This is a genomic window from Streptomyces sp. NPDC058289, from assembly GCF_042880975.1.
Lineage (GTDB): Bacteria > Actinomycetota > Actinomycetes > Streptomycetales > Streptomycetaceae > Streptomyces > Streptomyces stoeckheimensis.
This window is the reverse complement of record NZ_JBHVYI010000034.1, coordinates 1-55,631: the sequence shown is the minus strand read 5'-3', so window position 1 is coordinate 55,631 and position 55,631 is coordinate 1. Positions and strand designations below refer to the sequence as shown.

53 protein-coding genes and 6 pseudogenes are annotated in these 55,631 nt (G+C 69.6%); 33 read left to right on the top strand and 26 right to left on the bottom strand.

All coding sequences use genetic code 11. The features are described 5' to 3' along the window. The first annotated feature begins 82 nt into the window (after positions 1–82). The 4 genes and pseudogenes from ACFVX6_RS19370 to ACFVX6_RS19355 form a co-directional block, all read left to right on the top strand. On the top strand, positions 83–391 hold the full coding sequence (locus ACFVX6_RS19370; RefSeq protein WP_389692957.1) for a hypothetical protein: 309 nt from the start codon (positions 83–85) through the stop codon (positions 389–391). A 26-nt stretch (positions 392–417) separates the two neighbouring features. Beyond that, entirely contained in the window at positions 418–540 is a 123-nt protein-coding gene (locus ACFVX6_RS19365; RefSeq protein ID WP_389693007.1) for a hypothetical protein, read from the top strand. 31 nt (positions 541–571) lie between these two features. Continuing rightward, positions 572–715: a cupin domain-containing protein gene (locus ACFVX6_RS19360; RefSeq protein WP_389693003.1), complete on the top strand. Its 144-nt coding sequence runs from the start codon at positions 572–574 to the stop codon at positions 713–715. 98 nt (positions 716–813) lie between these two features. Beyond that, a pseudogene (locus tag ACFVX6_RS19355) lies at positions 814–1,517 on the top strand (transposase); the annotation flags it as partial. Positions 1,518–2,019: 502 nt separating this feature from the next. Here the strand turns inward: ACFVX6_RS19355 and ACFVX6_RS19350 are convergent. After that, a pseudogene (locus ACFVX6_RS19350) lies at positions 2,020–3,045 on the bottom strand (MFS transporter); the annotation flags it as partial. A 756-nt stretch (positions 3,046–3,801) separates the two neighbouring features. Then, positions 3,802–4,287: an ester cyclase gene (locus ACFVX6_RS19345; protein ID WP_389692956.1), complete on the bottom strand. Its 486-nt coding sequence runs from the start codon at positions 4,285–4,287 to the stop codon at positions 3,802–3,804. 33 nt (positions 4,288–4,320) lie between these two features. Between ACFVX6_RS19345 and ACFVX6_RS19340 the strand changes: the two genes are divergently transcribed. Together ACFVX6_RS19340 and ACFVX6_RS19335 are read left to right on the top strand one after the other, a co-directional pair. Beyond that, the gene (locus tag ACFVX6_RS19340; RefSeq protein ID WP_389692954.1) at positions 4,321–4,899 is read left to right on the top strand and encodes a PadR family transcriptional regulator; all 579 of its coding nucleotides are present in this window, start codon (positions 4,321–4,323) and stop codon (positions 4,897–4,899) included. Between the two features lie 18 nt (positions 4,900–4,917). Beyond that, on the top strand, positions 4,918–5,901 hold the full coding sequence (locus tag ACFVX6_RS19335) for an NADPH:quinone reductase (RefSeq protein ID WP_389692952.1): 984 nt from the start codon (positions 4,918–4,920) through the stop codon (positions 5,899–5,901). A gap of 87 nt (positions 5,902–5,988) precedes the next feature. Here the strand turns inward: ACFVX6_RS19335 and ACFVX6_RS19330 are convergent. The 4 genes and pseudogenes from ACFVX6_RS19330 to ACFVX6_RS19315 all read right to left on the bottom strand — a co-directional run. After that, positions 5,989–6,615: pseudogene (locus ACFVX6_RS19330) on the bottom strand (tyrosine-type recombinase/integrase); the annotation flags it as partial. Between the two features lie 551 nt (positions 6,616–7,166). Then, entirely contained in the window at positions 7,167–8,066 is a 900-nt protein-coding gene (locus ACFVX6_RS19325; RefSeq protein ID WP_389692950.1) for a hypothetical protein, read from the bottom strand. After that, entirely contained in the window at positions 8,063–9,076 is a 1,014-nt protein-coding gene (locus ACFVX6_RS19320; RefSeq protein WP_389692948.1) for an SPFH domain-containing protein, read from the bottom strand. The genes ACFVX6_RS19325 and ACFVX6_RS19320 overlap by 4 nt, the downstream gene beginning before the upstream one ends. Positions 9,077–9,347: 271 nt before the next feature. Further along, positions 9,348–9,503 carry a hypothetical protein gene (locus ACFVX6_RS19315; protein WP_389692946.1) on the bottom strand — a complete coding sequence of 52 codons (156 nt, stop codon included), beginning with the start codon at positions 9,501–9,503 and terminating at the stop codon, positions 9,348–9,350. A gap of 9 nt (positions 9,504–9,512) precedes the next feature. Here ACFVX6_RS19315 and ACFVX6_RS19310 point away from each other — a divergent pair, with 9 nt between their 5' ends. From ACFVX6_RS19310 to ACFVX6_RS19295, 4 genes are all read left to right on the top strand, one after another. Next, positions 9,513–10,079 carry a DUF6817 domain-containing protein gene (locus tag ACFVX6_RS19310; RefSeq protein WP_389692944.1) on the top strand — a complete coding sequence of 189 codons (567 nt, stop codon included), beginning with the start codon at positions 9,513–9,515 and terminating at the stop codon, positions 10,077–10,079. A 327-nt stretch (positions 10,080–10,406) separates the two neighbouring features. Continuing rightward, the gene (locus ACFVX6_RS19305; protein ID WP_389692942.1) at positions 10,407–12,881 is read left to right on the top strand and encodes an MFS transporter; all 2,475 of its coding nucleotides are present in this window, start codon (positions 10,407–10,409) and stop codon (positions 12,879–12,881) included. A 404-nt stretch (positions 12,882–13,285) separates the two neighbouring features. Beyond that, positions 13,286–13,438: a hypothetical protein gene (locus ACFVX6_RS19300; RefSeq protein ID WP_389692940.1), complete on the top strand. Its 153-nt coding sequence runs from the start codon at positions 13,286–13,288 to the stop codon at positions 13,436–13,438. Positions 13,439–13,644: 206 nt separating this feature from the next. Next, entirely contained in the window at positions 13,645–14,622 is a 978-nt protein-coding gene (locus ACFVX6_RS19295) for an L-threonylcarbamoyladenylate synthase (protein WP_389692938.1), read from the top strand. Between the two features lie 304 nt (positions 14,623–14,926). Here ACFVX6_RS19295 and ACFVX6_RS19290 read toward each other — a convergent pair whose 3' ends face one another. Continuing rightward, entirely contained in the window at positions 14,927–15,568 is a 642-nt protein-coding gene (locus ACFVX6_RS19290; RefSeq protein ID WP_389692936.1) for a carbonic anhydrase, read from the bottom strand. A gap of 756 nt (positions 15,569–16,324) precedes the next feature. Here ACFVX6_RS19290 and ACFVX6_RS19285 point away from each other — a divergent pair. From ACFVX6_RS19285 to ACFVX6_RS19265, 5 genes are all read left to right on the top strand, one after another. After that, positions 16,325–16,624: a hypothetical protein gene (locus ACFVX6_RS19285; RefSeq protein WP_389692934.1), complete on the top strand. Its 300-nt coding sequence runs from the start codon at positions 16,325–16,327 to the stop codon at positions 16,622–16,624. 730 nt (positions 16,625–17,354) lie between these two features. Further along, positions 17,355–17,594, top strand: coding sequence for a hypothetical protein (locus ACFVX6_RS19280; RefSeq protein ID WP_389692932.1), 240 nt, complete (start codon positions 17,355–17,357; stop codon positions 17,592–17,594). A 110-nt stretch (positions 17,595–17,704) separates the two neighbouring features. Further along, on the top strand, positions 17,705–18,661 hold the full coding sequence (locus tag ACFVX6_RS19275) for a TIGR03557 family F420-dependent LLM class oxidoreductase (protein ID WP_389692930.1): 957 nt from the start codon (positions 17,705–17,707) through the stop codon (positions 18,659–18,661). A 621-nt stretch (positions 18,662–19,282) separates the two neighbouring features. Further along, positions 19,283–19,519, top strand: a complete 237-nt coding sequence (locus tag ACFVX6_RS19270; protein WP_389692928.1) for an XRE family transcriptional regulator — start codon at positions 19,283–19,285, stop codon at positions 19,517–19,519. After that, the gene (locus tag ACFVX6_RS19265) at positions 19,519–19,680 is read left to right on the top strand and encodes a hypothetical protein (RefSeq protein WP_389692926.1); all 162 of its coding nucleotides are present in this window, start codon (positions 19,519–19,521) and stop codon (positions 19,678–19,680) included. Before ACFVX6_RS19270 ends, ACFVX6_RS19265 begins: the two co-directional genes overlap by 1 nt. Before the next feature lie 403 nt (positions 19,681–20,083). Here the strand turns inward: ACFVX6_RS19265 and ACFVX6_RS19260 are convergent, their stop codons facing one another. Further along, on the bottom strand, positions 20,084–20,965 hold the full coding sequence (locus ACFVX6_RS19260; protein ID WP_389692925.1) for a helix-turn-helix transcriptional regulator: 882 nt from the start codon (positions 20,963–20,965) through the stop codon (positions 20,084–20,086). 69 nt (positions 20,966–21,034) lie between these two features. Further along, positions 21,035–21,829: an SDR family NAD(P)-dependent oxidoreductase gene (locus tag ACFVX6_RS19255; protein ID WP_389692923.1), complete on the bottom strand. Its 795-nt coding sequence runs from the start codon at positions 21,827–21,829 to the stop codon at positions 21,035–21,037. A 507-nt stretch (positions 21,830–22,336) separates the two neighbouring features. Here ACFVX6_RS19255 and ACFVX6_RS19250 point away from each other — a divergent pair. From ACFVX6_RS19250 to ACFVX6_RS19240, 3 genes are all read left to right on the top strand, one after another. Further along, the gene (locus ACFVX6_RS19250; RefSeq protein ID WP_389692921.1) at positions 22,337–22,690 is read left to right on the top strand and encodes a PRC-barrel domain-containing protein; all 354 of its coding nucleotides are present in this window, start codon (positions 22,337–22,339) and stop codon (positions 22,688–22,690) included. Positions 22,691–23,048: 358 nt separating this feature from the next. Then, positions 23,049–23,522, top strand: a complete 474-nt coding sequence (locus ACFVX6_RS19245; protein WP_389692919.1) for an ATP-binding protein — start codon at positions 23,049–23,051, stop codon at positions 23,520–23,522. A 235-nt stretch (positions 23,523–23,757) separates the two neighbouring features. After that, on the top strand, positions 23,758–24,381 hold the full coding sequence (locus tag ACFVX6_RS19240) for a GPP34 family phosphoprotein (protein ID WP_389692917.1): 624 nt from the start codon (positions 23,758–23,760) through the stop codon (positions 24,379–24,381). Between the two features lie 93 nt (positions 24,382–24,474). Here ACFVX6_RS19240 and ACFVX6_RS19235 read toward each other — a convergent pair whose 3' ends face one another. After that, positions 24,475–24,861 carry an ATP-binding protein gene (locus tag ACFVX6_RS19235; protein WP_389692915.1) on the bottom strand — a complete coding sequence of 129 codons (387 nt, stop codon included), beginning with the start codon at positions 24,859–24,861 and terminating at the stop codon, positions 24,475–24,477. A 187-nt stretch (positions 24,862–25,048) separates the two neighbouring features. Further along, the gene (locus tag ACFVX6_RS19230) at positions 25,049–25,222 is read right to left on the bottom strand and encodes a hypothetical protein (protein ID WP_389692913.1); all 174 of its coding nucleotides are present in this window, start codon (positions 25,220–25,222) and stop codon (positions 25,049–25,051) included. 146 nt (positions 25,223–25,368) lie between these two features. On the opposite strand from ACFVX6_RS19230, the gene ACFVX6_RS19225 reads away from it, so the two are divergent. After that, positions 25,369–25,542, top strand: a complete 174-nt coding sequence (locus ACFVX6_RS19225; RefSeq protein ID WP_389692912.1) for a CsbD family protein — start codon at positions 25,369–25,371, stop codon at positions 25,540–25,542. A 500-nt stretch (positions 25,543–26,042) separates the two neighbouring features. Continuing rightward, positions 26,043–26,450: a PPOX class F420-dependent oxidoreductase gene (locus ACFVX6_RS19220; RefSeq protein WP_389692910.1), complete on the top strand. Its 408-nt coding sequence runs from the start codon at positions 26,043–26,045 to the stop codon at positions 26,448–26,450. Between the two features lie 354 nt (positions 26,451–26,804). Here the strand turns inward: ACFVX6_RS19220 and ACFVX6_RS19215 are convergent, their stop codons facing one another. Next, positions 26,805–27,275 carry a DNA starvation/stationary phase protection protein gene (locus ACFVX6_RS19215; RefSeq protein ID WP_351370856.1) on the bottom strand — a complete coding sequence of 157 codons (471 nt, stop codon included), beginning with the start codon at positions 27,273–27,275 and terminating at the stop codon, positions 26,805–26,807. A gap of 365 nt (positions 27,276–27,640) precedes the next feature. Continuing rightward, positions 27,641–29,692, bottom strand: a complete 2,052-nt coding sequence (locus ACFVX6_RS19210; RefSeq protein WP_389692908.1) for a SpoIIE family protein phosphatase — start codon at positions 29,690–29,692, stop codon at positions 27,641–27,643. A 500-nt stretch (positions 29,693–30,192) separates the two neighbouring features. Between ACFVX6_RS19210 and ACFVX6_RS19205 the strand changes: the two are divergent. Next, positions 30,193–30,411 (top strand): annotated as a pseudogene (locus tag ACFVX6_RS19205) (pentapeptide repeat-containing protein); the annotation flags it as partial. A 135-nt stretch (positions 30,412–30,546) separates the two neighbouring features. On the opposite strand, the gene ACFVX6_RS19200 reads toward ACFVX6_RS19205, so the two are convergent. Continuing rightward, on the bottom strand, positions 30,547–31,269 hold the full coding sequence (locus tag ACFVX6_RS19200; protein WP_389692906.1) for an SDR family oxidoreductase: 723 nt from the start codon (positions 31,267–31,269) through the stop codon (positions 30,547–30,549). A 96-nt stretch (positions 31,270–31,365) separates the two neighbouring features. On the opposite strand from ACFVX6_RS19200, the gene ACFVX6_RS19195 reads away from it, so the two are divergent. Then, positions 31,366–32,295: an AraC family transcriptional regulator gene (locus ACFVX6_RS19195; protein ID WP_389692904.1), complete on the top strand. Its 930-nt coding sequence runs from the start codon at positions 31,366–31,368 to the stop codon at positions 32,293–32,295. A 1,402-nt stretch (positions 32,296–33,697) separates the two neighbouring features. Here the strand turns inward: ACFVX6_RS19195 and ACFVX6_RS19190 are convergent. After that, a complete protein-coding gene (locus ACFVX6_RS19190; protein ID WP_389692902.1) occupies positions 33,698–34,972 on the bottom strand; it encodes a DUF1266 domain-containing protein in 1,275 nt (424 codons plus the stop codon). A gap of 1,161 nt (positions 34,973–36,133) precedes the next feature. Between ACFVX6_RS19190 and ACFVX6_RS19185 the strand changes: the two genes are divergently transcribed. Together ACFVX6_RS19185 and ACFVX6_RS19180 are read left to right on the top strand one after the other, a co-directional pair. Next, complete coding sequence (locus ACFVX6_RS19185) at positions 36,134–36,784, top strand: hypothetical protein (RefSeq protein ID WP_389692900.1); 651 nt, start codon at positions 36,134–36,136, stop codon at positions 36,782–36,784. Positions 36,785–37,169: 385 nt separating this feature from the next. Next, on the top strand, positions 37,170–37,523 hold the full coding sequence (locus ACFVX6_RS19180) for a hypothetical protein (RefSeq protein ID WP_389692898.1): 354 nt from the start codon (positions 37,170–37,172) through the stop codon (positions 37,521–37,523). Positions 37,524–37,755: 232 nt separating this feature from the next. Here ACFVX6_RS19180 and ACFVX6_RS19175 read toward each other — a convergent pair whose 3' ends face one another. Beyond that, the gene (locus ACFVX6_RS19175; RefSeq protein WP_389692896.1) at positions 37,756–38,235 is read right to left on the bottom strand and encodes a hypothetical protein; all 480 of its coding nucleotides are present in this window, start codon (positions 38,233–38,235) and stop codon (positions 37,756–37,758) included. A gap of 261 nt (positions 38,236–38,496) precedes the next feature. Continuing rightward, positions 38,497–39,468, bottom strand: coding sequence for a quinone oxidoreductase family protein (locus ACFVX6_RS19170; protein WP_389692894.1), 972 nt, complete (start codon positions 39,466–39,468; stop codon positions 38,497–38,499). A 344-nt stretch (positions 39,469–39,812) separates the two neighbouring features. Here ACFVX6_RS19170 and ACFVX6_RS19165 point away from each other — a divergent pair, with 344 nt between their 5' ends. Beyond that, a complete protein-coding gene (locus ACFVX6_RS19165; protein WP_389692892.1) occupies positions 39,813–40,268 on the top strand; it encodes a transposase family protein in 456 nt (151 codons plus the stop codon). 713 nt (positions 40,269–40,981) lie between these two features. Here ACFVX6_RS19165 and ACFVX6_RS19160 read toward each other — a convergent pair. The 3 genes from ACFVX6_RS19160 to ACFVX6_RS19150 form a co-directional block, all read right to left on the bottom strand. Beyond that, on the bottom strand, positions 40,982–41,476 hold the full coding sequence (locus ACFVX6_RS19160) for a hypothetical protein (protein WP_389692890.1): 495 nt from the start codon (positions 41,474–41,476) through the stop codon (positions 40,982–40,984). Next, positions 41,473–41,727 (bottom strand): hypothetical protein, encoded by a 255-nt coding sequence (locus tag ACFVX6_RS19155; RefSeq protein ID WP_389692888.1) that lies wholly within the window; start codon positions 41,725–41,727, stop codon positions 41,473–41,475. The genes ACFVX6_RS19160 and ACFVX6_RS19155 overlap by 4 nt, the downstream gene beginning before the upstream one ends. 66 nt (positions 41,728–41,793) lie before the next feature. After that, entirely contained in the window at positions 41,794–42,600 is an 807-nt protein-coding gene (locus ACFVX6_RS19150) for a hypothetical protein (RefSeq protein ID WP_389692886.1), read from the bottom strand. 732 nt (positions 42,601–43,332) lie between these two features. Here ACFVX6_RS19150 and ACFVX6_RS19145 point away from each other — a divergent pair. Further along, on the top strand, positions 43,333–43,914 hold the full coding sequence (locus ACFVX6_RS19145; protein WP_389692884.1) for a YdeI family protein: 582 nt from the start codon (positions 43,333–43,335) through the stop codon (positions 43,912–43,914). 387 nt (positions 43,915–44,301) lie between these two features. Continuing rightward, a complete protein-coding gene (locus ACFVX6_RS19140; protein WP_389692882.1) occupies positions 44,302–44,991 on the top strand; it encodes a DUF6193 family natural product biosynthesis protein in 690 nt (229 codons plus the stop codon). 330 nt (positions 44,992–45,321) lie between these two features. Here ACFVX6_RS19140 and ACFVX6_RS19135 read toward each other — a convergent pair whose 3' ends face one another. Then, positions 45,322–45,816 carry a hypothetical protein gene (locus ACFVX6_RS19135; RefSeq protein WP_389692880.1) on the bottom strand — a complete coding sequence of 165 codons (495 nt, stop codon included), beginning with the start codon at positions 45,814–45,816 and terminating at the stop codon, positions 45,322–45,324. A 217-nt stretch (positions 45,817–46,033) separates the two neighbouring features. On the opposite strand from ACFVX6_RS19135, the gene ACFVX6_RS19130 reads away from it, so the two are divergent. The 3 genes from ACFVX6_RS19130 (at position 46,034) to ACFVX6_RS19120 (ending at position 47,335) form a co-directional block, all read left to right on the top strand. Then, entirely contained in the window at positions 46,034–46,255 is a 222-nt protein-coding gene (locus tag ACFVX6_RS19130; protein ID WP_389692878.1) for a DUF1206 domain-containing protein, read from the top strand. A 30-nt stretch (positions 46,256–46,285) separates the two neighbouring features. Further along, complete coding sequence (locus ACFVX6_RS19125) at positions 46,286–46,732, top strand: nitroreductase/quinone reductase family protein (RefSeq protein ID WP_389692876.1); 447 nt, start codon at positions 46,286–46,288, stop codon at positions 46,730–46,732. Between the two features lie 228 nt (positions 46,733–46,960). Next, positions 46,961–47,335: a hypothetical protein gene (locus tag ACFVX6_RS19120; RefSeq protein WP_389692874.1), complete on the top strand. Its 375-nt coding sequence runs from the start codon at positions 46,961–46,963 to the stop codon at positions 47,333–47,335. 322 nt (positions 47,336–47,657) lie between these two features. Here ACFVX6_RS19120 and ACFVX6_RS19115 read toward each other — a convergent pair whose 3' ends face one another. Further along, a complete protein-coding gene (locus ACFVX6_RS19115) occupies positions 47,658–48,080 on the bottom strand; it encodes a hypothetical protein (RefSeq protein ID WP_389692872.1) in 423 nt (140 codons plus the stop codon). Between ACFVX6_RS19115 and ACFVX6_RS19110 the strand changes: the two genes are divergently transcribed. After that, positions 47,988–48,938, top strand: coding sequence for a helicase associated domain-containing protein (locus tag ACFVX6_RS19110; protein ID WP_389693001.1), 951 nt, complete (start codon positions 47,988–47,990; stop codon positions 48,936–48,938). The genes ACFVX6_RS19115 and ACFVX6_RS19110 overlap by 93 nt on opposite strands. Positions 48,939–49,138: 200 nt before the next feature. Here ACFVX6_RS19110 and ACFVX6_RS19105 read toward each other — a convergent pair whose 3' ends face one another. From ACFVX6_RS19105 to ACFVX6_RS19090, 4 genes and pseudogenes are all read right to left on the bottom strand, one after another. After that, positions 49,139–49,978, bottom strand: a complete 840-nt coding sequence (locus tag ACFVX6_RS19105; protein WP_389692870.1) for a S8 family peptidase — start codon at positions 49,976–49,978, stop codon at positions 49,139–49,141. Between the two features lie 253 nt (positions 49,979–50,231). Further along, positions 50,232–50,614: pseudogene (gene rbsD, locus ACFVX6_RS19100) on the bottom strand (D-ribose pyranase). Further along, positions 50,611–50,901: pseudogene (locus ACFVX6_RS19095) on the bottom strand (PfkB family carbohydrate kinase); the annotation flags it as partial. The pseudogenes ACFVX6_RS19095 and rbsD, both read right to left, overlap by 4 nt. Positions 50,902–50,922: 21 nt before the next feature. Beyond that, positions 50,923–53,064, bottom strand: coding sequence for an FUSC family protein (locus tag ACFVX6_RS19090; protein ID WP_389692868.1), 2,142 nt, complete (start codon positions 53,062–53,064; stop codon positions 50,923–50,925). A 281-nt stretch (positions 53,065–53,345) separates the two neighbouring features. Here ACFVX6_RS19090 and ACFVX6_RS19085 point away from each other — a divergent pair, with 281 nt between their 5' ends. Together ACFVX6_RS19085 and ACFVX6_RS19080 are read left to right on the top strand one after the other, a co-directional pair. Beyond that, positions 53,346–54,854, top strand: a complete 1,509-nt coding sequence (locus ACFVX6_RS19085; protein WP_389692866.1) for a peptide MFS transporter — start codon at positions 53,346–53,348, stop codon at positions 54,852–54,854. A gap of 402 nt (positions 54,855–55,256) precedes the next feature. Further along, positions 55,257–55,496, top strand: coding sequence for a hypothetical protein (locus tag ACFVX6_RS19080; RefSeq protein WP_389692864.1), 240 nt, complete (start codon positions 55,257–55,259; stop codon positions 55,494–55,496). The last annotated feature ends 135 nt before the right edge of the window (positions 55,497–55,631 follow it).

Genomic DNA, 55,631 nt, shown 5'->3' with positions numbered 1-55,631 from the left:
GGGATGGCATGGTACGAGTTCACTATGAAGAATTGGGGGCAGGCGGATGGCACTGGAGTTTCGTCCTATGTGAGGAGTTGCCGTGACCAGCTTCGTCATCACGGTCCCCGGTACGTTCGTGTCGGACGTTGCTGATTCCGTGCGTCTTGTCGTCGAACGGAAGTTGGCATCGCGTCATACGGAGGTCAGCGAGAACGAGGGGCTGCGCCTCCTCACCTTGAACGGCGACGGTACTTTCTCGATCCGACTTGAGGTCGAGGCCCCGGACAAGTACGAGGCGGAGCTCGACGCTATGCGGATCGTCACGGCAGCTCTGAAGGAGGCAGGTCTCTCAGAGTCTGACGCCCCGCTCGGCCCGCCGGCCGTGACCGGTATCGACAGCGGCTTGTGATCCCCTTGTGGAGCGCGCCCCGGGGTGTGGACCCCGCCTGGGCCGATACCGTCCTGGAGGAGGCCGGGCTGCTCCGGGACTACTACGAGCGCTACGGCCCGCCCGCCACCGCGCAAGCCCCCGTCCCGACCGGAGGCCGCCCCCGGTGACTTCCCCGTCAGAGACGGCCGCGCCCTCGGCCTGAACCCCCATCCCGAGGGCGGCTGGTACCGCAGGGTCTACACCTCTCCGCTGTCCGTCCCGCATCCGACCGGCCGCGGCCGGCGGCCTTCGGCCACCGTCATGGCCGTCGCCACGATGCACAACCTCGCCATGGCAAGGTGAAAACAGCAGGTCAAACACCACTCAGGCCCGCCCGAGACCGACCTTCTGCAACACCCTTTAGGGCGTGTCTCCTTGATCTGCTCGTCGGTTGATCGGATGTGTCCGTCCGACTAGTAGTCGCTGATGCGATGTGGGACCGGGTCGAGCTGTTCATGCCGGCCGATCCGATCCGGTCCGGGTCGGCGATGGGCCGACCATAGTCGAACCTGGGAGGCCATCGCCTGGAAGTACCGCACCGGCTCGCCCTGGCGGGACCTGCCGGAAGAGTTGGGCTCATTCCAGACCGCCGCGCGCCTGGCAGCGGCCGACGGTGCTGACGAGATCGGCTGGACCGTGTCCGTGGACTCCACCGCCTGCCGAGCCAGCACGCCGCCGGAGCCAGGAAGGAGGGGCGCCAGATCGGGCTGAGCCCGACGACCATGCACTCGGACGTTCCCGCGCCGGCCTGAGCACGAAAGTCCACCTCGCCAGCGACAGCCACGCACGTCCCTTGGTCCTCCGTGTCACTGCGGGTCAGGCGGGCGATGCGCCAGTGTTCGAGGCCGTCGTGGCCAGCATCCGTGTTCCGCGAAGCGGGCCGGGAAGGCCGCGGACCCGACCGGGGCTCGGGCTGCGTCCACGGACTCGCACGAGACGTAGACCCCGTACGGCTCACCGATCTGGGATCTCACTTCCTCAAGCTCGTCCGGTTCGTAGTCCGCCAGGATCCTGCCTGAGAGGTCGAGGCAGTAAGAAAACCCGTGCCAGTGGAGTCGCTCGTCACCCGTCGCAGCGTCCGGCGCGAGATCAAAGGAACGGAATAGCCCCTCAACCAACGGGCGTCGCTCCACTGGGGCAAGCGCGATCACAGACGGCCAGGACACAAGCCTCCACCTCCGCAGCGACACTATCCGAGCAGCTCCCTCGGGTCGCCTAACTTCTCGACCAGCCGGTGCGGCCCGGCTCTCCCCGTTCGTGCGCCACCACGTCAACGTGCTGGGCCGGTACTCCTCCAGTTCCCAGACCTGCCCGGCGGAATGCGGCCCCTCCGTGCCCCGGACGCTGTCGCCGAGTGGCGAGACGCGGCGGGCGCGTCTGGCCGCGCCGCCGCTCGTACCGTCGTGGGGACTCCATGCGTTGGCCGCCCGGGCGCGGACGGCTCGGGCGCGGACCACGAAGGGCCGGGAGAAGACGCTGATGGCGATGGAGACGGCGGCCGCAAAGGTGATGGCCGTGCCAGCAGTGAAGTGCTGGGCAATGCCGCCGGCGATCGCGGCTCCGATACCTTGCCACGTCATCCGGCCGGCGGACTCAACTCCCTGGACCTGGCCGCGGACCGGATCAGGGGTCAACTCCAGCAGCTGCTCCTGGAGCGGCAGGGTGGCAGCGAAGCCGACACTGGCGATGAACACCGCGGCGGTCGCCACGAGCACCGGCGGGTGGACGGCGAACAGCAGGTAGGGGGCGGCGAGCAGCAGTCGCAGGGCGAATGCGTAGCGGTGTCGCTGCTCGGCGGTGAACAGCCGCCCGACCGCAAGGTCTCCGAGGAGCATGCCTGCCGATCCGGCGGCAAGGAAGACGCCGGCGTGATGGGGGGCGTAGGAGATGAACAGGGCCTCGCAGCCAACGATCAGGCCATTGGGGACCCACAGGTTCAGCAGCAGCGCGCGTTGGCCGGAGTGGGAGAAGAGCTCGATGTTCGTCGTCCAGGTCTGGCGCAGTCCAGGGCGACGGGTCAGACGGATCGAGCGTTCCCGGACCGTCACCGCCACAATGATCAATCCACCGCCGGTCAGGGCTGTCGCGACGGCGAAGACCTCCTGCGGGCTCAGGTACCGCAGCAGTACGGCGCCGATGGCGTAGCCGAGGATGGCCATGCCTCCCGAGGTGATGTTCATCAGCGAACGTGCCAGTGCATAGGCGGAGGTCGGCACTACCTCGGCGAGCAGCCCCATCCGTACGCCCGTTCCGAGGGACTGGAAGAACCCCAGTACGAGGAGCAGCCCGAACCGGGCGGCGAGCGGCAGCCCTGGAACCGCCTGTGCGGCAACACCCACGAGCGAGACGCACTGGAGCGCGACGAGGGTCCGGCGAGGACGGCTTCCGTCCGCGACCGACATCAGCGTCAGCGCACCGAGTACCGTCGCGAAGGTGGCGCCGTACATGCTCACAGCGGTCAGGAACGGCGACTTGGTCTGCTGGTTGACCAGCGTGCCGAGCGCGAAGCCCGACAAGGTGCTCGCGGCTACCGTCAGTGTGAAGCTGGCGTACAGGCCGACGAATTCACGGTTGCGGAGCAGGTCACGGTAGGTGGTGGGAGGTGTGCCGGAGGCAGATGTGTCAGAAGGCATGAAAAAAGCCTTCGCGCGCCACCAACCTGGGGCGCCGAAGGCCAACTGGTGGATTATAGCAAGTGCCCCAGTCCCGCCACGGCCCGCACCGGACCGGGGGAGACGCGGACGCGGATACGCACCGGTCTCGTCAGCACCGCACATGCACCGGTGCTGTCGCCAGGTGCAAGCAGACTCCGTCTTCTTCGACACGAACGGCCCTGCTTCTGCCGCGTCCACCCCGTCAGCATCGCCTCGAACATGGCCGGAGCCGGGTCTAGCGTCTGGACGGTACCCGGAACCACCAGGCTGATCTCGCCGGGCACATCGACAAAAGCCACACCAGCTCCCACGGTTGCGTCAGATGCAACATCGTGGGGTTGAACCGGGATTTCCCGAGGCAGAAGGCCACCTGGCCGGCCAGCAGCGGGGTGATTCGAGCGGGCGGTCCGTCCGTCGGGGAGTGCGACGACATGGTGGTGGGGCCTGGTTGCGGTGCCGGTGTACCCGAGCACGTCGTCATCGACGGTCGGCGTATGTCACTGGTGGAGTGTCGGTATTCGAGGGTTGCAGTATTCGCCCGCAGGGGGCGGGCACTCCCACACCCGGCCCGGTCACGTCAGCGATGACAAGGCGTACGGCTCTCGCCGCAGCGGGCGCTGTCTGCGCGAAGACGCCCGATCAAGAAGAAGACCGGCCTCCTGTGGTGAACCCGCGCCTACGGGCCCCTGCCGGCAGCGGCAATCCCGCGCGGCAGAAGGCTCCCGGCTACGAGGTTCAAGGCGCCGGTAGGGCACCGATCTGCTGCATCACCCCGAGGAGGTCGGGCTGGCCCCGTTCGCCGACGATCTGGCCGTCGGCCAGGTAGTAGAAGTTCATGGCCTGGACCGAGATCTTGTTTCCGCTCGCCGGGATCCCGAAGAATTCACCATCGTGGGTCCCCCGCATGGTGAACCGCGCGGCCACCGTGTCGCCTTCGGTGACCGTCTCCTCCAGCGTCCACTGAACGTCGGGGAAGGCGCTGCGCATGATCCCGAGGACGTCCATGTACCCATCGGGCCCCCGCAGTGGTTCCGGATGGCTTGGCGCGTGGAACACCGCGTCCGGAGAAATGACCTCGCGGGCGAGATCCTCGTTGCCCGTGTTGATGAACTCGACGAAACGGTTCATCACTGACTCGATGGACTGCGATGGCATCTTGCTGTGCCTCTCCAGAGACGGTTGGGCGGGTACCTGCGAGCTTAACATCGAATCGATGTTCACATCGATTCGATGTCTGTGTGCGAAGATGGACTCATGCTGGAACTCGCGATACTCGGCTTCCTCGCCGAGGCCCTCTTGCCCGGACACGAGCTGCGCCGCCGCGTCTCACAGCTAACCGGATACACGCGGCCGGTCAGTGACGGCAGCCTGTATCCGGCGATCAATCGTCTGACCAAGGCGGGCTTGATCGAGCGCCGCGCCGACCCGGCCGCGGGGGCAACCCGGTACGTGCTCAGCCTGACCGCGGCCGGGCGGGCCGACATGCTTCAGCGTCTACGCAAGCCCGCCGACCACGAGATCACCGACTTCACCCGGTTCTACATCCTTCTGGCATTCCTCTCCCAACTGCCCGACGTGGCCGAACAGCACGCGGTGCTGCGCAGACGGCTGGAGTTCCTGGAAGCACCGGCGAGCTTCTTCTACGACGGCGACCGGCCCCTGCGCGCCGAGGAGATCATCGACCCCTACCGGCGGGGCATGCTGCTCACCGCGCGCGCCACCAGTCGCGCCGAACGGACCTGGCTGCGCGAGACCCTCGGGGAGGAACCGCCCGTATTCGACACCGGATGCCCCGACACCGATCCGCATGCCCCCGCCGCTCCCGCGAGCTGACTGTCCACGGAGGTACCCATGCTTGCTTCCTGGTACGACGACCAGGGACCCGCCGCCGATGTCCTGCACGTCGGTGAACTACCTGATCCCGTCCCCGGCCCCGGCGAGGTCCGCGTCCGCGTCACCGTCTCGGGCGTCAACCCCGGCGACACCAAAAAGCGGCGCGGCTGGCTCGGCTCCTCCATGCCCTATCAACGGGTGACCCCACACAGCGACGCCGCCGGAGTCATCGACGCCGTGGGCGCCCAAGTCGACGCCCGCCGCGTCGGACAGCGGGTCTGGGTGTACGGCGCCCAGTCCTACCGCCCCTTCGGCACAGCCGCCCAGTACACCGTCGTACCCGACCACCAAGCCGTACCTCTGCCAGACCACCTCAGCGACGAGCTGGGCGCGAGCCTCGGCATCCCCGGCATCACCGCCCACCGCACCGTCTTCGCCGACGGCCCGGTCGACGGCCGGCTGGTCCTGGTCCACGGAGTCCTCGGCGGCGTCGGCTCCCTGGCCGCCCAGCTCGCCCACTGGGCCGGCGCCACCGTTATCGCCACCGTCCGCCGCACCGCGGACCTCGACCACGTCGACCCGGCCGTCGTCTCCCACGCCGTCGCCCTGGACACTGGCGACCCCGCCGCGGCCATCCGCTCGTCCGCGCCACGGGGCGTCGACCGGATCATCGAAGTCGCCCTGTCCGACAACGCCGATCTCGACAACGCCGTCGCCGCCAACAACGCCGTCATCGCCGCCTACGCCACCCGCGCGGACCGCACCGAGATCCCCTTCTGGCCGCTGCTGTTCAACAACGTCACCCTGCGACTGCTCGGCAGCGACGACTTCCCCGCCGAGGCCAAGCGCCAGGCCGCCCGCGACCTCACCTCCGCCGCCGCTGTCGGCGCCCTCACCGTCGCCGTCGGCGACCGTTACCCGCTGGACGACATTGCCAAGGCCCACGATCACGTTGACGCCGGCGGTGGCCACGGCCGCATTCTGGTCACCATCCCCCAATAGCGCAGACTCGGAACACTCCCCCGCCCAGGGCGGCCCGTCGCGCGGCCAAGTATTCGGACCAGTTCCCGCCGGCGAGGTGATGTAGCTGTGGCGCAGGCCGTGCAGATCGAGGTCCTCGTCCAGGCCGGCATCCCGGCGGGCCGTCACGAACGCCTCGTTGATCGACCGCGGGGACAGGCGGCCGACTCGCTCGGTCACCCACAACGCCGGATGCCGGTCCGGCGAAAGCCGGGGGCGCACCTCGCTCACCCATTCGCCCAGGACGTCGACCACCCCGTCCATCTCCGGGATCAGCAGCACCGAACGGCGCTTCGGCGGGGCCCCCTTGGAGGACTTCCCGTACCGCACCGCCACACTGCCGAACTGCCCGAACTGCGGCGCCTTCCGGTGACGGCGCAGATCCGCCAGGTCGACCTTGGAGGACTCCGCGCGCCGCGTGCCGTACGCATAGATCGTCTTCAAAACCGCGGCATCACGTAGAGCGGTCAAGGTGCCCTTACGGCCTTGGCTGTGGATCCTGCCCGGGCGGGCGTCGGCCGCGTCGAACAACGCCTGCACTTCGTCGTAGGCCAGAGGTCGGCGCCGCGGATCACCCTCGTACTCCACCGAGTGCAGAACAGAGTTGCCCTCGTGAAAGACCTCCTGCGGCGCCTGGCCGAACCTGTCCAGGCAGATCTCTGCCCACCCGTACCGCCGGTCGAGCAGGAACTCCATGAACAGGGCGATGATCACTTCATAGGCCCTGGCAGTGGACAACTGGACCGGCGAGGACCCGCTGCGCAGGTGCACGATGAACGCCTCGCCGCCGGCAGGAGACCACTGCCACGGATACAGGCCCGTGAACTCGCCCAGCCGCTCAATCAAACGCAGCCGTGGCTGGATCGTTGTCGACTGGAGGAACCGGGCGGACTGCTGCCGGGCCCATCCCTCCCGCATCGCAACGAAAACCGCCGGCTCCGGGTCCAAGTGGACAACGGTCGGTGTCAGCACCAGACGCACCGAACCGGGTGCCTCAGCGACCATGCCGACTGTTGGACCAAACGCATCAATGTTGCGTCTAGGCGCGCTCTGGCTGGTCAGTGGCCCTCGGCGCCGCCACCCACCACCGCAGCTGGCCGCTGACCAGCGGAAAGGAGAAAATCGAAGGCTACGAACTGTTGCATCAAGTGCAGTTCATCCCGTTTCGGACCTTCTGCCAGATGCGCTGGCCGCTCCGGTACGGGATACGGCCCTCTTGGCCTCGATGCCCTCAATGGGCAGGGCGCTCACGTCACCAGATGCAGTGAGGTTCCAGCGATGCCCAGCCGTACGCTCTGGCCCCAGGTCAGCTCCAGCGCATCGCTCTCCATCCCGTCGCCGAATACCACGATCCGGTCCGACTCCACGGTCAGCTGCAACTCCTGACCCCGCCCCAGCTCCCCGGCGACCCTCGTGGTCCCGGTCGCGGGAGACGGCCAGCCCTCCCGCACGAACCACAGGAGCCGCCGCTCGCAGGGTGCGGGCAGCCCTGCGGAGCTGCTGCGCTCCAGCCACAGGGAACGCAGCCAGCCGGTGGCGCCCGTGCCCGTGCCCACCAGCACCCCGGAGGATGCCTGGGCCTCACCCGGGCCGTTGTCGCCGTCGGAACCCAGGCGGTAGCGGGCCGTCTGGTGACCGTGCGAGCCCAGGTAGATCTCGTTCAGCGCGAGAAGGCGCTGGGTGTCGTCGGCGACGGCCTCGACCATGGTCAGCTCCTCTGCCCGGCCTCCGGCAGCGATTGCCGCACGCAGCAGCGCAGCCGCGTCGGCGCAGCGGTGACGGACCAGGACTCCCGGGTTTCGCCCCGGGTCGGTGTCGATGCCCACTACCGGCTGCCCGCGCAGATACTTCGCGGTATTGGCGACCAGGCCGTCCTGGCCGACCACGACCACCACGTCCTCCGGCGCGAACAGGAAGCGGTCCAGGTCCGCCCGCTCCACCCGGGAGCTGCGCCAGGTGAGCGGCACCGCCGCGGCCACCTCCCGCAGCGCCTGCCGCGTGCGTTCGTGGCGGCGGACCACCTCGTCGATCGACCGGCCCCGGCTGGACAGGAAGAACGCGGCCTGCCCGTGTGTCCCGTGCCGGGCGAGCAGCTCCTCGTACTCGGTTCTGCGGTGCACGAGCACCGCCCTTGGGGCCAGGCTCACGCGCCCGCGCCGCCTTCCGGTCGTCCGAGCTTGGCGAGGAGCCCGGTGAGGACGTCAGGAGAGAGAGTGATGCTCTCGATCCGCGGCAGGTTCTCCGCCAGCCGGGTCGCCGCCAGGGCGTGCAGCGTGCCCGGGCCGGTTTCGTCGTGCACGCGCAGCCAGGCTGCTTGAACCTCGGCGCGCGCCGCGCCCGTCTCGCGCGCCGCCTCGGCGTCCGCGCGGGCCAGGCAGACCTTGCGGGACGCCTCGGTCTCGGTCCGGATGCCGTCCGCCGCCGCTTTCTCCTCGGCCTCGCGGCGGGCGTTGGTGCCGCGCTGGTCGATCAGCTGCTCCTCGCGCCTGGCCAGTTCGATCTGACTGGCCAGCTCGTTCTCGGCGATGGCACGCTCACGCTCGACGGCGACAGCCCGCCGTTCATAGGTGGCCCGGTCCGCCTCCTGCTGGATCTGCTCGCGGGCCGGGGTGCGCAGGGCGCGCTCCACCTCGGCCTCGGGGCGGATCGCCACGACCCGCACGGCCACCACATCGATGCCAGTGGCCGGGAGTCTGGGCTCGGCGGCGAGCCCGGCGGTGACGCTCGCCCGCACGGAGGCGACGCCGTCCATCAGAGCGGCGGCCAGGGGAGTCCGGGCCAGTACGTCCAGCGTGTGCTGCTGCGCGGTTTCGGTGAGGAGAGTGGCGATCTGCTCCAAGGGGGCTCCGCGCCAGCTCCCGGTGTCCGGGTCGACGGAGAAGTCGAGTCGGGCCGCGGCTTCGGCCGGGTCGCTGATCCGGTAGGTGACGGTGGCCTGCACGGCGACGTCCTGAAAGTCGGACGTACGGGCGTGGAAGGCCATGGCCAGCTCCCGGTCGTCGACCGGGACTTCGGACAAGGCCGCTGAGAGCGACCGGTACCAGAAACTGAGCCCCAGCCCGTCGTGGACGAGTCGGCCGCGCTTGTGGTGGCGGATGTGAGTGGTGGGCGCGGAGCGCAGATGACGCCAGCCGAAGCGCCGGGTGATGTCGGCCATGGCGAACCCCCTTCATTTCGTCAGTGCGACGATAACGAGATGTATTCATATCGTCAAGAGGACGAAAAGGGGGGCGTTGAGGCGCTGCCAGGCACACCGGCGGTGGATGGCCTCGTAGGCGATCGGACGCAGCCTGCGGGCGGTTCGTGGAGCCGGGCATCAGCGGGGTCATCCCCACATGCGCGGGAAACAGCACGAGGCGAGCTCGTCCCCAGGTGCGTCGGTGCGTCGTAGGTGCCGACTACCGCGTGGACGCCCCATCGGACAGGACCTAGTCGGTCAGATCCGTACGGGGCAGCACGAGGGAGGCGGCGGTAGGTGCGGCGGCACGGACGGGCGGGGCGGCGTTCGCCATGCCCGCGCGCGGACGGCCGCCGCGTGTCCGCATGCCGACCACGCCGGGCGCCGGGCGCGGGTGCCTCGTCATGATGGGCGCATGATGCACAGCGAGGACAAGCACGCACACACCGATTCACCGGCGATCGCCCTGCTCAAGGAGGTGGGGGCGGAGACCACCAAGCACTCAGGCGGTACGCTCTTGACCCACCTGCTGCGCGTCGAGGCACTGGTGGTCGCCTGGGGCGGACGGCCGGCGCTCCGGACCGCGGCACTGTGCCACGCCTTCTACGGCACCGACGGGCTGCCCCTGATACTTCTGGACCTTTCCGAACGGGCCCGCCTCACCGAGGCGATCGGTACGGAGGCCGAGGAGCTCGTCTACTTCTACGCAAGCTGCGACCGCAAGGCCTCCTACCCCGGCCTCGCCGCACCGGACGACGCGTCGGCGGTCTTCCGGGACCGGTTCACGGGCGAGGAGTTCGTTCCATCCCCTCAGCAGCGCCGCGACTTCGCCGAGCTCACGGCGGCCAACGAGCTGGACCTGGCAAAGGTGAACGCGTCCTTCCGCGAACGCAACGGGGCCGGCCTGCTCGAACTGTTCACCCGGTGGTCCCCCTTGCTGTCGGAGGAAGCCCGCCGTGATGTGACCGCCGTGCTCGGCTGACCCGCGCGGGCACCGGCCGTCACCGCAGGCGAAGGCCCGGCCCAGGCGAGCTCCACTGGCCAGCCTGTCAGGACAGCGTGCGCGGACTTGGCGGGCGCGCGGGTCCTGGGTGTGTCGGCCGGATCCCGCCTTCTACGGGCCGGTCCGGACCCTCACCGGTTCGGGTGGTTCTCCGTACCGACCGATCGTCCACGGCACCGCCTCCCACCGGCTCGTATGCCCGTCGGGCACGTCCGGGACGTCAATCCGTGCGTTTGCTCCTGCTGTTGCCGAATGCGAGAAAAGGGCGGCGCAGGCGATTGCCTGGGGCAACGAGGGGAGCAGTACGTGGGCGGTATCACTCTGGTGACGGACGAGCAGGCCGCCCCGCGGCCAGCCCCGGTCCGCTTCGAGAAGGGGAGGCGTCCCGAGCCGGCCGGCCGGGACACCGCGAGCGGACCGCCTCCCTCCGCCGAAGTGGGTCCGCCCGAGGAGTTCAGCCCGCGCCGGGTCCGGCTGGTGTTCTTCGGGCTGATGCTGGCGCTGCTGCTCGCCGCGCTGGAACAGATGATCGTCGCCACGGCGCTGCCGAAGATCGTCGGGGAACTCCAGGGCCTGGACCGGATGTCGTGGGCCATCACGGCCTATCTGCTCACCTCCACCATCGGGCTGCCCCTCTACGGCAAGCTCGGCGACCTCTTCGGCCGCAAAAGCGTCTTCCAGTTCGCCATCGTGGTCTTCATCATCGGTTCCGCACTGGCCGGCTGGTCGCGCACCATGAACGAGCTCATCGCTTTCCGGGCGGTCCAGGGCATCGGCGCCGGCGGGCTCATGATCGGTGTGCAGGCGATCATCGCGGACATCGTCCCGCCCCGGCAGCGCGGCCGCTTCATGGGGCTGATCGGGGCAGCCTTCGGCCTCGCGTCCGTCGCCGGACCGCTGCTCGGCGGGTTCTTCACCGACCACACGTCGTGGCGCTGGTGCTTCTACATCAACGTCCCGTTCGGGCTGATCACCATGGCCGTCATCGCCGTCGTGCTGAAGCTCCCCAAGCCCGCGGCCCGGCCCCGGCTCGACGTGATCGGCGCCGTACTCCTTGCCGCGGCCTCGACCTGCCTGGTGCTGCTGACCAGTTGGGGCGGCACCGAGTACGCATGGGACTCGCGGATGATCCTGGGGCTCGCCGTCGGCGCTGCCGGAACGTCCCTGCTCTTCGTGGTCGCCGAGCACCACGCAGCCGAGCCGATTATGCCGCTGAGGCTGTTCCGCGACCCGGTCTTTGCCGTCACCGGTCTGGTCGGGGCTGTCGTCGGCATCGCGCTGTTCGGCGCCGCCAGTTATCTGCCGACCTACCTTCAGATGGTCGAGGGCGCCACCGCCACCGAGTCCGGGCTGCTGATGCTGCCGATGATGGGCGGGGTCGTCGTCGCCTCCATTGCCTCCGGCCAGCTGATCAGCAGGACCGGCCGTTACAAGGTCTACCCGGTCCTCGGCGGGGCGCTGTCCTCCCTCGGCATGTGGCTGCTGTCCCGGCTGGAGACCGGCACGACCCAGCTCGCATACAGCCTGTGGATGGCCGTCCTCGGCGTCGGCATCGGGCTCGTGCTGCCGGTGCTGGTCCTCGCCGTGCAGAACTCGGTGCGCCCCACCGACCTAGGCACTGCCACCAGCGCCAACAACTACTTCCGGCAGATGGGCGGCAGCATCGGCGCCGCCGTCTTCGGAACGGTCTTCGCCAGCCGGCTGGCCGACGCCCTCGCCGAACGGCTGCCCGCCGGCACCGGGCTCCCGGACCCCTCCGCCATCACCCCGCAGCTTGTGCACTCCCTGCCGCCGACCGTCAGGGACGCGTACATCGCGGCCTACGCCGAGGCGATGCCGCGGATCTTCCTCTACCTCGTGCCCGTGCTCGTCCTCGGCCTGCTCATCGCCTGCTTCCTCAAGGAGAAACCGCTGGTGTCCCACAACGCCCCCGCAGCCGACTCGCTGCTCTCCGAGGCCCTCCCGCAGTCGCTCCCCGGCGAGGTCCCCGGCGCACGGACCTCAACCGACGCCTCCCAGCCGGGCGGACTGCCGGTCTGCGGAACTGTCCAGCACCCCGACGGCAGCACGGTTCCCAGCGCCGTCCTGACCCTGATCGACGTGAGCGGCCATCAAGTCGGCCGGGGCGCCAGCGGCGCCGACGGACGCTATGCGCTGAGCGTGCGCGGCCCCGGTTCGTACGTCCTGATCGCGGCGGCCGGTGGCCATCAGCCGCAGGCCGTCAGCGTGACCGTGGGCGAGCGGCCGCTCGAGCTGGACGTGGTGCTCGGCGGCGCCGGACGGCTGGCCGGCGCCGTCGTCACGGCCGACGGTACCCCGGTCCGCGACGCGGCCGTCACGCTCACCGACGTCCGGGGCGAGGTGGTCTCCTCCACCCGGACCGGCCGGGAGGGCATGTACGTCATCTCGGATCTGGTGGCGGGGGAGTACACCCTGGCCGCGAGCGCCCCGGCGTTCAGGCCGGCCGCACTGCCGGTGAGCGTGCAGGCCTCCCGCGAGACCCGCCAGGACGTGGAGCTCGCAGGCGGCGCGGTCCTGCGCGGTACGGTGCGCGGCGGCGCAGGGAGGCCGGTCGAGGATGCCAGGGTCACCCTGCTCGACGCGGCCGGCAACGTGGTGGACACCCTGACCACCGGTCCGGACGGAACCTTCCGGTTCATGGACCTGCCGTCGGGCGAGTACACGGTCATCGCCGCCGGCTATCCGCCGGTGGCGACGGTCCTCCAGGTCGCGGGCGGCGGGCGCACCGAGCGGGACGTACGTCTCGGGCACGAAGACTGACGAACAGTCACGAAACAGGCCGTGCAGCGGCCCGTCCTGCGTCGAGGGTGTGGTGGTGTGGGAGGAGGGTGAAATCGGCGAAGTCGAAGCCGGCTGTCCCCCGGGAGAATGGCTGCCGCCGGGATCCGAGGCCCGGGGACGGTGGTCTGAGCGCCGTCGTCGGGGGCTGCCGGGAACCCGCTCCGCTGCCGCAACCTGGGGAGGCGGTCTGGGGCGTCGGAGTTCCCGGTGCCGCGCGGATCCCGTGCGGCAGCCGTGGTGCCGGTGGCCGGAGCCGCGTGAGCGTCGTTCTCCCGCGGCTCCTGCCGGCGAAGCCTCGCTGCAGTCCGGGCTGCGGGCTCCGCTGTCTTTGCGTCTGACCCGCTTCCGGCCGGACAAACGCCCCCTGTAAAAACGACTCTGAGTTGCCGTCAGAATTTTGCCCGAGCCCCGGCGGACTCGACGCCACCGCGGACGCCCTCCCGCTGATCGCCGGCCTCGGCGCGCTCGAAACCGCCGACGCCATCCACCTGGGACTGCTGGGGTCCACGCGTTGGCACGTGAGCCTCCGCTGGTAGGCCCGCTGAGCTCTAGCCCGACCCGGGGGTCGGGCTCCGCTGCTCCACCGCCCCCTGAGCGCTCCCGTCCGTGATGGCTGGTTCCCTCGGTGGCGGTGTCCGTGCTGTCGTCCTCGTCGGGTCCGGGACTGGAGCATTGGAACCGTGGTTGGCGCTGGGATTGGTCATGACCGTCGCCTGTCCTTTGTGCTTCTAGGATTACGAGGGTGACGGAAAGAATCAGTGACATCGAGAAGGCGGCCGGAGTGCTGCGTGCCGGCGGCCTGGTGGCCCTTCCGACCGAGACCGTCTACGGTCTGGGCGCCAACGCCGAGGACCCCGCCGCTGTCGCGCGCATCTTCCAGGTCAAGGGGCGTCCGCCCTCCCACCCGCTGATCGTCCACATCGCCGGCGCGGAGTACCTGGACGACTGGGTCCACGACGTGCCCCAGGCGGCCCGCCTGCTGGCCGAACACTTCTGGCCGGGGCCCCTCACGTTGGTCCTGCGGCGCGGTCCGCGCGTGCCCCTCGAAGCGACCGGCGGCCTGGAAACGGTCGCCGTGCGCGTGCCCGACCACCCCGTCGCACTCGCCCTGCTGACGGCCTTCGGTGGCGGTGTCGCAGCCCCGTCCGCCAACCGCTTCGGCTCGGTCAGCCCGACAACGGCGGACCATGTCCGTGCGGAGCTTGGTGATGCCGTCGACTTCGTGCTGGACGGCGGAGCCTGCGACGTCGGCGTCGAGTCGACCATCGTCGACGCCACGGGTGATGCCCCGACCATCCTTCGGCCTGGCGGGGTGACGCGTGAGGACCTCGAAACCGTGCTGGGCTGCCCGCTCGCGGTCCCTTCGACCAGCCACGTCCGGGTGCCCGGCCAACATCCATCCCACTACGCACCGCGTGCGCGGGTCGTCCTCGTCGAACCGGAGAAGGTCGTCGCCGAAGCGGAACGTGCTCAGGAGCTGGGGCACCTGGTGGGTGTCTTTCTGCCTGCCTGTGTCGCCGACACACAGGTGAAGGCGCACGCCGTGGTGGCAGTCCCCGCCTCGATGGCCGCCTACGCGCAGGGGCTGTACGGGTTCCTGCGCGAACTCGACCAGCAGGGCTGCGACCTCATCGTCGCGTCCTTGCCGGCGGATGAGGGTCTGGGACTGGCAATCGCCAACAGGCTCCGCCGTGCGGCGGGGCCCCGGCCCACCGTGTGACCAGCACCGACGCCGTGCCCCTACTGCTTCCGCTCGTTGGGGCTGTGCCGGGCCGTGGGCGGCTCGGGGCGGGGATCAGCACTCTGGCAGGCCGGGCACAGCTCGTGCCGCCCCTAGCAGTCCGGCGGCCCGCGCCAGGTCGGCGCGGGCCGCGGTGCTGGGCGCGTGGTCCGCTCCGTGAGCCTTCGAGGATGCCCTTCCGAGGGTGGTCAAGCGGCGAACCCGATAGGTCTTCCTCATCCGCATGTACGGGTGCGCCCCAAAAAACCTCGGCCAGTCGCGCTGAGAACCACCGCCGGGGCGGTCACGAGGCGGTGGGAACCGCCGCAACAAGGCCGCGAGAGGCGACGAGCTGTGCACTGCCGTCGGCCAACCGGTAAGACAGTCCCACCATGCCGAGGCGGCCGGAGGCCACCCGCTCGGCCAGGACGCGGGAGCGTTCCAGCAGCAGGTCCACGGTGTTCTCGATGTGCTCGGCCAGTATCTCGTCGGCCGTCTCGCGTCCAGCGGCGCGGGCCGCCAGCACGCTCGGGGTCACCCGCTCGACAACGTCCCGGACGAAGCCGCCCGGCGTCTGCCCGTCCTCGAGAGCGGAGCAGGCCGCGGCGACGGCGCCGCACGAGTCGTGGCCGAGGACGACGACCAACGGTGCGTCGAGGACGCTCACGCCGAACTCGATGGAACCGAGTACTTCAGCACCCGCGACGTGTCCCGCGGTGCGCACCACGAACAGGTCCCCCAGTCCGCGGTCGAAGATGATCTCGGCGGCAAGCCGGGAGTCGGAGCACCCGAACAGCACGGCGAAGGGCTGCTGGGACGGTGCGGTCTCGGCGCGGCGGGCGGCGTCCTGATTCGGATGCTCGGAGGTGCCTGAGACGAAGCGCTGGTTACCCGCCATGAGCAGCTCGAAGGCGTCACGGGGCGTCGGGGTCTGGATCTCGGTCATGGCCGCAGCCTACGATCCGGCACCAGCCGTCGCACCGTCTGGCCCCCCGAACCGGGCCACGCTGACGGCGTGGGCATCGCTCCCAGGCGCCGGGAGAGGGACGCTTCGATGTGGAACCTCAGCGGACGGCGCAGCCGCCCTGCCCCGCCAGGATCGAGCCCGTGCATCCTCGCGGGCGCCCGGGCCGGGAGCTCGGCCGCGTTTTGCATGCCTGCGGCGGCATCGCCCCGGCGTCCTGGTGCGTGTGAGGAGCACGGGGTAAGCCTCGTGGAGGAGGCGCCGCCGTTCAGTGCGGGGCCGAGCGCGGCCACCGGAGAGAGCGCCTGAGGGCAGCGCCTGCACGAAAATCCGGCAAGAGCTCGGCCTGGGGAGATTGGTCCAAGCTCGCGCGGATGGCCTCCGCGCGACGCGTCCGCGGGTGGGCTTGCAGCTGCGGAAGTGTCAGGGGCGTGCTGGTATCGGTGGAATGAAGGATCCATTCGGTTGTGACGAGTCGGCTCTTCTGTCCCGTGCGGTCCGCCTGGACCGGGCTGCCGCCCGTCGGGCTGTCGCTTCGAGGGCCGTCGGCACGGCAGACCTCAATGTGCTGCTCGACATGCTCGGTCTGCGGCCCGAGGACGACGAGTCCGAAAGGGCAGACATTGACCTGAATGGTGCCGAGGCGCCCAGGCGTCACGGGGGTGGGGTCTGAGCGCAAGGCGGCCTGGAAGGCGTGGGCGGGGCGCCACTTAAGTCCGGCGCTTTCGTTGTGTCGATATGACCGATTTCATGGTGAAGGTTCCGGCTGACTGGCTCGCCCGAGTATTCCTCTCCCTCCGGCACAGTGCACTGGAGGAGTCCCAGGCCGCCGCGGGGGAGTTGCAGCCGTTTACGGAGAAGCCCGGCCAGCGGGTGCCGGTCCCCAGGGTGACGGTCATGCGGTCCGAGCTGGCGCTGAGGATGGAACTCGAAGGAGCCCAGGAGCCGGCCCGGCGGGCGCGGCTGTCGGAAGAGGCTGAGCAGCTGATCAGTGCTCGTCTGGGTGGTCTGGGCAGCGAGAACGTCCGTACTTCGTAACTGGCGTCGATGTGGTTGCGGTGGGCGCGCTTTAGTGAAGCTGGGCGTGTCCGCCGCTTGCGTGGCGTCGGCGTGCCAGGAGCTGTGCGGGCGTGGTGGCCGGCGGCGGGCGTAGCCGTGTTGCGCCAGGATGGCGGGGGAGGGGGGCCTCGGGGATGAGGTAGCGCATGCCGTCGATATCCAGGGTGCACAACGACTCGCCATCGGGGCCCGCGGCCGGCTGAGGTACCTGTCCTCAGCGCCGGACCACCCCAAGCTGCTGCCGGCCCTGAAGGCGATCTACACCGCCCCGACCGAGGCGGCAGTGGCCGCGGCGACTGTCGCACCGGCCGTCATGGCGCGGGGTTCGCGGCGAACGCCCATGGCACCGGGCACTGCCTGGATGCCGGAGTCCGGTGATGGCGGTGCGGACGACCAGGGCGGCGATGACGATCACGGGTGCCAGGGGTGAGGCATCTCCGCAGGCCATCAGGAGTGCTACCCGTTCGTACGAGCGGCGGCGCCCGTAACCGGCCGGGCACGCTGTGGGCGGCGGAGGTGACAGGAACGGGCCAATGGGTCGATGAGATCTCAGCCTGGGAGGAGGCTTCCTCCGTCCGGGCCAGTCGGTCGAAATTCCTCTGCAGGTCCGCGGGCCTGACGTCGGAAATGCCGCGATAGGGGGCAGACTCAGCGTTCGCGGGCAGGAGCACTAGGCAGGAATTCCAGCCGGGCCGCGTGAGGGATGAACATGACAGGCAAGGACACCGAGGGCATGAAGCAAACAGCACGGCGCAGGGCGGCGCTCATCGCCGACCAGCTGACCGGGGCGGCCGCCGCGCCCAGTGAGGCCACCAACGGGGTACTGCCGACGCGTGCCGTCCTGGCACAGCTGATGCTTCGCTGCGGTGTCCCACTCCTTGCGGTCACCGCGGTGGCGGCTTTGATGTGGCGTGCCAGCAAGCAGTACCGGCGCCGGACGGCCCGGTAGGACCACCTCTCCGGTCCCGCCCGGCACCCTGGCTGCGGGGTTTGGCACCTGGCACCCCGGGCAGCCGCCGACGGGAGTCCTTGTTCACCGTTCCTGGAGGCACGAGATCCATGACGACGTTCGGTTACTTCCTGTCCTGTGAGGAATTCACCCCCGCCGAGCTCCTCGACCAGGCACGAAAAGCCTCCGATGCCGGATTCACCCGGTTGGCCATCTCCGACCACTTCCACCCCTGGAACGACGAGCAGGGCAGCAGCCCCCTCGTGTGGTCGATGATCGGGGCCCTGTCCCAGACAGTGGACCTGCCGGTGACCACCCTGGTGACCTGCCCCACCATGCGCCTGCACCCAGCCGTCACGGCCCAGGCCGCGGCCACCTCGAGCGAGCTGCTGGGCGGGCGGTTCGCCCTCGGCGTGGGAACCGGTGAAGCGCTGAACGAGCACATTCTCGGGGACCGGTGGCCCTCGTTCGACGAGCGCGCCGACATGCTGGAAGAGGCCGTCGAGGTGATGAGGAAGCTCTTCACCGGCCGCCAGGTCAGCCACCGCGGCACGCACTACACCGTGGACAACGCCCGCCTGTACACCGCGCCGCACGGCCGGCTCCCCGTTCACGTCTCCGGCTTCGGGCCGAAAGCGGCGGAGCTCGCCGGCCGCATCGGTGACGGCTTCATCACCATGGGCCCCGACGAGGATGCCATCGGCCGCTTCCGGGACGCGGGCGGCGAGGGCAAGCCGGTGATCGGCGGCCTGAAGGTGTGCTGGGACGAGGACCGGGAAAAGGCTGTCGAGACCGTGCACCGGCTGTGGCCCAACGAGCAGCTGCCCGGCGAGCTGGCCCAGATCCTTCCCACCCCGGCCCACTTCGAACAGGCCAGCCAGCTCGTCACCCGCGAGCACGTGTCCGCCAACGTGCCGTGCGGTGATGATGTCGAGGAGCACGTGGCAGCCGTACGCGCCTATCTCGAGGCGGGCTTCGACGAGGTGTACATCGGCCAGATCGGCCCCGACCAGGACGCCTTCTTCACCGCCTGCCGCGACAAGCTCCTCCCCGCCCTCAGCGGATGAGACCCACCGTTCCCGCACCCCCGGGAGCAGTGGCGGCACGAGGCCGCCACGACTCGCCTGGGATGGAACGAGAACGCTCCCGAGTTCGACGAGGACACCGCCTGCAACCCATGCGGACAGATGGCAGGGCGAGGGCGGCGACCTCCTGGTTGCCGCCCCCGCCGTGTCATGAGGGGCCGCCGCCCAGCGTGCATCCCCACAGGCCGCCTGGCCGAGTGGACCGGGGCCGGTGTGTAGCCCCGACTGCACGAGGTCCTGCTCGCCGAACTCCGTGACGCGGACGCCCTGGACTTCTCCCGGGCGGCCGCCTCGCCACCCGGACGTCGCACTCGGCAACCGCGGTTACGACCACCACAAGTACCGCCGCCACATCCGAGCCCTCGTCGTGAAGCCGGCCATCGCCCGTCGCGGCACCCAGCACGGCTCGAGCCGGACCCAACACGTTTCCGGGGCGGCACGTGCCACAGGCCATCCATGGGCCGGAGGCACCTGAACTGCCTCTGCGCGACTCCCAGATCACTGCGGGCCGCTTTGCTGTCGCGCCGCTGACATTTCACGCGCAATAGGGTGCCCCCGGCCAAGGCGCGGCATGAGGGCCACAGACCGGGGCATGAGCGGGAGATGGCCGACCTGCCGCACGTCCTCGAAGCAGCCATGCGCCGCCTGCACCTCAGTGTGCAGACGCTCGCGGACCGCACCGGTATCCGCACCCCCCGCATCAGAGTCGTCGTCCAGGACGGCACCGCAGGCCCCATTAAGCCCACCCAGCAAGAGCTGCGTGAACTCACCCATGCCCTCGGTCTCCCCGTGAGCAGGGTCCTTCCCGGCGCCGCCCTCGTGGGCGCCCCTGGCGAGTGATGTCCGACCCGGCGGCACCGACCACCGCCCTACTCGCGCTCGCGCTGCCCGGGGCATTGCTTGCCACCGTGCTCGCCCTGGGCCGGTACGAGGAACTCCTCCTCAATCCGCGGACCGCTCCGCTGCACCGGCGGCCCCGCGGCCGCCACGCCCGCCGGTAAGGCCGCATCGACGATCGGACGCGGGGCATCCGGGAGGAAATGGGAACGGCAACCGGGGCCGCCCCGCGCCCGCGCCCTTGCTGCTCGCAGTGGTGCTGCCGACGGCCGTGGACGAGCTGACCCCGGACGGCGGGCTGCCGTCCGGGGCGGAGGTTTGCCGGTTTGCCGCGGTCTCACTGACCGTCGGCCGTGCGCGAGTCCAGGCGGGCCCTCAAGCGATCCGCCTGGACCCGGTGGCCGCTACCACGCACAGGTGAAACACGGATCGGTGCGCGGATATCCGTCGGGACCGCGCCGGCCAGTCCGCGGTGCTCTGTTCGTCGATGTGCTGGTCGGGGCATTGACCGATGGCGCGCCTGACGCAGCTTCAGGTCGCCGGTGGTGAGGCCCGGACGCCATGAGGTCAGCGCGCGCGGTCTTCGTCCGGCATGAGGGAGGGAGCCTCAGTGGCCCAGGCCAGCAGCATCCGCAGGGCGTCGTGCGATGGGCTGCCCCGCTCGGCGGCATATGTGATCAAGGCCTGATCGGGGTCGTCCGTTGCGCGCAGGGTCTCGTAGGCCAGTTCCAGATCGCCGACCACCGGATGGTGGAATCGCTTGGTTCCCGAGGTCTTGTCCTGCACTGGATGTTCGGCCCACCAGCGACGGAAGTCCTCGCTCTTCATCGACAGTTCGCCGATCAGGCTCGCCAACTGGGAGTCCTCGGGGTGCCGTCCCGCGTCCATGTGGAGGTAGGCCACGTTCTCGCGGGCGCAGGAGGTCCAGTCGGCATACAGTTCCCGGGACGTCTCGTCGAGGAAGGTGATCCGGGCGATGTTGCGCTCGGCCCGGTGCGGGGGCGGGTAGTCGCCGAAGAGGGCGGCCGCTGCTGTGTTCCAGGCCAGTATGTCCATGCGTCGGCCCATCACCATCGCCGGCATGTCCACCAGATCGTCCAGCAATCGCTGGAGCATGGGGCGCACGCGTTGCGGCCGAGCCTGGCGCCGGGGAACGTGCCGGGCGGAGGGCTGCGGTCGGGCGAGGCGGTGCAGGTGCCGCGTGGCATCCCCGTCCAGCCGCAGTGCGCGGGCCAGGGCGTCGAGTACCGCGCCCGAGGGGTTGGGCACGCGACCCTGTTCCATCCGGGTGTAATAGTCGACGCTCACTCCGGCGAGCTGCGCGATCTCCTCGCGGCGCAGGCCCGCGACCCGGCGCCGGCCTCCGAAGTCCGGCAGGGCAACGTCTTCAAGGTGCAGGAGGGAGCGGCGGGAGCGGAGGAACTCGCCCAGGTTGATAGCTGTGCTCATACGACGATTGTGGCCGGTCGTGATGGGTGGCTGCCTGGCCCTGCCGGGGCCAGGCAGCCACGCCCGCCGTCAGGAGGCGGGGATGGCGGTCACCAGGCCCCCGTCGACGACGATGTCCTGGGCGGTGATGTACGAGGACCGCGGGGAGAGGAGGAAGGCCACGCTCTCGGCTATGTCCTGGGCCTGGCCGAGCCGCCCCAGCGGCACCTGGGAGCGGATGGCATCGTGTGAGGCAGGGTCCGGGTTGGCGGCATCGAACATCTCGGTGACGATGTAGCCCGGGCTGATCGAGTTGACCCGGATGCCGCGCTTGGCGAGATCACTGCCCAGCGTGCGGGCCAAATTGTGGACGGCTGCCTTGGTGGCCGCATACACCGGTGCGACGGCCAGGCCCCGGTGCAGTGTCCACGAGGCGTTGATCACGATGGAACCGCCACCCGCCGCGTCGAGCAGCGACAGAACCTTCTGGACCGTGAAGAACACCCCCTTGAAGTTGACGTCGACGCTGAGATCGAAGTCCTGCTCAGTGACCTCGCCACTGCGCTGGAACACTCCGGCCCCGGCATTGGCGAACACTCCGTCCAGACGTCCGTGGCGTTCACGGATCAGGGCGGCCAAGCGGTCGAGATCGGTGAGTCTGGCGGAGTCGGCTCGGACCGTGAGCAACCGGGCACCCTGGTCGGACGCTTTGTCCAGTTGTTCGGCTGCGCGGTCGAGGCGGGCATCGTCGCGGCCGGTGATGACGATATGGGCGCCGGCTTCCAGGAGCAGACGCGCGGTAGCCAGGCCCATTCCGCTGGTTCCGCCGGTGATCAGGACGACACGGTCGTGGAAGCCGGTCACATCACTGTTGCTGTCGGTCATGTCCACAGCTTCGCCACCAGCCGTCGGGCCAACCAGGCCCAGATCAACCTGGGTCTCCCAGGCCCCCTTCTGCAGGCGGCCGAGACAGCCTCCACCCACCGCCTTGGACGTCCAACGATGCGACACACACCGACCGGCCCCGGAATCAACCCTGAAGGACTTCCGGAGCCGACCGCTGAGCTGGGCCGGGAGCAGGGTGAGGCGGACGTTTTGCCGTCCCGGCCGCGATGGTCCTGGACATCCGCCACGCCGGGAAGGGCGTGTGTGAGACAGGGGGCCTCCAGACGGTCGAGCGGGAGCGCGTCAGCCTTGCCAGAGTTCCGAGACGGGGAAGACGGACCAATCCCGTCGACGTCCTGATACCGCGCCCGGCGGTGAGGACGGCCGTCGGCGCGTTCGGGAGAGCGCGAGGGGTAGGCAGCGGAGTGGCTTTCTTGTGCTTGGGTTTTGCGTTCGGTGCGATCTGGTCAGGTTGTCCGTAGTCATGGACAACCGAAAGGCGTCGCTGTGAGCGCGTGCGACATCTGGGGCTACCACCCCAGCGCGGGATACCTGCCGGGCACCGACATCGTCGGCTACAAGGTCGAGGCCACCGACGGGAGCATCGGCAAGATCGACAAGCATTCCGAGGATGTCGGATCCTCCTACCTGGTCGTGGACACGGGGGTGTGGATCTTCGGCAAGCATGTGCTGCTGCCTGCCGGGACCATCGAGCGCATCGACCTGATCGGGGAGAAGGTCTACGTCAACCGGACGAAGGACCAGATCAAGGACGCCCCGGAGTACGACGAGGCCAAACAGGCCGGCGAGTCCAACTACCTGGAGCGGTTCGGCCGCTACTACGACCAGCCCCACATGTAGCCTGCTGCAGGATGTGGCTGGACCGGCAGCCGTCACACGTCGCCGTGTCGCTGCGGCAGCCGGCAGAGCCCGAACCCGATTCAGCGGCTTGCGGACTCGCCGCCCTCCCTCGCCACTCCGGGCCGGCGAGTCGCATCGTTCTAGTCACGCCCGGGAGCAGCGGGTACGTGACCGACCTACTCCCTCCTCCTGCCTGCCAAGCCCTGTAAGGCGCAGTGCGGCGGCCCGCGGTTCGCAGTGGCGTGGATCCGAGCGAGGGGGCGGTCAGATTTTCGTTCTGTGTTCTGGTGTAGGGCTACAGTTTCGGGGCATCCGGCTGGAAGCAGCCGTGTGGCTTGCTCAGGATGAAGGTGGCGCTATGGCTGCTGTGGTGTCCCAGGACGCGTGTGAGTCGCTGGTCAGCCGTCCGATCGTGTCGGCGATGGCCATGGACGGCAGCGAACCGATCGCGGGGGCCAGGCGGGCTGCCCGCAGTTTCATGACCGGCGTGCAGGCCGTTCACGGGCTACCCGTGTCGGAACGTGCGATGAGCATGGTGGAGCTGGTGGTCAGCGAGTTGGTGACCAACGCCTACAAATACGCGCCCGGGCCGTGTCTGCTGGACCTGGAGGTCAGCGACGGTGTCGTGGAGATCAGCGTGTGGGACACCGGCGCGGAGCTGCCCGCGGTGAGCCCGGCTGATCCGAGCCGGGTCGGGCAGCACGGCTTGGAGATCGCGATGGCGGTGTGCCGCAGTTTCGAGGTGCGGCGCGAACCCGTGGGCAAGCGGGTGAAGGTCACGATAGAGCTGGCCGACGACCCCGGCGGAAACCAGGCCGGCCGCCTGCCGTGATCATGCCGGCCGGGCTCTTTCCAAACGGGTTGGGGAGCGCTCCGCCCGGTCCTACGGTCGGTCAGCGCGTGACGTGGTGGCGCGGGGAAGACGGTTGGGCCATGGGCCGGGCCGAACCTCGCAGCCCTGGTTCGCCTGTGGCGTCAGCGGAACCAGGGAGTCCTCGCGGGCGTTGGTGCGATGGTAGGAGCGTGACCGGAAAATCCGATTGCCGAAGCTTTCGAGGGGAGCGCTCATGAGCACCGCGAAGGACTTGTTCATCATCGCCATGGACGAACGGCCTGGTGTCGGGATCGGGCAGGGCGACTTGTCGCTCGTGCTCGCGGGTGCCGAGCTGATCGATCTCCTCGCTGTACAGGCTGCTTCTCTGGACGGGGACTCCATCGTGCCGGGCGGGCAGTATGAGCTGCATGACGAGCTCGAGACCGAGGCGGCCTCGGCTCTCATCCGGCAGGTGCCGTACGAGAAGGTCGAAGACTGGCTGTGGCGCCGCGGCCGGGAGCTGTCCGCGACCTACCAATCAGCCCTCGAAGAGGCCGGCTGGCTGACGCGGGGGCGGCGCGCCCTGCTGCCCTTCGGAAACGATCGCCTGGAAGTCGCCGAGACGCCCGCTCGGCGCCGGGCCCGAAGCCGGTGGGAGGCGGGCGAGCCGACGCTCATCTCCCTCGCCACAGCCCTGGGTATCGACGCCACCCGCCCCGAGGACGGAGGCGAGCACGCGAACGAGCCAGCCCTCGAGGACGAAGCGGTGACAACCGTGCTGGCGACCATCAACGAGGCGGTGATGGAGCTGGAAGCCGTACGACAACGGCGGTCCATCGAGAACGCGGCTTTCGCCAACGTCTGGCGCGTCCCGTAGAGCGACGCCCCGACCCGGCCTACCGCCACCGAAGAGCTGTCCCGAGCTGGCCGCGCTCTGGCGGCTGAGCTACCGTACGGCGGCGCCGTGTTGCTACCGGTCGAGGACAGCGATGACGGTCTTGCCGCCGGTCGGCTGGCGGGTGACGGCTGTGGCCCGGGCGAGGTGGTTGACCATGGGCCAGCCGAAACCGCCGGCGCCCCCCTTCAGGTCGGGGGTGCGCATGCGCGGGGCCTGCGGGCTGTTGTCGTGCACGGCGACTTCGACGCCGCCAGGATGGGCGGTCAGGTCGAGGGTGCAGGTGCCGCCGCCGTGGCGCAGGGCGTTGGTCACGAGCTCGGAGACGACCAGGACCACGGTGTCGGCGGCTTCCGCCGCGATCACCGGCAGGAGGTCTTCGAGGAAGTGCCGGGTGTCCTCGCGAGCGCCCGCGACGGATGCCGTGGCGCGGGGTGCGAGGGTGATGCTCATCGTATTCATCAGGTCTCCCAGATCTCCCAGGTCGCTGGCTGTCGCTGCCCGGTCCTGTTCGTCTTGGGCGGGTCCCCGGACCTCGGGGAACCGTTGGGCGCTGACCGCGCTGCGCCTTGGTCCCTCGTTGGGGGAGGTCGTTGTCCGGCGCCGTGGTCGAGGTGCCCGCCGGAGGCGGGCAGCTGTATCGGAACTCCTACTGATGGGGTACGTGGTTCAGCCGCGGGGTCCTGGTGCGGCGATGGGCCGCCGGGCCCCGGCGCCGGCGGCCGGGGAAGGGGTTGCGTCGTGCGGGGACGCTGGGGGCGAGGGCCAGGAGGGCGATGACCGCGAGGGCTGCGGCGATGATGATCACGGTGATGAGGGTCATGTTCCTGCCTTTCGTCGGGTTCTGACTGTCTGTAGCTACTTGGTGTCACCGAATCCCGGGAAACTAAACACGGTGGGTGATGTTTGTGCGGTGGAGGTGGGGCATACGTCCTGGCGTAACGCCGTCTACCGCTGGGAGTGATGACCGTGTCTGGTGACGAGAAGGCTCAGGCCAAGGTCGAGCAGGCCAAGGGCAAGGCCAAGGGGACCGCCGGCCGCCTCGTGGGCAACGAGCGCCTGACCGCGGAGGGCCGCGCCGAGCAGGCCAAGGGCGACGCCCGCCAGGCGAAGGAAAAGGTCAAGGACGTCTTCAAGGACTGATCAGCACGCCGTGGTGTGCAAGGGGGGCAGGCCCGGACCAGGGTCTGCCCCCCCGTATCCGCTTGACCACATTGGTGCTGCCTGCGACCGGTTGCGTGCCGCGCCGGACCCGTGAGCCGAACCGTCGCAACCACCGGCCGTGCCGGCCGTTCAAAACGGTGGGAAGCACACCGTTCCGAGTGAGTCCCGCCCGCACGCCGGGGCTGCCCGGAGCACCCTTGATGGTCCTGACTCCTTGACGCCTTTTTCCTGTCCTGGGTTCCGTCCACGGGCCGGGGCCGGCGGGAGCCGGCATCGGTGAGGGCGGGGGCTGCGCGGATCCCCGCGGTGCGGGGCCCGGGTGCGGGGTGACCCCAGTTGGAGGACAAGGCCGTGACACGGGGGGTGCCGAACGTGGCGGGGGACAGTCGCGATTCTGCGGGGCCGGCCGTTGCTGATCTCCACTGACGGCAGTTGATCCCGGAGACTGTAGTCAGCAGCCGAGGGAAGGAACCCGCTCCGTGTCCGCCGAACTCTCCGAGGACCTGAAGAAGCTCATCGACGACAGCCCGGTTTTTGCGACCGTGGCCACGATCCAGCCGGACGGCAGCCCGCAGCTGTCGATCACCTGGCTCACCCGTGACGGCGAGGACCTGCTGGTGTCCACGACCGTCGGCCGGCGCAAGGAGAAGAACCTGCGTGCCGATCCGCGGATCACCGTCATGATCAACCCGCACAACGCGCCCTACACCTACGCCGAGGTCCGCGGCACGGCCACGCTGACCACGGAGGGCGGGCAGGAACTGATCGACGAACTGTCGCGCAAGTACACGGGCAAGGACTACGCGGACTTCAACCCGGCGTCGAAGGACGACACCGCCCGGGTCGTCGTCCGCGTCATCCCTCGCAAGGTCGTCGGCTCGATCTGACGAACGCCGCCGGCTCCCTCCTCCGAACGTACGCCGGACGGGCCCGGGGAGGTTTACCCGTGGGCCCGTCCGGTCGATGAGACGCGGCACCCCGGATCCGAGCGGGACCCGACAGCGGTTCGCGTGCAGATCGTCGGCGGTGACGAGCGGACCACCTTCATCGACGAGGAGTCAGGCAGGCCGATGACCAGTCCTTTCTGGGTTGCCGGCGTGCTTCGGTTCACGTGAGTGCGGACACGTTGATCAGTGCGTCCGATCCGACTCCGACTCCCTTGCGCGGCGTGCCTGAGTTCCGGAACGCACACGCCGACGCTCCGGCTCCCTCCAAGGGGGAGCCGGAGCGAATCGGCCTGCTCAGGCGCTTTCGGCGGCGAACATCCAGTGATGCTTCTCGAGCTCACCGGTCAGAGCGATCAGGATGTCCTGGGTGACCGGGTCGGGCTTGTCGGTGACTGCGATGCGCTCCCGCATCCGGGTGATCACGGTGCTGAGGGCGTCGACGAGGATGCGTACGGCGTCCACGTCCCTGACCCAGCCCTCCGGTACGTCGGTGATGGCACTTGCCGAAGCCACCGTGGCGGCCCGGCCGTCCGGAGTGATTCCGAGGGCGGCGGCACGCTCGGCGACCACGTCGGAGTGGGTGCGGGCCGCGGTGACGACCTCGTCCAGCTGGAGGTGCACCGAGCGGAAGCGGGGGCCGACCACGTTCCAGTGGACCTGCTTGGAAACGAGCGACAGGTCGACCAGGTCCACCAGGGCTCCCTGCAGCGCATCACCGACGACCTTGAGGTCGGCTTCCGGGAGGGCGTTCTTGACGACGGACACGGGGTGTCTCCATTCCTCGGCGTAGATGAATTCGAACTCAGTACCGTCTACCCGGTGATATAGAGGCAAACCAGTCCATTGGTCCCAATCAGTAGGGCCCTGTGGCCCCTGGACGGGACGCTGCGGAGGTGATCCGATTCCCGATCGGCTCGTAGCCGGGCGTTTCGCTGAGGATCGCGCAGGCCGTGGCCCGGTGGGAGGAGACCTGCGCCGGAGAGGTGGTCCTCGGGAGGAACGACTCAGCGAGGGCGTGTCGTGGCTCGAGGCGGCCCGCGTCGCCTCGGTGCTGTGCCGGACGCACACCTCGGCGAAGGCCGGCGCGCTGCACACAAACCCCGTCAACGCCTCACCGCAAAGGACGCGGTCTAAGGCACTAGCGTCCGGCGCACGACCAGGACGGCCCGGTCGTCGTCGTGGCGGGTGGCGCGGGCGCAAGACATCAGGGCGTCCGCGACGTCCTCGAGCGGTGCGCCGCGGGATTCGTCCAACGTCCGGCAGACCAGGGCCGTGCCGTCGTCAAGGCTGAGCCGCGGCCCTTCCACCAGCCCGTCGGTGAACAGGGCGAGCACCTCGCCCTTCCCCAAGTAGCCCTGTCCCAGTGGGTACCTCGTACCGGTCTGCACGCCCAGCGGGAGTCCGCCGGGTGCTTCCGTGACTGAGGTTCCGGTGGCCGTGCACAGGACCGGCAGTACGTGGCCCGCCCGTGCCCACACCACCCGGCCGCGGGGATCGAGCAGCGCGTAGAGGCAGGTCGCGAATCCGGCCGCCCCCATCTGGAGCATGAGCTCGTTCGTACGCTCCAGGACGCGGTCCGGCGAGGGATCCTCCCAGGCGTAGGCGTGCATGGCGGTACGGACCTGTCCCATCAGCGCGGCCGCCTGGATGTTATGGCCCTGGACGTCACCGATGATGCAGGCAACGCCTCCGTCCGGCAGGGCGATCACGTCGTACCAGTCACCGCCCACCTCCAGACCCTCGTTGGCAGGCGAGTAGCGGGCGGCTATCTCGAAACCCGCGATGGCGGGCAGCTCGGCCGGGAGCATGTCCCGCTGGAGCGCCCCGGCCAGTTCCAGACGGGCCGTGCTCAGACGGATGCGTTCCCAGGCCTGGCCCGCCAGCTCGGCCACGACCCCGAGGAGGGTGCGTTCCTGTTCCGTGGTGCGGTGGGGGGCGTCGTAGGTGATGACCCAGCCGCCGAGGGGCCTGCCGCGTTCGGCGGCGAAGGGCACCATCAGGAAGGACTGCGCGGTCGTCGCGTCCAGCAGGCCGTGGGCCTCCGGCCAGGCGGCGCGGTAGGCCTCCCGCGAACCGATGACTTCGGTGTGGCCCGTGCGGATGGCATGGGTCAGCGGTTTCGCGGCGTCCAGCCTCATGCCGTGCAGGGAACGGGCCATGGCGGGGTCGATGCCCTCGCCGAACGTGACCCGCAGCCGCTCGTTCTCGACGAAAGCGAGCAGCGTGCCCGTTCCGGCGAAGGCCGGCGCCACCTTGTGCAGGATTGCGTCGGTGAGCTCCTCCTCCGTCTTGGCCCCCACGAATGCCGCGGCGAGCTCCCGCACGAGCCGGCTCTGCCGGGTGTGCTCGCGGGCGACGGCGGTCTCGTGCTCGACGGCGGCCGTACGGTCGGCGGTGGAGCCGACGATCCGGCGCGTCCCGTCGAAGCCGATGCGCATGATGCGGGCAACCGAATGCAGCGAGCGGTAGCCGCCGTTCCCGTCGGGATGGCGGAAGCAGATGTTCACCACCTCGCGCTCGCCCCGGCGCAGCGCCCAGAAGGCGTCCTCGACGTGAGGCGCGTCATCGGGGTGCAGCTGGTCCAGCACCTTGCGCAGGGGAAGGTTCCCGGGGCTGTGGTGCCCGTTGTACTCCAGCGAGTTCTCGACCCACCAGAACCGATCGTGTTCCTCGTCGTACGCCCAGACCGACTCACCCCGGAGCGCGGCCATCGCGTGCAGCATCGCCCAGTTGTCGGAGCCGGCGGAGGACGGCTCCAGTTCGACCACAGCGGCTGGGCGGCCGCCGGGACCGTAGGTAAGCCATGCGGACACCAGGCACAGTACGGCCTCGTCCCCGCCCTGCCGCAGCAGCAGCGGGCTCCGGGTCGCCGGAGGACCGGTCGCCGCCGTACGCCTGCCGGTCGCCGATGGCGCCTGCTGGCCTGCCGGACGCGACAGGGCTACGTCGAGCAGGAGCCGGGTTGCGGAACCTCCATGGCCGGAGGGTGCGAGATCGGTGAGGGGGGACCCGACCGTCTCCAAAGGGTCCACGCCGAGGAGGGCGGCCGCCCGCGAATTCACGTCGATGATCACCCCGAATTCTTGGGAGCCGTTCCCCAGGGCGACCAGGATGCGGGCGGAGCCGACGGCTGCATACCCGGCGCGGGTGGGGGGAGCATGTCCTGCGGGCCGAAGGTTCATCTCGGTCGGTCCCCTCCAAGTAGATGGCACGACTTTCCAGTCAAGCGGGGAGGAGGGGGTGCGACCAGTGACCATACGTCCGCTCAAGGGGGAGCCAACGGCCCGCGTGCCGGGGCCGAAAGTCACGTTTACGGCGGGGGGTCGTCCCGGCGGTGGAGCCGGTGGTCCTGGACGGATGATCCGCAGCGTTCCCGCCGTGGGGTTCTTGGTGGGGCGGCATAGATCGTTCCCGTCGATCATCGGCGGCCGAAGCACCCCATGCCTGGCCGGCTCCCGACCATGCATGCGAATTGCGTCGGCGTCGCCCAGGCCGCCCCCGCCGCCTACGCCACCCCCACCCACAGCGTGGGCGTCGCCTCCGAACGGGCCAACGCCGACCAACTCGCCCTCCTCGAGAGGAGCGTGGCCGACTGGAACCAGTGGCGTACGGTCCATCCCGACGTCGCGCCCGACCTCACCAAGGCTGACCTCGTCGAGACGAACCGCAGGGGGCCAACCTCGCTCACGCGGACTTCGACAGCGCCAACCTCACCAAGGCGAACCTCACCAACGCTGACCTCGTCGGCGCCGACTTCACCAACGCCAACCTCGAAGGCACCAACCTCACTGCAAAAGCCACCCCCTGTGCACGTCCACCCCTGCCGGGTGACGACTGCAGCACCGTAGCCAAGATCAAGTACTGGCGGCTTCGGGCTCAACTAGGCCTCGCTCGCCGATGATCTGTTGAGCCTGCGCTGTTCGCGTTCACGGTGGTCGTATCTGCGGTGGACGCGGCTTCTGTTGTCTGACAGAACATGCCGGGGGCGGCGCCCGAGGCTGTCGGACCGGCGTCGTCGGTCCGACAGCCTCGGATGTCAGGCCAGTGCGGCCCCGCCGTCGAGGGTGAGCACCGTGCCGGTCGCGTAGCCGTTGCTCAGGAGGTAGAGGTAGGCCGCCGCAGCCTCCTCGGGACTGCCGACACGCTGCACGGGAAGGCCGCTGCCTTGCGCTTGGAGGAAGGCCTCCGGCTCGGGCACGCTGATGTCCCAGAGTTCGGTGCGGATCGCGCCGAGGCGAACCGCGTTGACCCGCAGTGGGGCGATTTCCAGGGCTAGGGCTCGCGTCAGACCCTCGACGGCTGCTGTGATGCTTGCGCCGAGCGAGGCTCCGGGGGCGGGCCGGGTGGCGAAGGCGCCGGAGGTGAAGGTGATCGAGCCGCCGGGACGGAGTTTCGGCGTCGCGTACTTCGCGGCGAGCAGGGCACCCCAGAAGCGGCGCTCGAAGAATGCTCGGGACTCCTCGGCGGTGAGGTCGGCGAGCGTCTTCAGTAGCAGGGACTCGCCCGCCGTGTAGACGAGGTGGTCGAACTCGCCGATCCGTTCGAAGAAGGCGGCGAGCGCGGCCTCGTCGGCGACGTCCAGCAAGATGCCTTCGGCCTGGCCGCCGAGCTTCTTCACCGCCAGGTCGACCCGGCCCTGACTGCTGGAGGCGACGACCACGTTCGAGCCCTGAGTCGCTGCGGCCTGCGCAACGGCGAATCCGATGCCGGAGGTACCACCTATGACGACGACACGCTGGGTGTCTGCTGTGTTGTTCATAGAGAGGACGCTACGTGTCACGACCGAGACAATTAATGGCCTGAAGTCTTGATTCTTTGTCTGACCGTCTCGATCTCAGCGAGTTATGGTGAGCGCATGGACATACTTAGCGACACGCTTGCGGCCCTGCGCACCGGGCGTCCGTCCGTTGTCCGTACCGACGCGCAGGCGCCGTGGGGTGTGCGCTTCCAGCCCATCGCGGGTGCCGGATTTCACGTCGTCGTCGAAGGACACTGCTTTCTCCTGCCGGTCGGCGGCGATCCGATAGCCTTGGGCCCCGGCGACGTCGTGTTTCTGCGACGCGGCACCGATCACGCCATCTGTGACACGGTCACCAGCGAGCTGGTCGCCTTCGAACCCGACCGCGTCGATACCTCCTCGCCGATCGGGTCTTTCACCATCGAGGGCGACGGCGCTCGCAGCGTGCTGGTGTGCGGGGCCTACCACCTCGACATCGAGCGGCCGCATCCGCTGCTCGGTGACCTCCCGGAGGTCATCCACCTCCCGGCCAGCCCCGGGCGCCATCCGGCGTTGCGCTCGGCGGTCGACCAGCTCTGCGCCGAGATCCACCAGCCTCAGCCGGGTTCGGACTCAGTGGTCACGACGCTCGTCGATCTGCTGCTTCTCTACATCCTGCGGTCCTGGTACGCCGAGTTGCCCAGGGAGCAGACGCGGGGCTGGGCCTCGGCACTGAACGACCCGTTGATCGCCCCGGCGCTGAAAGCGATCCACGACGACCCGGCGCAACCGTGGACCGTCGAATCGATGGGGAGTCGGGCCGGGCTGTCGCGCGCCGCGTTCGCCCGGCGGTTCACCACGGTGGTCGGCGAGCCGCCGCTCAGCTACCTGACGACATGGCGGATGGCCATCGCGGCGCGGATGCTGCGCGAGACGGTCGACTCACTGAGCGCAGTGGCCGAGAATGCCGGCTACACCTCGGAATTCGCGTTCGCGAAGGCGTTCAAGCGGCACTTCGGTGCCCCGCCTGGGGCATATCGGCGAGCGCGCCGAGGCCTGCTGCCTTGAGTGCTCGACGATTCTTTTGCGGCGGGGGCCCATGACGCCACGGACTGATCCGACCATCCCACGCGACGGCCATCCGCAAGTACCCGAACGCTTCCAGAAGTCGGCGACACGCGACCCGCTCGAACCGCAGCAAGAGCGCCCAGGACTCGGCCGATTGGCTGCCGCCGCCGGGCTCCGAGGAGGTCCTGTGCCGGTACGGCGCCAAGTGGACCGCGACGAAGCTCCGCTGGGGCCTGGCGGTGGACGAGCTGGAGCGGGACCGCCTGCTGGACACCGCGGCCGGCTGCGGCGCCACCGAAGCGAAGTTCACCCCCGCCCCGTAGGCAGGCTGGCCTTCGACCGGGCAGGGTCAGGGAGATCGCCGCGCAGAGGGTGGGGGGGAGTACTCGAGGAGGTCGAGCTGGGGTGCGTGGGGGCCGTGGCCGCCGAGGTTGTCGAACAGGATCCGGGGATCGGTGATGGTGCGCCGGGTCAGGGGGACGGGCTCGTATCGGGTGAGGTGGTCGAGGCGGGCTTCGAAGTCGAGGTCGGCGAGGTGGGCTTTGCCGACCGCGCTCGCGTGGCCGGTCTCGATGAAGGGGGCTCCGGGGCGGACGGCTGGGGCTCTGTCGCTGTGGGAGGACTGCAGGATGTTGATGTCGCCGTCGGTGTAGGTAGACGGCGGCGCGGAGTTGGTCGCGCAGCCCGTCGAGGGTTTGCTGCATGAGCTGCCTGTGTAGCTCGGGGCGGTCCGCCATCTCCATGACGGGCCCGGGAGGGCGGGCGCCGGCGATCGTCTCGACGAGGTACTGGTCGCGCAGCCAGTGCAGCAGCCACGCCGTTGACGCCACCGACAGGCCGGTGCACCGGGCAAGGTCGCGGGTGCTGATCTCTCTGGAGTGCTGGATGTGGTGGAGCAGATCACGGGCCGTCATCGCGATCGCCTGCTCCTGCGGCGGCTGCGCAGGCAGGCCGGGCGAGCGCGCCATGTCGGTGAGGATCGCCGAGCGCAGCGTTTTCGCAGCTCACCCCGGATCCGGTGCTGCCTTCCCCCAAGTGGACGGCGGCCGCCTGCGGGTTCTCTGGCAGTCCCACGGGTGCAGTAGGGCGGCGGTGCGCAGTCGCGGCCAGCAGAACCTGGCCGTCACTATGTCCGTGGCGGGTCGCCTCCGCGACCGGGAACAGCACGTCCTCACCCCGCTCGCGTACCCGGCGCGCCCGGCCAGCGCGGCGAGGCGGAACAGGGCGCCGGGATGTCCGGCCGCACCCGCCTCGCCCAGCCCGCAGCAGCTCACCGGGCAGAGCGCCTTGGAGCCCAGCCAGTACAGCGATTCGCGTGCGCACGCTCCTCGGCGGACAGCGGATAGGTGTCGGTCAGGGGCCCGAAGTAGCCGTCGGGCCGGTCCCAGGAGTCGCGCGGCCCTCAGGTCCAGGGGAGCGTGCGCCACGGGCTGGCCGGGTCCGTGGTCAGTGCCCGGTGGGTCGCGAGGACCGTCTCGTACCATTCGCCGAACTCCTCCTCGTCGAAGTGGAGGCAGCGGCCCAGGACGTAGGCGGCCGAGAAGCTCTCCCACGAGCGGTAGTTGACCTGGACGAGTCGGCCGGCCCGGACCACGGCCGCCTCCGCCTCCTGCGGGGAGCACAGGCGGGCGGCAAGTCCCCAGCGGGCCATGCCGGAGGCCCGCCCGTAGTCCCAGGCCTCGACGCTCCGGACGAAGCCCCCCTCGGGCAGCAGGCCGTCGGCGCGGAACCGCGCCTCGTAGCGGGCGATGCGGCCGATCAGCCGCTGTACGCCGGTCACTTGGCCCTCCAGCTCCGCTGCGGTGACGGTGCGGCCGTGGGTGACGCCGTCCGGGGTCAGACGGGGTTCGGCGGCGGCCTCGGCGCGCTGGCGCACCACGTTCCCCGCGGCCTGGCGCCAGTGGTCGACGTCGACGGGGCCCGCGAAGTCCAGGGCCATGGAGCGGCGCAGTTGCAGGACGAACTCCCAGACGCCGCTGACCATTCCGGCGCGCAGCAGCTGTTCCTGCGTGTCCTGCCAGTCCTCGCGGGTGGTGACGCCCCACCAGCGTTCCAGCGTGCGCTTCTCGTTGACGTAGCCGCAGCCGTGGTAGGCCATCGAGTTCCAGTAGCGCCCGTTGCGCACGTTGATGTGCGCTCCGGCCGCGAGACCGAAGGCGACGGGGCCGCTGCGGGGGCCGCCCACCTCCAGGGTGTGGACGACGTCCTGGGCCAGCCCCGGCCGTTCGACCGGGGCGGAGTGCCGCTGCCACAGGGCGCGGCCCTCCGGCCCGGCGGGCAGGACGCCCTCGCAGGGGCTGCCGGGGTTGACGACGAGGTAGGGCGGGTCGTTCTGGTCCCAGACTTCCGCGAACCAGCCCAGGTCATAGCAGTTGTAGACAGGGTCGGCGACGGGCGGCGGCAGCATGCCGCCGGTGTAGACGGCCAGACACACGGTCTGGGTCTGCGGGTTCCAGTAGGGGTGGAAGCGGGTGTTGCCCGGGTTCGCGTCGACGTACGCCCGCGACTGCATCATGTACAGGTCGGCCCGGGCGACGAGGTCGTAGTACGCGGGCCAGTCGCCGCGCGCCTTCGCCTCGTACAGCCCCCGCTCGACCGCGCTCGGCGCCTGCCAACCCTGCGCCGGAGCCGTCGGCCCGGGCAGGGTTCCTCCCTCGTGACCTGCTGTCAAACCCATGGGCAAACCCTAAGGGGTGGTCCAGTGTGGTCGGTGTGCCGGTCCCGCCGGGCGTGGGTCACCCGGGGCGAGGGCGCCGCGGCAGTCGTCGACGGCCTTGGCGGAGTCCAGGCACAGCCCTTCCGGAATGCGCGTCCGACGATCTGCACCCCGCCGGGGACACCGTCCTACAGTCCGGTCGGCACGGCCACGGCGGCCATGCCCGCGAAGCCAGTCGCCGCGTGTGACTGTCCGGTGGGGTAGTACAACGGGTGGCCGTGGACCTGGGGATGCTCAGCTTGATCGGGCGATCGATTGTTGGTGGGGCTGTGGTCTGGTCTGGGTGCCGTACCTGAGGGGCAGGGTTGCACCGGAAGGGGGATGAACCGTTGCCTGGGTGGTTGCTTGCAGCGGGGGACCGGAGGCGTGACCGGGCCTGGAATGGGAGCCCCTGAATCCGTCTGACCTCCGTTCTCCCAGTTCAGCCCCTGTGGGCAAGCCGGTTTGGGAAAGCGACACCTCTCTGCCCCGCGATAGCCGGGGTGAAGAGGAGGCTTGTTCGAGGCCGGGACGGCGGTCTGTGGTCGACAGCGGAAGGCCCCGTTCGACGAACTGGGGCACGCCCCCCGTCGCGGCCTCTGCTTGGCCAGGAGCGCACCCCGTGCTACCGACCGTACCCGCCTTCCCGACCACTCCGGTCAGGCTCCGCCCCACCTCCAGCCCCGGCATGACGAGGCCCCCGGGTGCTCCGCGCCGGGGGCCTCACAGGATCCTGTGCCGATCAGGACAGGAAGTTCTTCTGCTGCTGGAGCGAGTCCATGCTGAGGGCGGCGTCGTCGAGGGTCTTCTCTGAGGGGGTCTTGAGGGAGCATGGGTGAGGTGGAGGAGATGCTGCTGGTCCCACTGCCGGGCCATACGCGCCGTTCTCGCCCCGCGGAGGCGTACCGCCCGGATCGGGTGGAGGATCTGCTCTCTCCAGAGGGAGCACTCTGCATGCCGGATGCGCCCCAGAAACCCACGCTCGAACCACCGTGCCTGTCATCACGAGGCTCTTACGTCACCACCATGTCCCGGTGCCGTAAGGGAACCGGGCTCGGGACACCCGCCCGGCCAGTCGGCCACTAGCGTGCGGCCATTGGGCCCAGCGGCTCAGCCGATCACCACACCCCGGGAGACTCCGCTATGCCCGTCCTTCGTTCCCGCACCCTCCTCGCCACGATGGCCCTCGCCACCACGCTGACGCTGACCGCCTGCGACCCCGCAGCCGAAGCCGAAAGCCCTCCCGCCGCACCCACCGCCTCCGCCCCTGTCTCCGCGCCCGCAAGGTCCGACGTCTCCACCTCGCCCACCGGTTCGGGCAAGCACACGCTGGCCGAGGCCGCCACCGCCGGCGGGCTCACCAAGGCAACCGGTGCCAGCGCGGTCTCCGACGTCCCGATCGATCCGGGCGAGATGCGTGACGGCATGCACCTGGTGGTCGCCGACTACAACCGTGCAGGGCAGACCTCCGGCCGCCCCATCCTCTTCGTTGGCGTCGACGGCGTTCCAGAGGACCCGAACAAGCGTCGCGAGCACCTTTGGCGCGGCCTGATCGACTACGCGCTGCAGAACGGCTCGACCGGCACCCCCACCACCGCCAAGCCGTACCAGCCCGGCCCGTTCGGCGGAGCCCTCGAGTGCCTCAGCCTGCCAGAGTCCGCCAACGCCACCGACGTCATCTGCGGCTGGGCCGACACCACCACCGCCGCCGTCGCACTCTTCCCCCGCACCACCCCGGCCGACGCGGCGCGCCTCTTCGCCGCCATGCGCGCCGACCTCGACCTGGAACACTGACCGCCCCGTCAACCGCCCCCGTGGTTGGGGCCACGCGCTGGTGCCCTTCGCCCTCGCCGTGCCCGTGTCCTTCGCGGCGGGCTTGGGTGGGGCGGCGCTCAGCGGAAGTGGGTGTACGGCGATCCGGTGGCCCCGAAGCCTGTACGGCCCCGACCAGCGCTGGGGAGCTTCTTGGTGAGGTTCGCCGCCAGTGTCCTGCCGGCATGATGGGCTCGGCGGGGGCGGACGTGCCGACGGCGAACTTGCGGGACCGGGCCGATGCGGCCGCCGAACGCGGTAGCGGAGAGGCGCTGTCCCGGCCCTGGTCAGAACCTGTTCCATGTCCCTGTGGTGCTCTTCGGATGGCGCGGTCCAGGTCCAGGTAGCGTCAGCGCCAGGGGGTGAGATGAACTTCGACGAGAACGAACCGCAGTCTGTCCGCGAGCAGCGCTTCGTCGCAGAACGAGTTGAAAGAAGAGCGGCACGCAAGGCCGCGACGCTCGACTCGCGCGCAGCCCACCTCGGCGCGCTCATCGTGACCGTAGCCCTGGCCCTCCCCAGCTGGTACGGCAAGCTGGCCGCTCTGAGCATCGTCAGCGGAGTGGTGGGGAGCGGTCCGCAGTACGCCGATGAGCTGACGACAGTGGCCACGTTGTTTCTCACCTTGGAGTGGACCATCACCGGTGGAACGCCCGGCCGTGTCCGTAGGCCGGTCGGGATTCCGCTGCCCCCGATGCTCACTGAGTTGTGTTCATCCTGAACGTGCAGGTCACGGGGGTGGCGTGGCTGGGTGATGTCGTACTGGTGCTGGTCGTCTGGGCCTGTCTGGTGTGAAGATCGTCGGTCAGCGGGCGATCTCGTGCTGGGTGAGGATCATCAGCGCCCGGACGAGCCGGGTGGCCCCCTTCACGTCGAGGCGGAGTACGGTGTGGTCCCCGGCCGGGGTGTTGTTTGTAGGCATACTTCATCAACTCGAGCCGGGGGCCGCCTGGTTACGGTTCATGGCAGGCCGATCGCGGCCGGATGCGGTAGGTGCCGTTCGGCAGCTTGTGCAGCCAGCCCCGCGCGGCCAGCTTCGACAGCTTTCCGCGAAGAGGCTCCAGCCGACCCGGCACCGAGGCGTCGATGCCCAGCTCGGCGCCGACCTCCCTGACCATCACCGGTCCGCCCGCGGCCTTAACGATCTGCAGCATCCGCTGGTAGTCGACGGGCAGCGCGGACGCATCCGCCACCTCGCTGCGGTGCGGCACCTTCAACACCGAACGTCCCGCGACCTGCACCAGCCGCGGCGTCCCGGCGTTCTGCTCGGCCGCGGTGGCCTCGGCCTCCTGCTCGTACAGCCGCCGCAGCACCCGCTCCGCGACCACCAGCTCCTCACGCTCGCCCTCCACCTCGGCGAGCTGCTTGGTCAGCGACTCCGCGAGCTGGTCCAGCTCGGCCCGGCGGGCAGCGATCTTCTCCAGCGACGACACGATTTCCCCTCGCGAACGACCAGGCATCCCGCCGCGATCGTAGGAAGCCCGCCGCTTACGGCACGGCCAAAGCCGGAAACACCCACCCCCGACCCGTCAGATGATCTACGCGCCAGACTCCCGCCCCCGACCAGCACGAGCACCCCACCCGCCACCCCCGCCAGCACCGCTGACCAGCCCGGATTCCTTGGAGTGATAGCTGACACACCAACAACAGGCCGGCGCGCGACGAGCTCGCGTCGCCAAGCGCTGGAGCGATGGTCAGGGGATGAGCAGCACCTTCCCGGCGGTCTTGCGAGCCTGCAGGTCCTCGTGGGCCTGCCGCGCGTCGGTTAGCTGGTAGGTGGCGCCGATCCGTACCTTGAGGGAGCCGTCGACCACCGCTGCAAAGAGCTCGCCCATCCGCCACTCCAGCTCGGCGCGGGTCTGGACGTAGTCGTCGCTATTTGGGCGGGTCAGATACACCGAACCGGCCTTATTCAGCTGTTGCGGGTCGATCGGCGGCACTGGACCGCTTGAGGCGCCGAATAGCGCCAGCAGGCCTCGCTTGCGCAGGCTTGCCAGGCTTCCATCCACAGTGGACTTGCCGACCCCATCGAAGACGACGTGAACGCCCACACCGTCGGTGAGCTTCCGGGTTGCATCGGCGAAATTCACTTGGTCGTAACGGATCACCTCGTCGGCCCCAGCTTCGCGGGCAAGCGCCTCCTTCTCGGCGGTCGACACCGTGCCGATCACCCGCGCTCCCCGCGCCTTGGCCAACTGGATCAGCAGCAACCCAACCCCCCCGGCCGCCGCGTGCACCAGGATCGTTTCGCCCTCCTTGACTGGATAGGTCGATGTGACCAGGTAATGCGCGGTGATCCCCTGCAACGACACAGCAGCGGCGATCTGGTCGGTCACGCCGTCCGGTACGTGCACCGCCGAATCGGCTGGCACCAGCGCCCGCTGCGCGTAGCTGCCCGGCACGCCCTGCCAGGCCACCCGGTCCCCCTCGTCGAAACCGCGCACGTCCGGGCCGACCGCGACGACCGTCCCGGCGCCCTCCAGGCCAAGGATGTAAGGCAGCGGGACCGGGTAAAGCCCAGCCCGTTGGTAGGTGTCGATGTAGTTCACACCCGCAGCCGCCACGTCGACCAGGAGCTCGCCCGGGCCTGGCGCGCCGATCTCCACCTCCGCGACCTCGAGCACCTCCGGGCCTCCGGTCCGCCGAACCTGCACTGCTGTGGGCATGCGTCCTCCTCGCTTCGGGTCACGTTCTCGGCCGCAACGACTGTAGCTGCCGAAAAATTTTCCAGCTGACCGGAGGTGGGTGTGGCAATCGGGTGGGGTACGGGGCCCGAGCCGGCACTGAGCTGTGGGGATACTTTCGTGTGCTCTGGGCCTCGGCTCGGTGTCAGCTCGGCATGCCGTCGCGAGATCAAGGCGCTCAACGGGCTACAAGATCAGGGTGATTGTTCTCCGGACCGCTGCCCTTCTCGCCGCTACTGTCTCCACGTGCCTGTTGTGAACGACGGCGATTCTCGGCTCTGTCGAAGATCTTGTGATGCCAGGCTGCTGAACTGGGCATTCAACAGGTGTGTAATTCAGGGAATTTGGGGCGATTGCTGCCGCATTTGGCGGGTGTGGTCGTGGAGTCGGCCGAGAGGGTGGCGGGAGCGGTCACGCTTCGTAGCAGGTGCGAGGCGCTCCCGGCCAGATGTCCGTCCTGCGCGATGCCGTCGTGGCGGGTGCACGGCCGTTACGTACGCCACCTCGCCGACACACCCATCGGCGGCGCCCCGGTCTTCATCGAGGTCGTGGTGCGCAGGTTCAAGTGTCTCAATGCCGGTTGCCCCGCGGTGACGTTCGTGGAGCAGATCGAGGGGCTGCGCGCAGCGGGCCTGGCCGCGATCGCCGACCTTGGCTTCGTCGGCCTCGACGACGGCGGCGGTCCGGACGCCGACCCGGCGCTCATCACAGGCTTCAAGAAGCCCAAGGGTAAGCAGCTCGCGGCCGCGAGGAAGCTGGTCAACCAGCTGATCGCCGCGTAACGGGCGGTGTGTGAGCACGCGTTCGCGCATCTCAAGAACTGGCGCGTGCTGACCAAACTCCGCCTCGACGTGAAGTGGGCCGCCCGGCGGGTCCGGGCGCTGATGATCCTCACCCAGCAGAGATCGCCCGCTGACCGACGATCTTCACACCAGACAGGCCCAGACGACCAGAACCAGTACGACATCACCCCTCCACGCCACCCCCGTGACCTGCACGTTCAGGATGAACACAACTCACTGAGGAGGAAGGCCGGGTACAGGGGGAGATGCGGCTGGATCGCCTCCGGGACGCTTGGAACACTCTCTGTCTCCTCGTCGGCTATTGGTGCTCTGTACCTGGCTATCAGGACTCCCGCTGGCGCAAGCTTGAGTTCCGCGACGCCGAGCATGAGCGTTGGTACCAGCAGCAGTTGTCCTACCGCCGTCTGGAGAGCCGCGCCGTTCGCCCGCCGCGGCAGCAATGACCTTCCTCGGCGTCAATAGTCGTTCCTCCGCGGCTGGAGCCCGTACGGCGCCGGCTCGTGAGCACCGGACAGGCGCCGGCGGGGACGTCAGCGGCCGGTAGTGGCGCCACTCGTAGCGCCACGCTGCGTCGAGGTCTACGGGCGCCGGAACAGTCCTCGTGGCCATGGCCGGCATCGGGGCAGCCGGCAGACTGTCCGACTGCTGTCTGGCCTTCGTGATCGCCCGGCTGGTACTCCCGGCGTTATGGCTCAGGGGGCGGTGAGGAAGTCGTAGTAGTCGGTGCCCGCGACGAGTACGGAGGTGAAGAAAACGGGGAGCCCGTCGGCGTCGCGGGGGACCTCCTGCGAGGTCTGGCGGGTGAATCCGAGCGAGACACCGGGCACGACCAGGCTCTCGGTATCCGGGGCCGTCACCGTCCATCCGCGCTCGCGCACCCGCTGGAGGATCTCCTCGGCCGGGTCGGTGAACACGTCGCGGCCGTCCAGCAGAACCCGGGTGGTCGTGGTCTTCCCCTCGCCGGGCCACCGCAGCTCGACCGCATTGAGGGGGCTGTCCTCGTCGAAGAAGGCGGTGTAGCCCACCCCGTCGAAGGACCCCGTCGCCCGCCGTCTGGGTCGGCCCGGGCGCGGTCCGATTACCCGCGGCTCGCCCCAGGGGGCCACGGCGGTCATCGCCTCGTCGAAGGCCATGCCCAGACGCAGGGGGTGCACACCGTTCGGCGGGTCGAGGATCAGGTCCATCATGTTCTCCGGTCGGTCTGTTTGAGGACGTCATAGTCTATTGACCAGCCACGTATGGTCAGAATGTCCTGGACCTTTTTGTTGACCTTGAGGCTCTCGACCATGTCGGCGATGTGGGTGTCGTACTTGTCGCTGTACGCGTCACGGATGAAGATGTTCCGGGCGGTTTCTTGGAATTCGAGAATTTCCGCGGAGAGGTTTGGCTTATCGAGTGGGAGCAGGCGTGGCTTGTCATCGGGAAGCCCTGATTCCACCTTCGGACGGGTGGGCGACGTCCGTCTTGGGCTACCGGTAGCCGGCGGAGTTACGAAGGTGGGCTTTCATGAGTGGCTCGCACGAGCGGAAGCCCGTGATCGTGGTCGCGCCTTGGCCCGTCGCGGCCTTGTCAGGCGGCTGCGATCAGGGCCAAGAGCGCGTGGATCTCGCCTATGCGCAGGTGTTCTGGGTGAAGGTAGCGCTCGCATGCGGGCCAGTGCTCGCAGGGCCTCTTCCTTCGCTTCCTCGTGGTGGCCCAGGCCGTGGAGGGCGGCGGCCGTGGCGAGTTCGAGCTCGCCGCTGGCCCAAGGGAGCGGCTCGGGGAAGGCCTTGCGGGACTCGGCCAGAGCCTCCTCATGGCGTCCTTGTCCGCTGAGGCTGCGTATCAGCAGGCGGTGCAGGGCGGTCGCCATCTGTCCGTCGGCCCGCGGTAGATGCCAGCGGGCGATCTTCTCCGCCTCGTCGTGCTGATCGTGGACACACAAGGCGTCACCCAGCAGGTGCAGGGCGCGCAGTTCGAGGCGCTGCACGTCGCACAGGTGCTGGATCCGTGTCAGCGCCCGCAGGATCGACCTTGCCTCGGCTTCCGCCTCAATCGGCCGTCCGTCGTCGATGAGCAGCCATGCTCGATCCACGCGGGCGCTCAGTAGAAGTTCTCGCTCTGCGCCGGACAGCTGCCCCAGTTCCCCGATCAGGGTATCCAGCTCAGCCAGTACGGTGGGCCCTCGCCCGTGGGCGATGGCCGCGACGGTGGCGCAATACCTTCCCGACCAGATGGTGAAGGGGCGGCGGTCCCGGCCCCGAATGCCTTCGCGCGCGGTGACGACAGCACGAGCTCGTGCCTCGCTGGCCTCGAACAGGCCTTCACGCATCAGGTCAAGGGCTTCAACGAGGGCTGTTTCATGCCATGGTGCCGCAGCGCCCCTTGCCCATTGGATCCAGGCGGCTGCACTCCACACTCGACTTAGCGATCTCACGGTCTGCGAGACTACGCGTTCGATTTAGCGGGCCGACGTTGGGGCGGCGAACACCGTCCGACCGTGACCGAGCGCCTCGGGAACGGCGGCAAGCCCCCAACATCCAAGGGCATGAACCAGCGGCTACCTGCTGAGCCCTGACGCTGCCCAGCAGCTCGCCGAGCACCTCGTCCCCGCTGGCCCGCTCCACCCGTGGACCGGCGTGAAGTTCTCTTCGGCCTGGGGGAGCCACGACGTCCTCAACGTGGTTTTGGTCCGGCCCGACCTCGTCGCCGCGGGTCAGCGCAGACACCGCACTGGGCAGGGGCGGCGTCTACCGGCATCCGCTCCGCTTCCAACGGCTGCGCCTGGACGCGTCTCCCGAGGACGTGCCAGGCTTCGGCGAGGGGACAGCTACCGCCGCGGGCTGACCAATGCGGCGAGAGGCTTCAGGCGCCGCCTTCTCATGGCCCCGGATCTCGATCGTGATCACGCTCTCGGCGCTCATGAACGGGGAACCTCTGCGGACATGAGCCGGTTCCGCCGGGAGGTCAGATCCCCCGGCGGAGGCCGTGAAATTCGGCGGCGTCGGGGGCTGGGGGTCTAAAGTAGGTCAGAATCTGTCCTATATGACCTCTAGCCTGCGGTATGCAGAAATACGAGGACGGCGTCGAGATTCTTGTCCCCGCGAGCCCGGCCGAGCTGGAGGCATGGCTCGACGAGCATCACGGGGAGCGGACCGCGCTCTGGGTGAAGATCGCCAAGAAGCATACCGGCATCCCGTCGCTCACCTGGGAAGAGATGGTCGACACGGTGCTCTGCTTCGGCTGGATCGACGGTCTGCGGCGCGGCTTCGACGACACGTACTTCCTGCAGCGCACGACACCCCGCCGCCCCCGCTCGCCCTGGTCGCAGGTGAACGTCGACAAGGCCGAGGCCCTGATCGCCGAGGGACGGATGCGCCCCCGCGGCCTCGCCGAGGTCGAGGTGGCGCGGGCGGACGGTCGCTGGGCGACGGCATACGCCTCGCAGAAGAACGCCACCACACCGCCGGATCTCGTCGAGGCGCTCGACGCGAACCCGACGGCGCGGGCCTTCTACGAGACGCTCGGCAAGTCCGACCAGTTCGCCCTGTATCTAAGCCTGGTCACCGCCCGCACCGAGAAGACCCGGCTGGCCCGCCTGGAGCGGATGGTGGCGACGATGGCGAAGTCCGAGCGGCCATCGTGATCAACCGTACTGAGGGTCTTGCGGGCCCGGCACCCGCCCCGAAAGGCCCTCGGCGGACAACTCGCCCGCGCGGGCGGCCGGATCACTGCAGAAACGAGCCTGCGCCCCACAGACGGCCGCGATGGCCTACCGGCTGATGATGACCACCACCGCCGCGGTCCGCCACGCCCACCCAGAAGCGCCTCACGGGCAAGGAGGAGGAACTCGGCGAGGACGCGGAGAAGATGGCGCCGGGCTGGTCGGCCGACCAGCTGCGCGGCGTCCTCGGCGACGACATCCTGGCCGAGCTGATGGCGGGCGCGGATTGGCCGGTGATGGCCCGCCACCTCGTCGGCCCTCCAGCAGGCCGGAGTCGCCCTCGGCATGTTTATGCCGCAGTCTGTCCAGGTGGAACTCCGGCCCGAACGCCGCGAGATCATGGTGGCGCTGAGGTTGCCGATCGCCGGTGTCGCAGGTCTGTGTACGGTGCGATCCCTGGACGCCGTGATTGATGTGGCCCAGGCCTGGCAGGCGGGGATGCCGCTGGCGGACATGGCCGCCAGGTGGGAATTCCTGAGGGTGAGTCGGAAGGCTCTGGCTCATGACCAGGGAAAGGGCGTCGCCCATGAGTGGGTGTATGTCCGGGGCCTGCCCGATGGGCTCATCGACCACAACCTGGTGGAAGCCGCATTCCGTTCCCCGGAACTGAGCACCTTGTTTCCCATGGTCAGCCACGGATCCCTGCAGTTCCGCCGGTTTACGGTCTCCGATCCCGGAAGCGACATCCCGAGCGTCTTCCCTGCGGGAGAAGGCCGCTGGCACGTGACCTGCCCGCGGGACGAGCACATTCCGGCGAGTACGGCCGAGACCGTCGACGAGGCGGTGAGGCTGGTGCTGGAAGGCTCCCGGAAGGGTGCGGCCCCGCAGCCGAAGTCATCCACGACGCCAGGCGGGCGATGGCCGACAAGGCCCGGGCTGCTGCCGGAACCCAGAAGCAGAACCCCGTCTCCACGAGAAGTCCCAAGGGTTGAGGCCCCTTGGACCCCTGCCCATCAGGCGGTCGAGTCGAGCGAGTTCGGGTACCGGCCCCGCAGGTAGATTGAATGCCGCGCCCAGGGGAGTTCGGCGCTCAACGTTCCGTAGATGGGGCGTTGGCGGAAGTCGCTGGCGGAAAAGTATCTGGAGATCGAGCGGGCCTGGGGGCCGTGCCGTTCGCGGATGAGCCTGGGGGAGTAGTGGTCGCCTTGATCTCCGGTCCGTGATTGGGGCCCTGTATTCCGTGATGGTCATAGCGGATCGGGCCATTCGGAGCCGCTTGCGGCGCCGAATGGCTCTCGGCCAAACCGTGCGCAACGTCGTGACGCCCTCTAGCCGACGCAGCCGGTACAGCGCTGCAGGGCTGCTGAGGGGGCCTGCCGGGTCGGTGGATCACCGGAAGCCGAAGAACCGTGTCCACCAGGTAGGCCGCCTTGCGAAGGGCTCCAGCGCGCTGGGGCCCTCGTAGTCGCTCTCCAGCAGTTCTTCGGGGACGCTCACATAGCCGAGTTCGGCCAGCGCCCGCTTCACGGTGGCAAGGTCGGCAGGGTCCAGCGCACCCTCCTCGCGGGCATCGTCTGTGCCGAGGAAGGCCCCCGGGTTGTCGGCGCAGGCCTCGGCAAGGGAACCGAACTTGCTCACGCAGACCACGATCCGCGTACCGCAGACCGTCGCCTCGGCCGGCACGGTGACGCGTCCGTACTCGCTGGAGTCCTGTGTGTCCCGCTCGGACTCGCACGGGGTCCCGAAGTCCGCTTCGAGCCGCCGCACCAGCCCGCCGAACATGAGGCCGGTCGCTGCGCGGTCGTAGTGCAATGGCCGCGCGAGCCGTTCGGGGTCGTCGAGTGCCCGCAGGAGGACCAGGAGTTCCGTCTCGTTCATCGGCATAGGCCCATCCTGCCGCCCGGCCGGTAGGAACGAAGGGGCAGGGGCGGCAAGAGGAAGGGGGCAAGATCCGAAGGAGACGGCTTAAGACCCTGCCCCTGGCCGCCAGGGTCGGGCCCAGCCCATGCCGATAGGGCGTGCGCGGGTGAGGCCCGGTGCCTGGTTTCCCTCGCCGGCGGGGTCTTGGTCTGGTCCGGGCCGGGCCGTCGACGCGGTGGGGGTGGCCGGTGCCACAGCCCGTGGCGCCGTGTCCTCGGTGGCCGGCGGATTCGCCGTCTACGCCGCGGTACGTTTCGATCCGACCCGGGCGAAGGGCGTGGACGACACGCTGCGCTCCTTCGCCGACATTCCGGCCCGGTCCTGGCTGCTGGTTACGGTAGCCGTCGGCCTGACGCTCTCGGGGGACTTCTCCCGGGCGATGGCCGCCCGGCGCAGGATCTGATCCTGCGCCCTTTACTCACGGAGGATCCACATGACCACTGCCTATGACCCGGCCACGGTGAAGTTGAGCCCCAATCCGCAGGTGCGCGACCAAGCCGTTCGGTACGAGGAGTCGGACGGCACGGAGGGTACCGACATGAACGGCTCGCCCTGCCTTTTGCTGGACTACCAGGGCCGCGTCAGCGGTGAATGGCGCCGCATCGTCCTCATCCACGCGAAGGAGGACGACGACCGCTATCTGATCGTGGCGTCCAACAGTGGTTCCGACAACCACCCGATGTGGTTCGCTAGCGTCGAGGCCAACCCCGAGGTGCACGTTCGGGTACTGGGCGAACGCTTCCGGGCGCGGGCCGAGGTCCTGCCCCCGGGGGAGAAGGCCAGGGTCTGGCCGCTCCTGCTCGCCGTGTTCCCCCGGTACGAGCAGTACCAGAAGGGCACGGACAGGGATATCCCGGTGCTCCGCATCAGCAGGGCCTGACCTTCCCGGAGCCCGGCCTCCCTTCCCGGCGCCTCATGCCGGGAGTGCCGCTGGTGGATGTCGCGGCAAGGACCGCAAGATCCCGGCGGGCCGTTGTCACGAACTACGCTGACGTCCCCTTCCCACAGTCGACGGAGCAGAGTGCCGCCCTGCTTCGCCCACCGAATAACCAAGCACGACCCCGCCGACCGTGACGAGCGTGGGCACTACATCGGCGCTGGGGACACGATGAGCGACCACGGACCGGAAGAGAGGGCGTATCGGGAGGCGATCGACGCCTTCGCGCAGAAGGCAGGCATCGACGGGCTGGAGATCCGCGAACCGGAGGTCACCGGCTTCGTCAGCTTCGGCCTGGAGGCGCCGATTGCCGGCCACGGCCTGGCCGGGCTGTTCCCGCCCGACCTCACCGGCTACTACGACGGTGCCGAAGTCTCAGTGCCGGTTGCGCTGGAGCTGGTCCGGGCCATGCTGCGTGACCACGGCACCTGGTGCCGACTGGAGCAGCGGGACACGTTCACCGTCGTCGGGCTCAAGTGGCCAAACCCAACGGAGAGACCGTCGGTCGGGCGCTGTCACGCTCCTCCCATTACTTCCGTCACTTGAGCACTCCTTCATCGCACCCGTGACAGCGATCACCCCGGTTGCGTAGGGTCGCTGGCAACGCGCGCTAGTCGTGCGTCAGTTCGAGGGCTTGGTTGCCGACGAGGACATGAGCGGCGGCTACGGGGAGGGATCCAGTTGAAGAGACGTTTCATGGCAATGGCCGCTGGCGCGGAGACCGTTGTGCTCGCTCTGCTCGGACCGGGCGGCTCACAAGCTCAGGCCGTGCCGGACATCCAGACCGCGTAAGACTTTGGCCTGTCGTTGGACAACTTCGTGCTGCGGCCGGTACGCAACGAGGCGACGCTGACCGGTCGCTCTGGCTTCAGGTTTGGTCGGCGTGGGGTAGGTCGAGGTAGCGGGCGGCGTCGTTGAGGACTTCGAGGGTGAGTGCTTCGGTGCCGTCGAGGATGGCGAGTTGGGCGGCCATGCCGATCAGTGGGGTGAGGTGTTCCATGAGTCCGTCGGTGATCTGGTAGAGCTCTTTCTGATGGTCGAGGAGGCTGTCGGGTTTGTGGTGCCGCAGGCGGAGCCGGCCGTCGAGGGTGGCCAGGGTGCTGACCCATTCGTCGGGGGTGTTCCTTGCAGCGGGGTGGGAGCCGGTTGACCCAGCGGACTGCGCGCCGCCCGCCGCTTCTACCGCCGCCACCAGCACCTGCACGTCCCCGCCCACTACACCGACCAGGAAGGCGAAACCCGCTTCCCGCTCGGCCGATGGATCGCCGACCAGCGCACCCGGGCCAGCCAAGACCGCCTCACCCGCGAAGAGACCGACTCCCTCCAGGCCCTGGCCATGGAATGGACCCCAGCACTGCAGCGCGACGACACCCCGGCCGCCCTGCCCGGACCCCACATCCAGGCAATCGCCACCAGCGGCACCGAAGCCCCCGCTCCACAGCCGCCACCCGAACACACCAGGCCCGCCCCGGTCTTCCGGATCGCCTGCAGTGATCCGCCGTTCGGGCTGCCGCACATCCCGTTCCACAACGGGAGCCGCATACTGCTCACCATGCCCGCCGGGGCCGACAAGACCACGACCGACGCCGTGGCCGTCCACGAAGTCGCAAGCCCCGCCTGCCTGCTCCTCGGCCCCCACACCACCTGCCTCCACCAGGCGGTCAGGGCTTGGCGGACGGTCAGCAAAGGGTCGCTCGCCGGCCTCAACATCCGCCCCACCCGCAGCGGCAGGGCAGGCGTCCGGCCTGAACGGCGTCGCGGGCGAACTGGCCGCCTGGATGGCACAGCAGCCCCCGGCGCCCTGGTCGTGGCCCGCCACCTCGACGCCGCCCTCATCGCCCACAGCCACCACCTGCCGCCCTGGGAACACCTCGTCATCGAAGAAGCCCACCGCACCGCCGAAGGCGTCATCACGCAAGACCACCCGCACGCCGCGATCCACGACGACGACGGCAACCTCGCCCGCACCCACCTCTCCCTCACCGCCACCCAGCCCATTCCCCGCGAACTGCCCGCCCCCGGCGACCGCCAGGCCCTCCCCATCTGGGCCGCGCACATGCCCGCCCAGATGCTCATCGGCACCCACCACCCGACCGCGCAACGCCCTGAACTCGTCGAGACCGGATCCTCAGCCCCTACCAGCTGCTGAGGATTCAGGTCCCCGAAACGCCCGCTCTCCCGCGCTGGCGAGCACCGGCCGTCGGCGCGAACTACATCGTCGAACAGCACCACCTGCGCCGCGTGGCGGCCGTCCTTGCCGACATGAAGCAGGCAGAAACCTTCGCCTGCCAACTGACCGTGCGGATGCTCGACGCGGAGATCCTCATGCCCTGCCAAGGGCTCCGTGCGCTACACGCAGCCCGAGGCGCGGGTGGAGCCGGTCTGGCCGTGGGGCTGGGGCGGCTGGGGTTGCAGGCCGCCGGTGTAGAGCAGGGCGTTGGAACTGGTCTTGCTGAGGCTGCCCAGGACGTCCTTGGTGGACTCGGCTTCGATGAACTCGTTGATTACCTCCGGAGTGGCGTTGGGGTGGGCGGCCTTGTAGAGAGCGGCGACTCCGGCGACGTGGGGGGCGGCCATGGAGGTGCCGTTCAGGGCGATAGAGCCGCCGCCGAGCTTCGCCGAGACGATGGTCTTACCCGGCGCGTAGACGGTGACGCATTGGCCGTGGCTGGAGTAGGAGGTCTCCTCGTCCCACGGGTTGCTTGCCGCGACGGTCAGCACCTTCGACGCGGAGGCCGGGGAGACCGAGCAGGCGTCCTCGGAGGAGTTGCCGGCCGCGATGACGGGCAGGACGCCGGCGTCGGTGACGGCGTTCGCGGCGTTGTTGACAGCGTCGGACTTGTCGCCGCCCAGGGAGCCGTTGAGGACGGCGGGCTGCTTGGCGTTCTTGGCGACCCAGTCCAGTCCGGCGATGACCCCGGAGAACTCGCCCTGGCCGTCGCAGCCCAGGACGCGGACGCTGATGAGGTCGGCCTTCTTCGCGACGCCGTAGGTCTTGCCGGCGGCGGGGCCGGCGACGCGCGTTCCGTGGCCGTTGCAATTCTGCCCCTTCGCCAGGGCATCGACGGCGTCGAAGCCGAAAGTGGCGCGGCCGCCGAACTCGTCGTGGTTGTAGTCGATGCTGGTGTCGAGGATGTACGCGTTCACCCCGGCTCCGTTGCCCTGGACGTTGAACTGTCCGTCGCCCACGCCCCTTTGATCTTGTCCCAGATCGCTTGCTGGTCGATGCGGTCCAGGCCCCAGGAGGTGGACGGTGCCCAGGTGCCGGGCGCGGTGGCAGGCTGCGGCGGGGAGAAGAGCTTGGCGTCCTGCTCCACCGACTGCGATGAAGAGGGTCCACGCGGGCGGGGCCCGGCCGGTAGAAGCGACCCCGGCCGGGCCCCGCCGCCGGCCGCCGCCCTCTACCGCCCGGGTTCAACTCCTTCGAATAACACTCCGACGGTCAGAAGAAGACTCCGGAGCGCAGAATCACGTTCGCGTATGGGCGGGCCTCACCCGTGCGAACCACAAGACGGGCGGCCGCCGAGAGCGTTTTCAGTTCCTCGTGGGGGACCAGGACCAGCCCGGGGAACGACGACTTCAGCAGTCGCGCAGCCTCCGGATTGGCTCCCAGGATTTCCACCGCCGCTGTCGCTCCTTCCACTACCAGCTGGCCCAGCAGGCCATCGAGAACCTCAGCGAGGGCCGGCACCCCGGCTATGAAGGCGAGGTCGACGACGCGTGGGCCGCGGGGCATGGCGATGTCGCAGACCAGGATGCCGTCGCCATGGCCCAGTTCAGCGAGGCGCCTGCCAGATGTCGGTTCAGAATTCCGGCCTTCTTCACAGGGCTCTGGTCTCTTCAGTGGTGGGGAAGGACGTCTGCGCACCCTTCTTGGTGACGGTCGCCGCGCCCACGCGGACCGCGAAGGCCGCAGCTGTCGCAAGATCCTCGCCGCGGCCGAGGCGCCAGGCCAGGGCGGCCGTGAAGGCGTCTCGCGCGCCCGAGGTGTCGACGGCGACGAGCTTGACGGACGGCGGTCGGACGCTCGCGCTTCCCGAGGCGACCGGGGCGGCCTCGGCGCCCAGGGTGATCACCACTGATCGCGTACCGAGGGCCAGGCGGGCGCGGGCCCTTGCGTTGACTGGTCGCGTTCAAGGCCGCTCCGCCTCATCCTTGTGCAGCTTTGCCATTGGGGTGTGGCTCTTGTGTCCTGGAGGCCGCTTCTCGGGTTCGGTGAGGGCGTGGGACAGGTCGTTGAGGTGGTCGAGGGCGAGGCCGGTTCCCTGGCGCGCGGGCTGGTCCGGTGGTTCCTCGGTGTCCCAGGCGGCGAGGGCCTGTTCCAGGTCCTGCCACTGGGGGACCCGGTGGGCGAGGAGTGCTTCGCGGCCCTGTTGGGTGGTGATGCGCAGGGCTTCGGCGAGGTGGGCGGCGGCCGGTACGGGGTGTTCGGGGAGCTGGGCTTCGATGAGCATGGCGGTGCGGCCGAGGCGGCGCAGGGCGTGGGTGGCCTCGTCGGCCGCCGCGTCGGACAGGCCGCGGTGGCGTACCGGCTCGAAGGTGGCCTTGGCGAGGGCGTCCCGCCAGGCGGCCCAGGCCGTCCGGACGTCGAGCAGGGCCCGGGTGAGCTCGGCAGGGGGGCGCCGGGGGTCGGCGTGGTGGTCGAGCGCGGCGGCGGCGTACCGGCCGGCGGCGTCGAGCCAGTCGGCGAGGCGGGCGTGCAGTGCGGGGGTCTCCCAGGCCGGGTAGAGGGCGTAGGCGGCCATCGCGAGCGCGCCGCCGAGCACGGTGAGCAGGACGCGGTCCGGCACGGTCTGGGTCCAGGGCTCGCCGGCCATGGCGAGCAGGAAGACGACGTAGCCGGAGGCGCAGGCGAGGACGAGTCCGTACCCGGAGTACATGAACAGGTAGACGAGGCCGGCGCAGATGACCGTGAGGATCGCGCAGGCCGCGGTGCCGGGATGGGTGAGCTGCACGATGCCGGTGGCCAGTGCGGCCCCGACGAGCGTGCCGCCGACGCGGCCGATGGCGCGGGAGTAGGTGAGCGAGAACTCCGGGCGCATCACCATGAGGGAGGCCAGCGGGGCCCAGTAGTTGTGGCCGAGCGGGAGTTGGGCGCTGATGACGTAGCAGAGCGTCACGACGGCGCAGAGGCGGATCGCGTGGCGGAGGACCGGCGATGCGGGGCGCCGGAACTGGTCGCGCATCTGGCGCAGGGCGGCCGGGACGCGGCGGTGCAGGGCGGGGCGCAGCAGCGGTTCCTCCGCCCCGGCGGTGTGCCGGCTGTCGGTGGTCTCGACGAGGTCGGTGAGGAGGGCGACGAGGCGGGCGGCGTTGCGGCGGGCCGCTCCGGGGAGGGGGTCGTCGGCGGTGTCCGGGGTCGTGAGGGCGCTCCGCGCGGCGGGCGGGACGCGGACGGGGCCGCTCTGGCGGACGGCGCGGGCGGCGGCGTCCAGTGCGAGGCCGGCAGCATCGAGGAGTTCGCGGATCCGGTCGCGTGCGGCTCCCCGCTCGGGTACACCGAGGGCCGGGTCCGCCAGTGCGGCGAGGACCGGGCGGAGGCGTTCGGCGAGGGCCAGGGTGCCGTGGAGTTCGGCGGGCCCGCGGCGGGCCTCCCGGGGGGTGACGGCGACGGCGAGCCGGGCGGTCATCAGCGGCTGCGGGTCATTGAGGGCCACGGGGTCCTCGCGCAGCCGTCGCGCGTAGTCGGCTTCGGAGGCCAGCGCGTCGGCGAGCGCGTCGCGGCGGGCGCCCCAGCGGCGTACCGGGAGCAGGAGGGTCAGCAGGACGGGGACCATCCCGCCCAGCGCGGTCATCGCGGCCTGGCCGGTGGCGTGGGCGAGCGAGCCGGCCAGGGTGGCGGGGACCAGCATGACCGCCACGGTCGGCGTGGCGATCCCGCCGACCGTGGGCCCCGCGGCCCAGGACAAGCCTGCGAGGAACGTCCACACGGCCAGGACCAGCGGGAACAGCGGTGACTCGGCTCCGACGAGATGGCCGAGGAACACGGCGACGGCCAGCGAGATCCCGGAGGCCAGGGCCAGCACGGGGCTGGGCCGCCAGCTGCGCTGATAGGTGGCGATGGAGCCCAGGAACGTACCGAGTCCGGCGCTCAGCGCGACGGCCTGGTCGAAGAGGACGAGGCTGACGGCCATGACTGCTGCCAGCCCGGCGGCGTCGCGCAGGACGCGCACGGGTTCGAGGCGCCTCCGCTCGGCCCGCAGGCCCGTACGGGCGGTCGCCTTCAGCGCACGCAACCAGTGCGGGGAGCCGGGACTGTCCTCGATACCGGGCAAGGCGACCTCTCGGGCGGCAGAGGGGGGTTGAGCACGGCCAGTTGGGCGCGGCCGGGCAGCTTCGTTGTTCCGTTTTGGATGGTACCTGCGCATTTGTGCATCATCTGGAAGTCGCGGCGCCGCGCGACTCCGAGGAGCGGCGCGGCGCCGCGCGACTCCGCAGGAGCGCCACACGACCCGCCGGAGCAGGACCTCGGGGACGTCCGGCCCTGCCGTCCGGCCCGCGAAGTCAGGACTTGAGACTAAACGAAAACCATTTCCAATAGCGCTAGGTTGGTGAGGTGAGCCAAGCCCTAGATGCGCAGCATGCCGGCCGCCGCCGTCACCCCCGCGGCCTCGCGACCCTCGCCATGACCGAGATGTGGGAGCGATTCAGCCTGTGCGGCATGGTCGCGATCCTCGTCCACTTCCTCTCCGCCTCCGCTTCGCACGGCGGCATGGGGCTCGCCGAGGGCACCTCCGAGGCCGTCGAGGGCGTCTACCTGGCGATGATCGCCCTGCTGGCCCTGCCCGGCGGCTGGATCGCCGACCGCCTCCTCGGCGCCCGTCGCGCGGTCCTGTGGGGCGGTCTCGTCATCATGGCCGGGCACCTGTCCCTGGCAGCCCCCGGCCGCGCCTTCGTCTGGCCGGGCCTGGCCCTGATCGCCGTCGGCACGGGCCTGCTCAAGGCGAACATCTCCACCATGGTCGGGCGCCTCTACGCGCGGGACGACGACCAGCGCCGCGACGCCGGCTACGCGCTCTTCTACATGGGCATCAACGTCGGCGCGGTCCTCGCACCGCTGGTCGTGGGATACCTCGGCGAGGAGGTCAACTGGCACCTGGGCTTCGGCGCCGCCGCCGTCGGCATGGCGTTCGGCCTCGCCCAGTACGTGATCGGCGGACGCAAGGTGCCCGCCCTGCGGGACGAGCCCGTCGACCGCCTCACCCCGGCCGAGCGCCGCAAACTCGTACGCGGCGGCGCCTATGGCCTCACGGGTGCGGGCGCCCTCTTCGGGACCCTGATCCTCCTGCACGCCTGCAGCATCGACAACGTGACGTTCCTGCTCACGGTGCTCGCGGTGGCCGTCCCGGCGGGCTACATCTTCTCGATGCTCCGCAGCCCGAAGATCACCGCCGCCGAGCGGATCCGGTTCAAGGGGTACATCTGGCTGTTCGTCGCTGCGGCGCTGTTCTGGGCGGTCTACGTCCAGATAGGCAACGAACTGAACCTGTTTGCCGCCCAGAAGACCGACCTCAGCCTCTTCGGCTGGCGCATGCCGGCGAGCTGGACCCAGTCGCTCCCCTACCTGTTCGTGATCCTGCTCGCCCCGCTCTTCGCCTCCTTCTGGGTGCGCAGGGGCCGACGGATGAGCACGCCGCTGAAGTTCGCCGTCGCGCTGATCCTCGCGGGCATCTCGTTCGTGGTGATGTCCGCCGCCTCCTCGATCGCCTCCGGCGGCGTGCGGGTGTCGCTGATGTGGCTGGTGGGCGTGTACGTCATCCAGGTCACGGGCGAGATGTGCCTGAGCCCGGTCGGCCTCTCGGTGACGACGAAGCTGGCGCCGAAGGCCTACGCCAACCAGATGATGGGCGTGTGGCTGCTGGCCATGGCGAGCGGCCAGGCCATCGGCGGCCAACTGCCGCGCCTCGCCCACTCGGTGATGAGCCAGAGCGTGAACTTCCTCTGGCAGGGCGGCCTGCTGGTCGTGGCGGGCGCCACGATGATGCTCTTCACCCGCCACCTGAGGCAGCAGATGGGTGAGAACCCCCTGGCCGCCGGAGCCGCCACGCCGACGAGGGCGGCTTGAGGACCTGCCGCAGCGATCACCCGCCCCGAGCCGGTCGAAGCGCCCGAGCCTGCTTCCGCGCAGGTTGTCGACCTCATGGCCGTGCTGGAAGAGTCCGTCGGCGACGCCACAGCCGCACGCACCGGCGGCCCGGACGCCACCGTCCACGCCCTCCCCGCGAAGGCGGGCGCAGACCCAGGGTGGCGGCGCCGTCCGGGGCCGAGGCCGTCCAACGGTGCGCAAGACATTTCGGCCCAGTGGTCCTCCGGGCATGGTTCAACGGCTCAGGGCCTGCCGGCGGTGGACGTAGTCCCAAGAGTGATCGCGGCGGCGCTCTCTCGTTAGACCTGATGGCTTTGGTTACGCCGGCCCTCGGAGCCGGCCGGCTCCGTTCCCACGTCCCCCCCCTTCAGGAGTTCGAGCGTGAAGACCCCCGTAAGGCCCTTGATCATGATCTCTCTCACCGTGACGTGCGCGATTTCCCTGGCCGGTACGGCGCAAGCCGCCGCGTTCCGCGGCGCCACGGCCCCCGCCCGGCAGGCCTCTGCCCGTGAGGCCGATAACGGAGGCTTCGACAAAACCGAAATGATGTTCGAGGAAGCGGGTAAGAACGGCGCCTACATTCACGCGAAGCAGTGGGATTCCTCGACCTCGGACGACTGAAGCGGGCAGTTCCGCACGGACCAGGTTCACCGAGCCGAGGACCTCGACCAGCATGCCCCGGGGAGCCTTCGTGGAAGCGGGGGTTTCCCGCGGGCACTAAGCTGCGTTCCCGGGCGCCGAGGCCGCCCGCGAGAC

Bases quoted from the DNA above. Each gene is read 5' to 3' on its own strand.
- ACFVX6_RS19310 (WP_389692944.1), top strand. From the start codon at position 9,513: ATGATGCACAGCGAGGACAAGCACGCACACACCGATTCACCGGCGATC.
- ACFVX6_RS19125 (WP_389692876.1), top strand. From the start codon at position 46,286: ATGACCACTGCCTATGACCCGGCCACGGTGAAGTTGAGCCCCAATCCG.
- ACFVX6_RS19315 (WP_389692946.1), bottom strand. From the start codon at position 9,503: ATGACGAGGCACCCGCGCCCGGCGCCCGGCGTGGTCGGCATGCGGACA.
- ACFVX6_RS19235 (WP_389692915.1), bottom strand. From the start codon at position 24,861: ATGAATACGATGAGCATCACCCTCGCACCCCGCGCCACGGCATCCGTC.
- ACFVX6_RS19160 (WP_389692890.1), bottom strand. From the start codon at position 41,476: ATGATGGACCTGATCCTCGACCCGCCGAACGGTGTGCACCCCCTGCGT.
- ACFVX6_RS19170 (WP_389692894.1), bottom strand. From the start codon at position 39,468: ATGCCCACAGCAGTGCAGGTTCGGCGGACCGGAGGCCCGGAGGTGCTC.
- ACFVX6_RS19340 (WP_389692954.1), top strand. From the start codon at position 4,321: ATGCTGGAACTCGCGATACTCGGCTTCCTCGCCGAGGCCCTCTTGCCC.
- ACFVX6_RS19335 (WP_389692952.1), top strand. From the start codon at position 4,918: ATGCTTGCTTCCTGGTACGACGACCAGGGACCCGCCGCCGATGTCCTG.
- ACFVX6_RS19195 (WP_389692904.1), top strand. From the start codon at position 31,366: ATGGACATACTTAGCGACACGCTTGCGGCCCTGCGCACCGGGCGTCCG.
- ACFVX6_RS19245 (WP_389692919.1), top strand. From the start codon at position 23,049: ATGGCTGCTGTGGTGTCCCAGGACGCGTGTGAGTCGCTGGTCAGCCGT.
- ACFVX6_RS19320 (WP_389692948.1), bottom strand. From the start codon at position 9,076: ATGGCCGACATCACCCGGCGCTTCGGCTGGCGTCATCTGCGCTCCGCG.
- ACFVX6_RS19285 (WP_389692934.1), top strand. From the start codon at position 16,325: ATGACCGATTTCATGGTGAAGGTTCCGGCTGACTGGCTCGCCCGAGTA.
- ACFVX6_RS19275 (WP_389692930.1), top strand. From the start codon at position 17,705: ATGACGACGTTCGGTTACTTCCTGTCCTGTGAGGAATTCACCCCCGCC.
- ACFVX6_RS19290 (WP_389692936.1), bottom strand. From the start codon at position 15,568: ATGACCGAGATCCAGACCCCGACGCCCCGTGACGCCTTCGAGCTGCTC.
- ACFVX6_RS19260 (WP_389692925.1), bottom strand. From the start codon at position 20,965: ATGAGCACAGCTATCAACCTGGGCGAGTTCCTCCGCTCCCGCCGCTCC.
- ACFVX6_RS19180 (WP_389692898.1), top strand. From the start codon at position 37,170: ATGAACTTCGACGAGAACGAACCGCAGTCTGTCCGCGAGCAGCGCTTC.
- ACFVX6_RS19210 (WP_389692908.1), bottom strand. From the start codon at position 29,692: ATGAACCTTCGGCCCGCAGGACATGCTCCCCCCACCCGCGCCGGGTAT.
- ACFVX6_RS19280 (WP_389692932.1), top strand. From the start codon at position 17,355: ATGACAGGCAAGGACACCGAGGGCATGAAGCAAACAGCACGGCGCAGG.
- ACFVX6_RS19240 (WP_389692917.1), top strand. From the start codon at position 23,758: ATGAGCACCGCGAAGGACTTGTTCATCATCGCCATGGACGAACGGCCT.
- ACFVX6_RS19190 (WP_389692902.1), bottom strand. From the start codon at position 34,972: ATGGGTTTGACAGCAGGTCACGAGGGAGGAACCCTGCCCGGGCCGACG.
- ACFVX6_RS19185 (WP_389692900.1), top strand. From the start codon at position 36,134: ATGCCCGTCCTTCGTTCCCGCACCCTCCTCGCCACGATGGCCCTCGCC.
- ACFVX6_RS19135 (WP_389692880.1), bottom strand. From the start codon at position 45,816: ATGCCGATGAACGAGACGGAACTCCTGGTCCTCCTGCGGGCACTCGAC.
- ACFVX6_RS19120 (WP_389692874.1), top strand. From the start codon at position 46,961: ATGAGCGACCACGGACCGGAAGAGAGGGCGTATCGGGAGGCGATCGAC.
- ACFVX6_RS19255 (WP_389692923.1), bottom strand. From the start codon at position 21,829: ATGACCGACAGCAACAGTGATGTGACCGGCTTCCACGACCGTGTCGTC.
- ACFVX6_RS19145 (WP_389692884.1), top strand. From the start codon at position 43,333: ATGCAGAAATACGAGGACGGCGTCGAGATTCTTGTCCCCGCGAGCCCG.
- ACFVX6_RS19150 (WP_389692886.1), bottom strand. From the start codon at position 42,600: ATGCGTGAAGGCCTGTTCGAGGCCAGCGAGGCACGAGCTCGTGCTGTC.
- ACFVX6_RS19200 (WP_389692906.1), bottom strand. From the start codon at position 31,269: ATGAACAACACAGCAGACACCCAGCGTGTCGTCGTCATAGGTGGTACC.
- ACFVX6_RS19270 (WP_389692928.1), top strand. From the start codon at position 19,283: ATGGCCGACCTGCCGCACGTCCTCGAAGCAGCCATGCGCCGCCTGCAC.
- ACFVX6_RS19265 (WP_389692926.1), top strand. From the start codon at position 19,519: ATGTCCGACCCGGCGGCACCGACCACCGCCCTACTCGCGCTCGCGCTG.
- ACFVX6_RS19230 (WP_389692913.1), bottom strand. From the start codon at position 25,222: ATGACCCTCATCACCGTGATCATCATCGCCGCAGCCCTCGCGGTCATC.